57 protein-coding genes (2 of these 57 running past the window's edge) are annotated in these 54793 nt (G+C 68.4%); 34 read left to right on the top strand and 23 right to left on the bottom strand.

Going from position 1 to position 54793, the window contains the following annotated elements; genetic code table 11:
* The 3 genes from ACRYRV_RS09495 to ACRYRV_RS09485 form a co-directional block, all read left to right on the top strand.
* Positions 1-1597: the 3' portion of a Na/Pi cotransporter family protein gene (locus tag ACRYRV_RS09495; protein WP_444985299.1), read on the top strand. Its footprint begins 110 nt before the window's first position; the window shows 1597 of its 1707 coding nt (coding positions 111-1707); the start codon falls outside the window, past its left edge; its stop codon occupies positions 1595-1597.
* Between the two features lie 280 nt (positions 1598-1877).
* Entirely contained in the window at positions 1878-2861 is a 984-nt protein-coding gene (locus ACRYRV_RS09490; protein WP_253446455.1) for a TAXI family TRAP transporter solute-binding subunit, read from the top strand.
* 94 nt (positions 2862-2955) lie between these two features.
* The gene (locus ACRYRV_RS09485) at positions 2956-5157 is read left to right on the top strand and encodes a TRAP transporter permease (protein WP_444985300.1); all 2202 of its coding nucleotides are present in this window, start codon (positions 2956-2958) and stop codon (positions 5155-5157) included.
* A 237-nt stretch (positions 5158-5394) separates the two neighbouring features.
* On the opposite strand, the gene metF is transcribed toward ACRYRV_RS09485, so the two are convergent.
* A complete protein-coding gene (gene metF, locus ACRYRV_RS09480; RefSeq protein WP_309636721.1) occupies positions 5395-6237 on the bottom strand; it encodes a methylenetetrahydrofolate reductase [NAD(P)H] in 843 nt (280 codons plus the stop codon).
* Positions 6238-6351: 114 nt separating this feature from the next.
* Between metF and ACRYRV_RS09475 the strand changes: the two genes are divergently transcribed.
* On the top strand, positions 6352-7287 hold the full coding sequence (locus tag ACRYRV_RS09475; RefSeq protein ID WP_444985301.1) for an AEC family transporter: 936 nt from the start codon (positions 6352-6354) through the stop codon (positions 7285-7287).
* Here the strand turns inward: ACRYRV_RS09475 and ahcY are convergent, their stop codons facing one another.
* Both ahcY and ACRYRV_RS09465 read right to left on the bottom strand, forming a co-directional pair.
* Positions 7288-8697, bottom strand: a complete 1410-nt coding sequence (gene ahcY / locus ACRYRV_RS09470) for an adenosylhomocysteinase (protein WP_444985302.1) — start codon at positions 8695-8697, stop codon at positions 7288-7290.
* Between the two features lie 72 nt (positions 8698-8769).
* A complete protein-coding gene (locus ACRYRV_RS09465) occupies positions 8770-9690 on the bottom strand; it encodes a LysR family transcriptional regulator (protein ID WP_299312555.1) in 921 nt (306 codons plus the stop codon).
* 116 nt (positions 9691-9806) lie between these two features.
* Here ACRYRV_RS09465 and ACRYRV_RS09460 point away from each other — a divergent pair, with 116 nt between their 5' ends.
* Both ACRYRV_RS09460 and ACRYRV_RS09455 read left to right on the top strand, forming a co-directional pair.
* Complete coding sequence (locus ACRYRV_RS09460) at positions 9807-10169, top strand: SMR family transporter (RefSeq protein WP_253446473.1); 363 nt, start codon at positions 9807-9809, stop codon at positions 10167-10169.
* Positions 10160-10486 (top strand): SMR family transporter, encoded by a 327-nt coding sequence (locus ACRYRV_RS09455; RefSeq protein ID WP_309636719.1) that lies wholly within the window; start codon positions 10160-10162, stop codon positions 10484-10486. The genes ACRYRV_RS09460 and ACRYRV_RS09455 overlap by 10 nt, the downstream gene beginning before the upstream one ends.
* 110 nt (positions 10487-10596) lie before the next feature.
* On the opposite strand, the gene metK is transcribed toward ACRYRV_RS09455, so the two are convergent.
* A complete protein-coding gene (metK, locus tag ACRYRV_RS09450; RefSeq protein WP_253446480.1) occupies positions 10597-11817 on the bottom strand; it encodes a methionine adenosyltransferase in 1221 nt (406 codons plus the stop codon).
* A gap of 278 nt (positions 11818-12095) precedes the next feature.
* Between metK and tkt the strand changes: the two genes are divergently transcribed.
* The 6 genes from tkt to fba all read left to right on the top strand — a co-directional run bounded on the left by tkt (position 12096) and on the right by fba (position 18827).
* Positions 12096-14090: a transketolase gene (tkt, locus tag ACRYRV_RS09445; RefSeq protein ID WP_253446483.1), complete on the top strand. Its 1995-nt coding sequence runs from the start codon at positions 12096-12098 to the stop codon at positions 14088-14090.
* 165 nt (positions 14091-14255) lie between these two features.
* A complete protein-coding gene (locus ACRYRV_RS09440; RefSeq protein WP_253446486.1) occupies positions 14256-14615 on the top strand; it encodes a CidA/LrgA family protein in 360 nt (119 codons plus the stop codon).
* On the top strand, positions 14608-15324 hold the full coding sequence (locus ACRYRV_RS09435; protein ID WP_309636717.1) for an LrgB family protein: 717 nt from the start codon (positions 14608-14610) through the stop codon (positions 15322-15324). The genes ACRYRV_RS09440 and ACRYRV_RS09435 overlap by 8 nt, the downstream gene beginning before the upstream one ends.
* A 67-nt stretch (positions 15325-15391) precedes the next feature.
* Positions 15392-16471: a type I glyceraldehyde-3-phosphate dehydrogenase gene (locus ACRYRV_RS09430; protein WP_444985303.1), complete on the top strand. Its 1080-nt coding sequence runs from the start codon at positions 15392-15394 to the stop codon at positions 16469-16471.
* A gap of 36 nt (positions 16472-16507) precedes the next feature.
* Positions 16508-17677, top strand: a complete 1170-nt coding sequence (locus ACRYRV_RS09425; RefSeq protein WP_444985304.1) for a phosphoglycerate kinase — start codon at positions 16508-16510, stop codon at positions 17675-17677.
* An 85-nt stretch (positions 17678-17762) separates the two neighbouring features.
* A complete protein-coding gene (fba, locus tag ACRYRV_RS09420; protein ID WP_253446498.1) occupies positions 17763-18827 on the top strand; it encodes a class II fructose-bisphosphate aldolase in 1065 nt (354 codons plus the stop codon).
* 168 nt (positions 18828-18995) lie between these two features.
* On the opposite strand, the gene ACRYRV_RS09415 is transcribed toward fba, so the two are convergent.
* A complete protein-coding gene (locus ACRYRV_RS09415) occupies positions 18996-19310 on the bottom strand; it encodes a hypothetical protein (protein WP_444985305.1) in 315 nt (104 codons plus the stop codon).
* Positions 19311-19706: 396 nt separating this feature from the next.
* Between ACRYRV_RS09415 and ACRYRV_RS09410 the strand changes: the two genes are divergently transcribed.
* Complete coding sequence (locus tag ACRYRV_RS09410; protein WP_253446504.1) at positions 19707-20396, top strand: HAD family hydrolase; 690 nt, start codon at positions 19707-19709, stop codon at positions 20394-20396.
* Positions 20397-20468: 72 nt separating this feature from the next.
* Entirely contained in the window at positions 20469-20843 is a 375-nt protein-coding gene (locus ACRYRV_RS09405) for a translation initiation factor Sui1 (protein ID WP_253446507.1), read from the top strand.
* Between the two features lie 6 nt (positions 20844-20849).
* Here the strand turns inward: ACRYRV_RS09405 and ACRYRV_RS09400 are convergent, their stop codons facing one another.
* Entirely contained in the window at positions 20850-21692 is an 843-nt protein-coding gene (locus ACRYRV_RS09400) for an NAD-dependent protein deacetylase (RefSeq protein ID WP_444985306.1), read from the bottom strand.
* Between the two features lie 121 nt (positions 21693-21813).
* Here ACRYRV_RS09400 and ACRYRV_RS09395 point away from each other — a divergent pair, with 121 nt between their 5' ends.
* A complete protein-coding gene (locus ACRYRV_RS09395; protein ID WP_253446513.1) occupies positions 21814-22716 on the top strand; it encodes a nuclease-related domain-containing protein in 903 nt (300 codons plus the stop codon).
* Between the two features lie 15 nt (positions 22717-22731).
* On the opposite strand, the gene ACRYRV_RS09390 is transcribed toward ACRYRV_RS09395, so the two are convergent.
* Positions 22732-24081: a deoxyguanosinetriphosphate triphosphohydrolase gene (locus tag ACRYRV_RS09390; protein WP_253446516.1), complete on the bottom strand. Its 1350-nt coding sequence runs from the start codon at positions 24079-24081 to the stop codon at positions 22732-22734.
* A 145-nt stretch (positions 24082-24226) separates the two neighbouring features.
* Here ACRYRV_RS09390 and ACRYRV_RS09385 point away from each other — a divergent pair, with 145 nt between their 5' ends.
* Together ACRYRV_RS09385 and ACRYRV_RS09380 are read left to right on the top strand one after the other, a co-directional pair.
* Positions 24227-24496, top strand: coding sequence for a type II toxin-antitoxin system Phd/YefM family antitoxin (locus ACRYRV_RS09385; protein ID WP_253446519.1), 270 nt, complete (start codon positions 24227-24229; stop codon positions 24494-24496).
* Positions 24497-24498: 2 nt separating this feature from the next.
* Complete coding sequence (locus ACRYRV_RS09380) at positions 24499-24819, top strand: type II toxin-antitoxin system RelE/ParE family toxin (RefSeq protein WP_309636711.1); 321 nt, start codon at positions 24499-24501, stop codon at positions 24817-24819.
* Between the two features lies 1 nt (position 24820).
* On the opposite strand, the gene ACRYRV_RS09375 is transcribed toward ACRYRV_RS09380, so the two are convergent.
* The 6 genes from ACRYRV_RS09375 to glnA all read right to left on the bottom strand — a co-directional run bounded on the left by ACRYRV_RS09375 (position 24821) and on the right by glnA (position 30161).
* Positions 24821-24892: a hypothetical protein gene (locus tag ACRYRV_RS09375; RefSeq protein WP_444989518.1), complete on the bottom strand. Its 72-nt coding sequence runs from the start codon at positions 24890-24892 to the stop codon at positions 24821-24823.
* Between the two features lie 104 nt (positions 24893-24996).
* Entirely contained in the window at positions 24997-25068 is a 72-nt protein-coding gene (locus ACRYRV_RS09370) for a hypothetical protein (protein ID WP_445005985.1), read from the bottom strand.
* Between the two features lie 104 nt (positions 25069-25172).
* Entirely contained in the window at positions 25173-26585 is a 1413-nt protein-coding gene (glnG, locus tag ACRYRV_RS09365; protein WP_444985307.1) for a nitrogen regulation protein NR(I), read from the bottom strand.
* Positions 26578-27624, bottom strand: coding sequence for a nitrogen regulation protein NR(II) (gene glnL, locus ACRYRV_RS09360; RefSeq protein ID WP_444986179.1), 1047 nt, complete (start codon positions 27622-27624; stop codon positions 26578-26580). The genes glnG and glnL overlap by 8 nt, the downstream gene beginning before the upstream one ends.
* A gap of 424 nt (positions 27625-28048) precedes the next feature.
* Positions 28049-28615, bottom strand: coding sequence for a DUF4124 domain-containing protein (locus ACRYRV_RS09355; RefSeq protein ID WP_444985308.1), 567 nt, complete (start codon positions 28613-28615; stop codon positions 28049-28051).
* A 139-nt stretch (positions 28616-28754) separates the two neighbouring features.
* Positions 28755-30161, bottom strand: a complete 1407-nt coding sequence (gene glnA / locus ACRYRV_RS09350; RefSeq protein WP_444985309.1) for a glutamate--ammonia ligase — start codon at positions 30159-30161, stop codon at positions 28755-28757.
* 513 nt (positions 30162-30674) lie between these two features.
* Between glnA and ACRYRV_RS09345 the strand changes: the two genes are divergently transcribed.
* The 8 genes from ACRYRV_RS09345 (at position 30675) to ACRYRV_RS09310 (ending at position 39141) form a co-directional block, all read left to right on the top strand.
* Positions 30675-31241 carry a hypothetical protein gene (locus ACRYRV_RS09345; protein ID WP_444985310.1) on the top strand — a complete coding sequence of 189 codons (567 nt, stop codon included), beginning with the start codon at positions 30675-30677 and terminating at the stop codon, positions 31239-31241.
* A 125-nt stretch (positions 31242-31366) separates the two neighbouring features.
* Positions 31367-33214 carry a translational GTPase TypA gene (typA, locus tag ACRYRV_RS09340; RefSeq protein WP_309636707.1) on the top strand — a complete coding sequence of 616 codons (1848 nt, stop codon included), beginning with the start codon at positions 31367-31369 and terminating at the stop codon, positions 33212-33214.
* A gap of 122 nt (positions 33215-33336) precedes the next feature.
* Positions 33337-33669, top strand: a complete 333-nt coding sequence (locus ACRYRV_RS09335; protein ID WP_309636706.1) for a hypothetical protein — start codon at positions 33337-33339, stop codon at positions 33667-33669.
* A gap of 125 nt (positions 33670-33794) precedes the next feature.
* Positions 33795-35240 carry a sodium-dependent transporter gene (locus ACRYRV_RS09330; RefSeq protein WP_309636705.1) on the top strand — a complete coding sequence of 482 codons (1446 nt, stop codon included), beginning with the start codon at positions 33795-33797 and terminating at the stop codon, positions 35238-35240.
* A gap of 88 nt (positions 35241-35328) precedes the next feature.
* Entirely contained in the window at positions 35329-36108 is a 780-nt protein-coding gene (locus tag ACRYRV_RS09325) for an ABC transporter ATP-binding protein (RefSeq protein ID WP_444985311.1), read from the top strand.
* Positions 36095-36799, top strand: a complete 705-nt coding sequence (locus ACRYRV_RS09320) for an ABC transporter ATP-binding protein (RefSeq protein ID WP_444985312.1) — start codon at positions 36095-36097, stop codon at positions 36797-36799. Before ACRYRV_RS09325 ends, ACRYRV_RS09320 begins: the two co-directional genes overlap by 14 nt.
* A gap of 24 nt (positions 36800-36823) precedes the next feature.
* Positions 36824-37831, top strand: a complete 1008-nt coding sequence (locus tag ACRYRV_RS09315) for a branched-chain amino acid ABC transporter permease (RefSeq protein WP_309636702.1) — start codon at positions 36824-36826, stop codon at positions 37829-37831.
* On the top strand, positions 37831-39141 hold the full coding sequence (locus ACRYRV_RS09310; protein ID WP_444985313.1) for a branched-chain amino acid ABC transporter permease: 1311 nt from the start codon (positions 37831-37833) through the stop codon (positions 39139-39141). The genes ACRYRV_RS09315 and ACRYRV_RS09310 overlap by 1 nt, the downstream gene beginning before the upstream one ends.
* 87 nt (positions 39142-39228) lie before the next feature.
* On the opposite strand, the gene ACRYRV_RS09305 is transcribed toward ACRYRV_RS09310, so the two are convergent.
* The gene (locus tag ACRYRV_RS09305; RefSeq protein WP_444985314.1) at positions 39229-40434 is read right to left on the bottom strand and encodes an ABC transporter substrate-binding protein; all 1206 of its coding nucleotides are present in this window, start codon (positions 40432-40434) and stop codon (positions 39229-39231) included.
* A 189-nt stretch (positions 40435-40623) separates the two neighbouring features.
* Between ACRYRV_RS09305 and ACRYRV_RS09300 the strand changes: the two genes are divergently transcribed.
* The gene (locus tag ACRYRV_RS09300; protein WP_444985315.1) at positions 40624-41685 is read left to right on the top strand and encodes a C45 family autoproteolytic acyltransferase/hydolase; all 1062 of its coding nucleotides are present in this window, start codon (positions 40624-40626) and stop codon (positions 41683-41685) included.
* Between the two features lie 88 nt (positions 41686-41773).
* Positions 41774-42547 carry an enoyl-ACP reductase FabI gene (gene fabI, locus ACRYRV_RS09295; protein ID WP_444985316.1) on the top strand — a complete coding sequence of 258 codons (774 nt, stop codon included), beginning with the start codon at positions 41774-41776 and terminating at the stop codon, positions 42545-42547.
* Positions 42548-42575: 28 nt separating this feature from the next.
* Here fabI and ACRYRV_RS09290 read toward each other — a convergent pair whose 3' ends face one another.
* Positions 42576-42848 (bottom strand): hypothetical protein, encoded by a 273-nt coding sequence (locus ACRYRV_RS09290; RefSeq protein ID WP_253446570.1) that lies wholly within the window; start codon positions 42846-42848, stop codon positions 42576-42578.
* Between the two features lie 207 nt (positions 42849-43055).
* On the opposite strand from ACRYRV_RS09290, the gene ACRYRV_RS09285 reads away from it, so the two are divergent.
* The 3 genes from ACRYRV_RS09285 to ACRYRV_RS09275 all read left to right on the top strand — a co-directional run bounded on the left by ACRYRV_RS09285 (position 43056) and on the right by ACRYRV_RS09275 (position 46273).
* Positions 43056-43436 (top strand): DUF6746 family protein, encoded by a 381-nt coding sequence (locus ACRYRV_RS09285; RefSeq protein ID WP_444985317.1) that lies wholly within the window; start codon positions 43056-43058, stop codon positions 43434-43436.
* A gap of 217 nt (positions 43437-43653) precedes the next feature.
* Positions 43654-45078: a bifunctional enoyl-CoA hydratase/phosphate acetyltransferase gene (locus ACRYRV_RS09280; protein WP_444985318.1), complete on the top strand. Its 1425-nt coding sequence runs from the start codon at positions 43654-43656 to the stop codon at positions 45076-45078.
* A gap of 1 nt (position 45079) precedes the next feature.
* Positions 45080-46273, top strand: a complete 1194-nt coding sequence (locus ACRYRV_RS09275) for an acetate/propionate family kinase (protein WP_444985319.1) — start codon at positions 45080-45082, stop codon at positions 46271-46273.
* On the opposite strand, the gene ACRYRV_RS09270 is transcribed toward ACRYRV_RS09275, so the two are convergent.
* Positions 46270-46857: a DUF4202 domain-containing protein gene (locus ACRYRV_RS09270; RefSeq protein WP_444985320.1), complete on the bottom strand. Its 588-nt coding sequence runs from the start codon at positions 46855-46857 to the stop codon at positions 46270-46272. The two genes, ACRYRV_RS09275 and ACRYRV_RS09270, sit on opposite strands and share 4 nt — an antisense overlap.
* Positions 46858-46980: 123 nt before the next feature.
* Here ACRYRV_RS09270 and ACRYRV_RS09265 point away from each other — a divergent pair, with 123 nt between their 5' ends.
* Positions 46981-47304, top strand: coding sequence for an antibiotic biosynthesis monooxygenase family protein (locus ACRYRV_RS09265; RefSeq protein ID WP_444985321.1), 324 nt, complete (start codon positions 46981-46983; stop codon positions 47302-47304).
* A gap of 63 nt (positions 47305-47367) precedes the next feature.
* On the opposite strand, the gene ACRYRV_RS09260 is transcribed toward ACRYRV_RS09265, so the two are convergent.
* The 4 genes from ACRYRV_RS09260 to ACRYRV_RS09245 form a co-directional block, all read right to left on the bottom strand.
* Positions 47368-48780, bottom strand: coding sequence for an amidase (locus ACRYRV_RS09260; RefSeq protein WP_444985322.1), 1413 nt, complete (start codon positions 48778-48780; stop codon positions 47368-47370).
* Between the two features lie 227 nt (positions 48781-49007).
* Positions 49008-49346, bottom strand: coding sequence for a hypothetical protein (locus ACRYRV_RS09255; protein WP_444989433.1), 339 nt, complete (start codon positions 49344-49346; stop codon positions 49008-49010).
* A 57-nt stretch (positions 49347-49403) separates the two neighbouring features.
* Positions 49404-49787, bottom strand: coding sequence for a DUF4168 domain-containing protein (locus tag ACRYRV_RS09250; protein WP_444985324.1), 384 nt, complete (start codon positions 49785-49787; stop codon positions 49404-49406).
* A 121-nt stretch (positions 49788-49908) separates the two neighbouring features.
* Positions 49909-50928 carry an acyltransferase family protein gene (locus tag ACRYRV_RS09245; protein WP_444985325.1) on the bottom strand — a complete coding sequence of 340 codons (1020 nt, stop codon included), beginning with the start codon at positions 50926-50928 and terminating at the stop codon, positions 49909-49911.
* A 125-nt stretch (positions 50929-51053) separates the two neighbouring features.
* Here ACRYRV_RS09245 and ACRYRV_RS09240 point away from each other — a divergent pair, with 125 nt between their 5' ends.
* Positions 51054-51926, top strand: a complete 873-nt coding sequence (locus ACRYRV_RS09240) for an alpha/beta hydrolase (protein ID WP_444985326.1) — start codon at positions 51054-51056, stop codon at positions 51924-51926.
* Between the two features lie 31 nt (positions 51927-51957).
* On the opposite strand, the gene ACRYRV_RS09235 is transcribed toward ACRYRV_RS09240, so the two are convergent.
* Positions 51958-52110 (bottom strand): hypothetical protein, encoded by a 153-nt coding sequence (locus tag ACRYRV_RS09235; RefSeq protein WP_444986308.1) that lies wholly within the window; start codon positions 52108-52110, stop codon positions 51958-51960.
* A 112-nt stretch (positions 52111-52222) separates the two neighbouring features.
* Positions 52223-52756 carry a cytochrome b gene (locus tag ACRYRV_RS09230; RefSeq protein ID WP_444985327.1) on the bottom strand — a complete coding sequence of 178 codons (534 nt, stop codon included), beginning with the start codon at positions 52754-52756 and terminating at the stop codon, positions 52223-52225.
* 153 nt (positions 52757-52909) lie between these two features.
* On the opposite strand from ACRYRV_RS09230, the gene ACRYRV_RS09225 reads away from it, so the two are divergent.
* Both ACRYRV_RS09225 and ACRYRV_RS09220 read left to right on the top strand, forming a co-directional pair.
* Positions 52910-53503, top strand: coding sequence for an SAM-dependent methyltransferase (locus ACRYRV_RS09225; protein WP_309636686.1), 594 nt, complete (start codon positions 52910-52912; stop codon positions 53501-53503).
* Positions 53504-53515: 12 nt separating this feature from the next.
* Positions 53516-54523 carry an aldo/keto reductase gene (locus tag ACRYRV_RS09220; RefSeq protein WP_444985328.1) on the top strand — a complete coding sequence of 336 codons (1008 nt, stop codon included), beginning with the start codon at positions 53516-53518 and terminating at the stop codon, positions 54521-54523.
* Between the two features lie 88 nt (positions 54524-54611).
* Here ACRYRV_RS09220 and ACRYRV_RS09215 read toward each other — a convergent pair whose 3' ends face one another.
* Positions 54612-54793 carry the final stretch of a phosphate signaling complex PhoU family protein gene (locus ACRYRV_RS09215; protein ID WP_253446642.1) on the bottom strand. 505 nt of this gene lie beyond the right edge of the window, so 182 of the gene's 687 nt are visible here — the last part of the coding sequence; its start codon lies off the right edge, out of view; its stop codon occupies positions 54612-54614.

Raw genomic sequence — 54793 nt, 5'->3', positions numbered from 1 at the left:
CCTGGCCGCCGGGCTCGGCCTCTTCCTGTGGGGCATGACCCACCTGAGTGACGCCATCAAGCGCCTCTCGGGCGGCACTCTGAACCGCTGGCTCCACGCGGCCACCCGTCATCCCCTGCGCGCCATCGGCGTCGGCGCCACCGCCACGGCGCTGGTGCAGTCCAGCTCCCTGGTCACCCTGCTCTCGCTCTCCTTCGTCGGTGCGGGCCTCGTCGCCCTGCCCGGCGCCATCGCCCTGCTGTTTGGCGCCAACCTCGGGACCACCACCGGCGCCTGGCTGATCGCCGGCTTCGGCCTGCGCTTCGACCTCGCCCACTTCGCCATGCCCTTCCTGGCCCTGGGGCTGCTGGGCTCGCGAGTGCTCAAGGATGGCCGCGCCGCGGCGGCCGGCGTGCTGCTGGGCATCGGCCTGCTGTTTCTCGGCATCGACTTCATGAAGCTCGGCTTCGAGGCGTGGCAGGACGGCCTCTCCCTGGACGGCCTGGCCGGCGGCAGCATCTGGCACTGGCCGCTGTTCGTACTCTTCGGCATCGTCGCCACGGTAGTGATGCAGTCGAGCCACGCCACCCTGCTGATTACCCTGGCGGCTCTGGCCGGCGGACAGCTGCCCTACCTGCCGGCCCTGGCCATCGCCATCGGTGCCAATATCGGCACCACCGTCACCGCGGTACTGGGAGCGCTCGGGGCCGGCGCCGCGGCACGCCGGCTGGCCGGGGCCCACGTGGTGTTCAACCTGGTCACCGCCGCCGTGGCCCTGGCGCTGCTGGTGCCACTGGCCTGGCTGGTGGATGAGCTGGCCGAGCTTATCGGCCTCGCCGCGGACGCCTGGCCGCTCAAGCTGGCGCTCTTCCACACCCTCTTCAACCTGCTCGGCATCGCCCTGATGCTGCCGCTGATTCCGCGGCTCGCCGCACGGCTGGAGCGCGCCTTCCCCGAGCCTGCGCGCATCCCGCCCGCCCAGGCACGCTACCTGAACAGCACCGCCCTGGAGCACGCCGACACGGCACTTGCCGCCATGGAGCAGGAGTGTCAGCGCCTCAACCGGCGCGCCTACCACCTGCTCTGCTCGGCGATCCTGATGCCCAGCGCCGACGTCATCGGCCACCCGCCCAGTCGGGAGGTGGTCAAGGCGCGCATCGACCCCAGCGCCTGGCCAAAGGTCAACGCCCGCTATCACGAGCAGATCAAGCCGCTGATGGCGGAGATCCTCGACTTCTACGCCCGGCTCGACATGCCTCTCACCGACGCCCAGCAGGCGCGGCTCGCCACCCTCTACTCGCGCACCCTGCGCATGGTGGAGGCGGTACGCTTCGGCGAGGTGCTGCAGCGCAGCCTGATGCGCCATGCCGCCCCGGCCAGCCCCCTGCGCGAGGCCCATGACGATATCCGCCTGGCCCTGGCCCGGGGCCTCAACCGCCTGGCCGTCGCACCGGAGTCGGCGGATGTCACCTCGCCCATCGATGAGGTGCGCGAGCAGTGGCAGCAGGCCCTGGCCGAGCGGCTGCGTCAGCACCGCCTGGACCCCTGGCTCGCCTCCTCGCTGATGAACGACCTGCATCAGGCGACGCGCCTGATGGGGGCCCTGACGCCCGCCTGATCCTCGTGCGGATTTCCACACACGGTCACCCCCGCCGGCGTGCGGTGATCCGCCACCGGCGACCCGCCGCCTCTTCGACCAAGGTCTCAAAGCGCCAGCGCAATTGATTGAAATCATGGCTTTTGATGGCGTCTGGCCCGACCCTTGCCATGTACAGCGTTGAAGATCGCCTCGGATCGGCAGCGGCAGACTCCAGGGGAGCTGCCAGACTGTGCAGGCAACTGCACGGGCCCACCGACCGGGGGCACCATCCAACAATCACATGTCTCGGAGTCACGCCATGCGTCACCTCTCCACCAAGCTTCTCGCCGGCACCGTCGCCGGTTCCCTGCTGGTCGCCGCAGCCGCCGCCCAGGCCGACCGCAGCGACTGGCCCTCCAACTTCACCGTGGGCACCGCCAGTCAGGGCGGCACCTACTACGTCTACGGCTCCGGCTGGGCCAACCTGGTAGCCGACGAGCTGGGCCTCTCCGGCGGCGGCGAGGTGACCGGCGGTCCGACCCAGAACCTGGCACTGGTGCATACCGGCGACCTGGCCTTCGGCCTGACCACCATGGGCCCCGCCGCCGATGCGGTGAAGGGCGAGAGTCCGCTGGCTCCCGGCATCCCCATGGACAACGTCTGCGCGCTCTTCCCGATGTACGAGACCCCGTTCTCCATCACCGCCCTGCGCAGCTCCGGCATCGAGTCGATCTCCGATATCCCGGACGGCGCCCGCATCGGCTTCGGCCCTGCGGCCTCCACCTCCGACACCTACTTCCCGGCCATCCTCGAGGAGCTCGGCGTCGACTTCCAGCGCCGCAACGGCGGCTGGTCCGACCTGGGCGGCCAGCTTCAGGACGGCCTGCTGGACGTCATCGCCTTCGCCGCCGGCATCCCGATCCCGGCGGTCAGCCAGCTCGAGGTGCAGACCAACGTCAACATCATCGAGTTCACCGAGGAGGAGCAGGCCACGGTGCTGGAGAACTTCCCGGTCTCCGAGTTCTGGATTCCCGCCAGCACCTACAGCACCCTGGAAGAGGATGCCCGGGCGGTCTCCATGTGGAACTTCGCCATCTCCCGCTGCGACCTGCCGGAGGACTTCATCTACGAAGTCACCAAGGCGACCATGGAGAACAACGACAAGATGCGTAACGTGCACCGTTCCGCCGAGACCACCATCCCGGAGAATATCGTGCACAACACCGTGCTGCCCTTCCATCCGGGTGCGGCGCGCTGGTACCAGGAGAACGGCTACGAGATCGACGAGTCGCTGATCAACTAAGCCCTTCCGCTGGCACACCTCGCCCCGCCCCGGCAGCGCCGGCGCGGGGCTTGTCGTCCCCAAGCCGTCTACCCCACCCAAGGGTGAATGTCCCATGAATCACACCCCCGACCCGCACAAGGGCTCCGAGGATGCCGCCCCGCACGTCCCCGACACCGTTGCCGAGGGCGTCGACGAGGAGATCGTCGAGTCAAACCGCCGCCTCTACGTCGGCTGGCAGTGGCTGCTCTTCGGCGCCCTGGCCATCATCTACGCCACCTTCCACCTCGTCTCCCTCAACGTCTACCCGATGGAGACCTGGTCGTTTCGCATCGTGCATATCGCCGGCGCCCTGATCCTCGGCTTCGCCCTCTACACCGGCACCCGCTTCGCCGGCGAGGCCAGCGTCAAGCAGTCGCCGCCCTGGCTGGGCTGGATCAGCTACGCGCTGCTGATTCCTGCCGGCTACGCGCTCTTCCAGGTCTGGCGCATGAACCAGATGATCGCGGGCGGCGCCATGCGCATCGACCCGGCCATCGAGGCCTGGCACTTCGGCTACCCGCTGATCTTCGCCGTCAGCGCCGCCATCCTGCTCTCCTGGACCTACCGCCAGGTGCGCGAGCGCCTCTCGCCCCCCGACCTGGTGCTGATGGTCGGCGCCCTGGCCGTGGCCGGCTATCTGATCCTGATCTTCTCGACGCCGCTGCGTGCCTCCACCGGCACCGCCTTCGCCCCCATCGGCATCTCCTATGCGGCGCTGGCCGGCTCGCTGCTGATCCTCGAGCTGACCCGCCGCGTGGCCGGCCTGGCGCTGGTGGTGATCTCCGCCATCTTCCTGGCCTACGTCTGGGCAGGCCCCTACCTGCCGGGCTTCCTGGGCTATCCGGGGCTCTCCTTCAACCGCTTCTTCAGCCAGCTCTATACCGATACCGGTATCCTCGGCCCGACCACCGCGGTCTCCTCGACCTATATCATCCTCTTCATCATCTTCGCGGCCTTCCTGCAGGCCTCCAAGGTAGGCGACTACTTCGTCAACTTCGCCTTCGCCGCGGCCGGCCGCGCACGGGGCGGCCCCGCCAAGGTCTCCATCTTCGCCTCGGGCCTGATGGGCATGATCAACGGCACCAGCGCCGGCAACGTGGTCTCCACCGGCTCCCTGACCATCCCGCTGATGAAGAAGGTGGGCTACCCGGGCCGCAGCGCCGGCGCCATCGAAGCCGCCGCCTCCACCGGCGGGCAGATCATGCCGCCGATCATGGGCGCCGGCGCCTTCATCATGGCCGAGATCACCGGCATCCCCTATACCGAGATCGCCGTGGCGGCGCTGATCCCCGCCATCCTCTACTTCCTCTCGGTCTACTGCATGGTGGACTTCGAGGCGGCCCGCAAGGGCATGCGCGGCATGCGCAAGGACGAGATCCCGCTCTTCTCGAAGCTGGCCAAGCAGGTCTATCTCTTCGCCCCCATCATCATCCTGATCGCCGCGCTGTTCATGGGCTACTCGGTGATCCGCGCCGGCACCCTGGCCACCGCCTCCGCCGCCGTGGTGAGCTGGCTCTCCCCCAACAAGATGGGCATCCGTGAGATCCTCAAGGCGCTGCAGCTGGCCGGCACCATGTCGATCCAGATCATCGCCGTCTGCGCCTGCGCGGGCATCATCGTCGGCGTGATCTCGCTGACCGGCGTGGGCGCGCGCTTCTCCTCCCTGCTGCTGGGTCTGGCCGGGGTCAGCCAGCTGCTGGCGCTCTTCTTCGCCATGTGCATCTCGATCCTGCTGGGCATGGGCATGCCGACGACCGCCGCCTATGCGGTAGCCGCCTCGGTGGTGGCCCCAGGCCTGATCAATATCGGCATCCAGCCGCTGGTGGCGCACTTCTTCGTGTTCTACTTCGCGGTGGTCTCGGCGATCACCCCGCCGGTGGCCCTGGCCTCCTATGCCGCGGCGGGCATCTCCGGCGACAACGCCATGGCCACCTCGGTGACCTCCTTCAAGGTCGGCCTGGCCGCCTTCATCGTGCCCTTCATGTTCTTCTACAGCCCGGCCATGCTGATGGAGGGCACCTGGCCGCAGATCCTGCGGGTCGGCGTCACCGCCACCCTGGGGATCGTGCTGCTGGCGGGCACCGTCCAGGCCTGGTTCTTCGGGCCGGTGAAGCTGTGGCAGCGCCTGGTGATGTTCGTGGGCGCCATGTTCATGATCTACGGCGGCATCTACACCGACGTGGCCGGCCTGGCCATCGGCGCCGCCCTGTTCATGATGCAGCGCAAGCTGCACGGCGGCGGCGGCTCGCCCCAGGCAGCCACCAGCAGCGGCTGACCGGCAAGGGCCTGCCCGGCGGGCCCTCTTCCCGGGCCGCGGTCGCCCCAACGCGCGAGGCCCCGCCATTGGCGGGGCCTCGCGCATTTATCGTGTCTCGTCCTCGGCGTAGGCGGTGACTCCCGGCCGCGCCCTCTCAACCAACAATGTTATCCAGAACCTTTAGGGTCGGGGCGGCCTGGTTCAGGCCGGCATAGAGAGAAAGTGCAGCCGGACGTGACCCCCGGCCGCGCCCTCTCAACCAACAATGTTATCCAGAATCTTTAGGGTCGGGGCGGCCTGGTTAAGGGTGTAGAAGTGCAGCCCCGGGGCGCCGCCGTCGAGCAGACGCTGGCAGAGGCGCGAGATCACCTCCTCGCCGAAGGCCGCGATGGCCTCGCTGTCGTCGCCATAGGCCTCGAGCTGCTTGCGGATCCAGCGCGGAATCTCGGCTCCGCAGGCGTCGGAGAAGCGCGCCAGCTTGGTGTAGTTGGTGATCGGCATGATGCCCGGCACGATGGGCGCCTCGACGCCCAGGGCGCGCGCCCGCTCCACGAAGTGGAAGTAGGCGTCGGCATTGAAGAAGTACTGGGTGATGGCGAGGTTGGCGCCGGCCTTCATCTTGCGGGCAAAGTTCTCGACATCGCGGTCGAAGCTCGGCGCCTGGGGATGCGACTCCGGATAGGCGGCCACGGCGATCTCGAAGTGATCCCCGCTCTCCTCGCGAATGAACTCGACCAGCTCGTTGGCGTAGCGCAGCTCGCCGATGCCGCCCATGCCCGAGGGCAGGTCGCCGCGCAGGGCCACCAGGCTGTTGATCCCCTCCTCGCGATAGCGTGCCAGGAGCTCCCGCAGCTGCCCCTTTTCGCTGCCGATGCAGGAGAGGTGGGGCGCCGTGGTAATGCCCGAATCACGCACCTGACGCACCGTGTTCAGGGTGCGATCCTGGGTGGAGCCGCCGGCCCCGTAGGTCACCGAAAAGAAGCGCGGCCCGCGCTCCGCCAGGGCATCGCGCACCTTGACCAGCTTCTCCCGGCCGGCATCGGTGTTGGGCGGGAAGAACTCGAAGCTGATACCCAGCGGATGTTCCTGCGTGCTCATCGGATGACCTCATGAAAACGTTGCATAATGGTGCCATTGTGACCGCTGCATGTTCGGGGCTCCAATGAAAGATTCGCGGCCCCATCATCAATCTTCTTCAAGTTCGGAGATTCCATGACCGTCCTCGACCCGGCGACCCTGATGGGCCCGCTCTGGACCCTGCTGGCCTATATCGCCCTGGGCTGGCTGGCCGCCCGGCGGCTGGCCATCGACCCGCGCCCCATCGCCACCCTGCTGATCTATCTGGTCGCACCGCTCACCTTCTTCCGCGGGCTGGTCCAGGGCGGCCCCACGCCGGACTATCTGCTGCTGACCCTGGCCGCCTTCCTGGTTTCCAGCCTGCTGGCCCTGGCCGTGCACCGCCTGACGCGGCACCGCTTCCCTCCTCAGGAGAGCGCCCTGCTCGCCTTCTCCGCCGGCACCGGCAACACCGGCTACTTCGGCCTGCCGGTGGCCATGGTGCTGCTGCCGCCGGAGGGCGTGACCCTCTACCTCTTCTGCGTGCTGGGCATCACCCTCTACGAGTTCACGGTGGGCTTCTACCTCTCCGCCCGGGGGCAGTTCTCGGTGGCCGACAGCCTGACCAAGATCGTGCGGCTACCGCTGGTCTACGCCTTCCTGGCGGCGCTGGTGGTCAGCGGCCTGGACCTGACGGTGCCGGAGGCCGCCATGGAGGGGCTGGCGGTCTTTCCCGCCACCTATACGCTGCTCGGCATGATGATCATCGGCATGACCCTGGGGCGGGTCTCGCTGCGCGAGATCGACGGCCGCTTCATGGCCGCCTGCGTGGCGGTGCGCAGCGTGATGTGGCCGCTGCTGGCCCTGGGCAGCGTGCTGGCCCTCCAGTCCCTGGTGCCGCTCTCCCGGGAGATGGCCATGGCGCTTTTGCTGCTGGGGGTGGTGCCCATGGCCGCCAACGTGGTGGTGGTGGCCATGGAGCTCGGCATCGCCCCGGCCAAGGGGGCGCTCGCCGTGCTGGCCACCACCCTGGCCGCCCCGCTGCTGATCCCGCTCTACCTGACGCTGATGATGCGGCTGGCGGGACTGTGATCAATAGCGGTAGCTGTCGGGCTTGTAGGGGCCGTCGGCGGGCACGCCGGTGTAGGCCTCCTGGGCCTCGGTCAGGCGAGTGATCACCCCGCCGAAGCCCTCCACCATGTAGCGGGCCACCTCCTCGTCGAGGTGGCGCGGCAGCACCCTGACCGCCAGCGCCTCGCGCTTCTCTTCCGCGGGCAGCTCGGCGAAGCGCCCCTGGTAGAGGTGCATCTGCGCCAGCACCTGGTTGGCGAAGGAGCCGTCCATCACTCGTGACGGGTGGCCAGTGGCATTGCCCAGGTTCACCAGCCGCCCCTCGGCGAGCAGGATCAGATAGTCGCGGCTCTCGGGGTCGAAGTGGCCCGGCCGGCTGTCCCGGTAGACCTTGTGCACCTGGGGCTTGACCTCCTCCCAGTGCCACTGGCGGCGCATGAAGGCGGTATCGATCTCGCTGTCGAAGTGGCCGATGTTGCACACCACCGCCCCCGGCTTGAGCGCCTCGAGCATGGGGGCATCGCAGGCGTCGATGTTCCCGGTGGCGGTGACCACTAGGTCGATGCGGCCGAGCAGCGCCCGGTCGACGCTCTCTGCGCCGCGATTGAGGCCGCCAACGTAGGGCGAGGCCACCTCGAAGCCGTCCATGCAGGCCTGCATGGCGCAGATCGGGTCGATCTCGGCCACCTTGACGATCATCCCCTCCTGGCGCAGCGACGCCGCCGAGCCCTTGCCCACGTCGCCGTAGCCCACCACCAGCGCCTGCTTGCCGGCCAGCAGATGGTCGGTGGCGCGTTTGATGGCATCGCTCAGGGAGTGGCGACAGCCGTACTTGTTGTCGTTCTTCGACTTGGTCACGGCGTCGTTGACGTTGATGGCAGGCACCCTGAGCAGGCCATCGCGCAACATCTCCTGCAGGCGATGCACCCCGGTGGTGGTCTCCTCGCTGATGCCGTGGATGGCGTCGAGCCGCTCCGGATACTTGTCGTGCAGGAGCGCGGTGAGGTCGCCGCCGTCGTCAAGCACCAGGTTGGGGGTCCAGCCGTCGGGCCCCTCGACGGTCTGCTCGATGCACCACCAGAACTCCGCTTCGCTCTCGCCCTTCCAGGCAAATACCGGGATGCCGGCGGCCGCGACAGCCGCGGCGGCGTGGTCCTGGGTGGAGAAGATATTGCACGACGACCAGCGCACGCTGGCGCCCAGATCGACGAGCGTCTCGATCAGCACCGCGGTCTGGATGGTCATGTGGATGCAGCCGGCGATGCGCGCCCCCGCCAGGGGCCGAGCGTCGCGATACCTGGCGCGGATCGCCATCAGGGCGGGCATCTCGGTCTCGGCGATGCGAATTTCGCGGCGGCCCCACTCGGCCAGGGCGAGGTCCGCCACCTTGAAGTCCTGACGGATGGGGGGAGTCACGGCGGGCTGGGTCATGGGTCACCTCTTCCAGGGAGCAGGGTGACCTTCACTATAGGCCGCCCGCGCCGCGTCCCGCCAAGCCCCCTCTCAATCCATCAACGGCCGTCCAGCCAGCCGGCCATGCCGGGCCAGGTAGCCCCTCAGGCGCTCCAGCAGCCAGTTGGTGATTCGGCCATCGCGGAAGTCGCGGGAGCGCAACGCCACGAAAGCCTGGGGCTGCACCGCTTCGGGGTGGGCCAGCAGGGTCAGCCGGCCGTCCTCGAGGCGCTCCCTCGCCAGCGGCGCCGGCACCAGCGCCCAGCCGATGCCGTCGCTCGCCATATCGCGCATCAGCTCGAAGTGGGAGACACCGATGCGCTGACGCACATCGAGCCGCGCCTGGCGCAGCCCTCCTTCCCCGTACCAGCTCTGGGCGATGAAGGGGTGCTCGCGCAGGTCCCGCTGGGTCACTCGACCCAGCCGGGCCAGCGGATGCTTGGGCGAGACCACCATCAGCATGTCCACGTCTCCCAGCACCAGCCGCTCGCTGCCGGCCACGTGGATCTCCTCGTCCATGACCCCGAGCCCCAGATCCACGGCGCCCTCGGCCAGCGTCGTCGCCAGCTCCGCCGCCGGCGAGAGGCCGAAGCCCAGGCTCAGAGCGGGAAAGGTGGCGCTCATCTCCGCCACCAGATCACGCCAGAAGGCTTCCGGCAGCGCATCGTCGCGGGCGATACGCAGCAGCGCCTCTTCGCCTTCCAGGTGACGATGACAGCGCGCCTCGATGGCCCGGGCCAGGTCGCTGAGGCGCTGGCAGTCATCCAGCAGCTCCAGCGCCAACGGCGTAGGCGCCAGGCGGTTGCCGCGGCGCTGAAAGAGCGTCACACCGAGCTGATCCTCCAGCGCCGATAGGCTCATGCTGACCGCTCCCCGGCTCTTGCCCAGCGCCCGTGCCGCCGCGGCGATGGAGCCGCGATGGCAGGTCTCCAGCAGCTCCTCGATCTGAATCAGCGTCATGTTGAGCGGCACGGCAGCTCCTCGGACTTTCGCATCAGGCGTCAGAATAGCTGACGCCGAGCGATTATGGCAGGTACCCGGCCCCACCTAGAATGGCACCCCACCCCATGACACGGAGAGACACTTTTATGCTGCTTGCCTGGACCTTTCTGTTGCTGGCGATCCTGACCGAGGTCTCCGGCGTCAGCACCATGAACCTGCTGAGCCAGGAGGGCGGCCCTCTCGGCTACCTGGTCATGTACGCCTGCATCGCCCTCTCCTACGTCTTCCTGGGCTTCGCCGTGAAGCGCATCGCCGTGGGCGTGGCCTTCGCCATGTGGGAAGGCGTCGGCATCGCCCTGATCACCGCCCTGTCGTTGCTGGTCTTCGACAGCGTGCTGTCGACCCAGGAGCTGGTCGGCCTCGGCCTGGTGGTGGTGGGTATCGTGATGATCAACGCCGGCGAAGTGCATGCCCCGGCCGCCGTAGAGGAGCACACAGCATGTCGCTGATCGGTCTGCCGCTGCTGCTGGTGGTGGGCGCCGCCGCCCTGGACGTGGCCGCCAACCTGCTGCTCAACCTCTCCGACGGCTTTCGCCGTCGAGGCTGGGGCATCCTGGCCATCCTGCTGGTGCTCGGGGCCTTCACCCTGCTGGCTCAGGCGGTTAGGCACATGGACCTGGCCATCGCCTATGCGACCTGGGGCGCCCTGGGCATCCTGGGCACCGCCCTGGGCGGCCGCTGGTGGTTCGGTCAGCGCCTCAACGCCCTGGGCTGGAGCGGCATCCTGGTGGTCATCATCGCCGTCATCGTGATCAAGACGGCCTGAGCGGGCCTCTCACCGCCCGCCCGCGAGCCATACGGCAGCGCCCGGCCAGTTCTGCTGGCCGGGCGCTGTCCCGTTCACCGAGGTGATACAGAAGGCTCGGGCGCCGGGCGTCAGAGACCAGCGGCCTGGCGCAGGGCGTTGGCGCGGTCGGTCTTCTCCCAGGGGAAGGCGGTGAAGGTCTCGGTATGCTCCTCGCCCTGGGTATCGGTCCAGGTGTAGGAGGTCTCGAAGGGCTCGCGGCCGAAGTGGCCGTAGGCCGCGGTGAGCCGGTACATGGGGTGCAGCAGGTCGAGCATGCGGGTGATGGCGTGGGGGCGCAGGTCGAAGTGCTCGCGCACCAGTTCGATGATCCGTGCGTCGTCCACCTTGCCGGTGCCGAAGGTGTTGATGGAGACCGAGGTGGGCTCGGCCACGCCGATGGCGTAGGAGACCTGGATCTCGCACTTGTCGGCCAGCCCCGCGGCGACGATGTTCTTGGCCACGTAGCGGCCGGCGTAGGCGGCGCTGCGGTCCACCTTGGAGGGGTCCTTGCCGGAGAAGGCGCCGCCGCCGTGGCGGGCCATGCCGCCGTAGGTATCGACGATGATCTTGCGCCCGGTCAGGCCGCAGTCGCCCACCGGACCGCCGATCACGAACTTGCCGGTGGGGTTGATGTGATACTGGGTAGTCTCGGAGAGCCACTCGGCGGGAATCACCTGCTCGATGATCTCGCGCTTGACCATCTTGCGCAGCTCCTCCTGGTCGATGCCCGGATCGTGCTGGGTGGAGAGCACCACCGCCTCCACCGCGCAGGGCTTGCCCTCGGCGTCGTAGCGGAAGGTGACCTGGCTCTTGGCATCCGGGCGCAGCCAGGGCAGCAGGCCGTGCTTGCGCAGCTCCGCCTGGCGCTCCACCAGGCGATGGGCGTAGTGGATCGGCGCCGGCATGAAGGAGTCGGTCTCGTTGGTGGCGTAGCCGAACATCAGCCCCTGGTCGCCGGCCCCCTGGTCCTCGGGGTGGCTGCGATCGACCCCCTGGGCGATATCCAGGCTCTGCTTGCCGATCAGGTTGAGCACGCCGCAGGTCTCACCGTCGAAGCCCACGTCCGAGGAGGTGTAGCCGATATCCAGGATCACCTGGCGCACCAGCTCCTCCAGGTCGACCCAGGCGGAGGTGCTGATCTCGCCGGCGACGATGGCCACCCCGGTCTTGACCAGGGTCTCGCAGGCCACCCGGGCCTGCTTGTCGCGGGCAATGATGGCGTCCAGCACCGCATCGGAAATCTGATCGGCAATCTTGTCCGGATGCCCCTCGGAAACGGACTCGGAAGTAAAGAGGGAGTATTCGCTCATGGCGTCCTCGACCTTGTGTGGTGCGGCAGTGCGACTGCGCCGGATGATCTGGGCGGCGCGAACGGGCGCGAAGCCCTGGCCTTTTGGGGCCAAGAGTCTACACCCTGGGGCAGGGCGAGGCATCCACGATTTGAAGCGCGGCGTCAAGTCGGCGACAATAAGGGACCGAATTCGATTCCGCCGCGAGCGTCCCGCGGCGGCTTACCCCAGCCGGAATGCCTGCCTTCGCTGCTCCCCCAGCGAAGGCAGGCATTCTGCCGCAGGCGAGGAGCTACCCAATGCCGTCCCGTTTCGAACTGGCCAATGCCATTCGCGCCCTGTCCATGGATGCCGTCCAGCGGGCCAAGTCCGGCCACCCCGGTGCGCCCATGGGCATGGCCGATATCGCCGAAGTGCTGTGGAACGACTACCTCAAGCACAACCCGGCCGACCCCAAGTGGCCCGACCGCGACCGCTTCGTGCTCTCCAACGGCCACGGCTCCATGCTGCTCTACTCCCTGCTGCACCTCAGCGGCTATGAGCTGAGCCTCGAAGAGCTGCAGGGCTTCCGCCAGCTCCACTCCAAGACCGCCGGCCATCCGGAATACGGCTACGCGCCGGGCGTCGAGACCACCACCGGCCCCCTCGGCCAGGGCCTGGCCAACGCCGTGGGCATGGCCATCGCCGAGAAGACCCTGGCGGCCCAGTTCAACCGCCCCGGGCACACCATCGTCGACCACAATACCTATGTGTTCCTGGGCGACGGCTGCCTGATGGAGGGCATCTCCCACGAGGTGTGCTCCCTGGCCGGCACCCAGAAGCTGGGCAAGCTGGTCGCCTTCTACGACGACAACGGCATCTCCATCGACGGCGAGGTCGAAGGCTGGTTCACCGATGACACCGCCAAGCGCTTCGAGGCCTACGGCTGGCACGTGGTGCCCAACGTCGACGGCCACAAGCCCGAGGAGATCAAGGCCGCCATCGAGCTGGCGAAGAGCCACGACGACAAGCCAAGCCTGATCATCTGCAAGACCGTCATCGGCTTCGGCGCCCCCAACAAGCAGGGCAAGGAGGAGTGCCACGGCGCCCCCCTGGGTGAGGAGGAGGTCGCCGCCGCCCGCCAGCAGCTCGACTGGCCCCACGCCCCCTTCCACATCCCGGAGCCCGTCTACCAGGGCTGGGACGCTCGCAAGCAGGGCAGCGCCGCCCAGAGCGAGTGGCAGGCGCGCTTCGAGCGCTATCGCGAAGAGTATCCGGCGCTGGCCCGCGAGTTCCAGCGCCGCCTGCAGCGCAAGCTGCCCGCCGACCTGAAGAGCGAAGCCCTCCAGGAAAAGGCCAACCAGGCCGAAGAGAGCATCGCCAGCCGCAAAGCCTCGCTCAACTGCCTCAACGAGCTGGGCCCGCAGCTGCCCGAGCTGCTGGGCGGCAGCGCCGACCTGGCGCCCTCCAACCTGACCTTCTGGAACGGCGCCAAGGCGATCACCCCGGAGACGCCGGACGGCAACTATCTGCACTACGGGGTGCGCGAATTCGGCATGGGCGCCATCATGAACGGCATCGCCCTGCACGGCGGCTTCGTGCCCTACGGCGCCACCTTCCTGATCTTCATGGAGTACATGCGCAACGCCGTGCGCATGGCGGCCCTGATGGATCAGCAGGCGATCTTCGTCTTCACCCACGACTCCATCGGCCTGGGCGAGGATGGCCCCACCCACCAGCCCATCGAGCAGCTGGCCAGCCTGCGCTCCACTCCCAACCTGGCCACCTGGCGCCCCTGTGACGCCGTGGAAACGGCTGCCGCCTGGGATGCCGCCCTCAAGCGCCACTCCGGCCCCTCCGCCCTGGTGCTCTCCCGTCAGAACCTGCCGCACCAGACCCGTACCAAGCAGCAGCTGGGCAATATCCAGCGCGGTGGATACGTCCTCAAGGACAGCGAAGGTACTCCGGAGCTGATCCTGATCGCCACCGGCTCCGAGGTCGGCCTGGCCATGGACGCCGCGGCCGAGCTCGAGCAGGCGGGCCACGCCGTGCGCGTGGTCTCCATGCCCTCCGCCTTCCGCTTCGACGGCCAGGAGGCCGAGTACCGCGAGAAGGTGCTGCCGAGCAGCGTCACCAAGCGGATCGCCATCGAGGCGAGCCATCGCGACTACTGGTACAAGTACGTGGGCCTCAACGGCCGCGTCATCGGCATGAGCACCTACGGCGAGTCCGCGCCGGCCGGCGACCTGTTCAAGCACTTCGGCTTCACCGTCGAGAACCTGGTGCAGGAAGCCAGGGAGCTGCTGGAGGGCTGATCCTCTCCGCTTCCGCTGCCCAGAGTGACAGGGGGCGCAGCCAGTCGGCTGCGCCCCCTTTGTTTTCAACGCAGCGCAACGTCTTCAGCGCCGCGCGGCCTCGGGACAGCCGATAGCGTGCTAACATGCCACTTCGATTCCGCCTTCTCTTCACAAGGAGCCTCGATGCCCGTTCTACGCGGTTTTCTCTGGCTGCTGGGCTTCCTGCTGCTCGGCGATGCGCTGGTCACCCTGACGGGGCTGCCGGTCTCCGCCGGCGTGGCGGGCATGCTGCTGCTCACCCTCTGGCTGGTGCTTCGGGGCAGCGTGAATGCCGATATCGCCGCCGCCGCCCGGCCGCTGATCAATGTGCTGGCCATGCTGATCATGCCCGGCGTCGTCGGCGTCTTCTTTATCCTCGATAGCCTGAGCGGCCAGTGGGCGGCGATCCTCGGCGCCCTGGTGGGGGGTACCCTGCTCAGCGTCTTCACCACCCTGTGGCTGATGCGCCGCCTGATCGTCGGGGAGGAGCCCGGCCGTGAGTGAGCTCCTCGACCACCTGCTGGCCACCCCGCTGCTGGCCATCGCCCTGACGCTTGCCGCCTACTTCGCCGGCGCCCGGCTGTTCCGCCTGGTGGGCGCACCAAGCTGGTGCCCGCCGATTCTGGTCGCCGCCCTGCTGCTGGCCGGGGTGCTGGCGCTGGCCGGCATCGACTACGCCGACTACCGGGAGGGGGCCGGCTGGCTGATGCTGCTGCTGGGCCCGGCCACCGTGGCCCTGGGGCTGCCGCTCTACCAGCAGATGGCTCATATCCGCGACCTCTGGCGGCCGCTGCTGGTCTGCCTGCCCATCGCCTCCGCCATGGCGGCCCTCTACGCGGTGGCCATCGCCTGGCTGCTGGGCGCCTCGCCGGAGGTGATGGCCTCCCTGGCGCCGAAGTCGGTCACCGCCCCCATCGCCATCGGCATCACCGAACAGCTCGGCGGCTCGGTGGCGCTGATGATGGGGGGCCTGCTGCTGACCGGCGTTGCCGCCATCGGCTTCGTCGACCTGGTGGCCCGCGGGCTGGGCATCCGCGACCAGCGCCTGCTGGGGCTCGCCCTGGGTATCAACGGCCACGCCCTGGGCACGGTGCGCGCCTTCGAGATCGGCCCCACCGCCGGCGCCTTCGCCTCCCTGGGCATGAGCCTCACCGGCATCCTCACCGCCCTGCTGCTGCCACTGGCCTGGCGGCTGCCGGGACTCGCCGGCTGAAGTGCGCTAGAATTGCCCCTTTCATTTCCCTCGTGACACCCCGCGACCTGGAGCCCCCACCACCGCCATGGCCTACCGCATCGCCATCAACGGTTACGGCCGCATCGGCCAGTGCGTGCTGCGTGCCCTGTTTGAAGAACAGAGGGCCGAACAGCAGAGAGCCACACGGCAGCGGGGCAGAGCGATCGGCGAGAGCGCTGCGTCGCTGGAGATCGTCGCCATCAACGAGCTCTCGGATCTCGATACCATCGCCTACCTGACTCGCTATGACACCACCCACGGCCGCTTCCCCGGCGAGGTGGAGACGGGTGACGGTCGCCTGGTCATCGATGGCCACCCCATCCGGGTGCTCTCCGAATCCGACCCCGAGCACCTGCCCTGGCGGGAGCTGGGCATCGACCTGGTGCTGGAGTGCTCCGGCAGCTTCAAGGATCGCGCCACGGCATCCCGCCACCTGGCGGCCGGCGCCGGCCGCCTGCTCTTCTCCCAGCCGGCGGAGAGCGACGTGGACGCCACCATCGTCACCGGCATCAACGACGGCGACCTGGCCGCCTCCCACCGCATCGTCTCGGCCGCCTCCTGCACCACCAACTGCCTGGTGCCGGTGCTCACCGTGCTGGACGAGGCCCTGGGCATCGAGCACGGCGTCACCACTACCATCCACTCGGCCATGAACGACCAGCCGGTGATCGACGCCTACCACCAGACCGATCTCCGCCTGACCCGCTCGGCGATGCACTCCATCGTGCCGGTGGATACCGGCCTGGCCCTGGGCATCAACCGCCTGGTGCCCCACCTGGCCGGGCGCTTCGAGTGCCTCCATGTCCGGGTGCCGACCATCAACGTCTCGGCCATGGATATCAGCCTCACGGTGCGCCGGGAGACCAGCGCCGCCGAGGTCAACGCCCTGCTCGCCGAGGCGAGCCGCGGCCGCCTGGCCGGGCTGCTCGGCTACACCGAGGAGCCTATGGCCTCGGTCGACTTCAACCACGATCCGCGCTCCGGTATCGTGGACGCCACCCAGACCCGGGTGGCCGGCGGCCGCCTGCTCAAGCTGCTGTGCTGGTTCGACAACGAGTGGGGATTCGCCAACCGCATGCTCGACGTCGGCCGGCGCCTGGCCGCCCTGCCCCTCGACACCCCTTGACCGCTTTTCGTTTGCTCAGATGAGGAACACGCCCCGATGAACGTGCGCAAGATGACCGACCTCGACCTCAGCGGCCAGCGCGTGCTGATCCGCGAGGACCTGAACGTGCCCGTCAAGCACGGCAAGGTGACCAGCGACGCCCGCCTGCGCGCGGCGCTGCCCACCATTCAGGCCGCCCGGGATGCCGGCGCCAAGGTGATGCTGATGAGCCACCTGGGCCGCCCCACCGAGGGCGAGCCCGCCGAGGAGTTCTCCCTGGCGCCGGTGGCCGAGCACCTGGGCGAGCTGCTGGGCCGTCCGGTGTCCCTGGTCAAGAAGTACCTCGACGTGGCGCTGGACCTGGCCGACGGCGAGGTGGTGCTGCTCGAGAACGTGCGCTTCAACGCCGGCGAGAAGAAGGATGAGGAGACCCTGGCCCGGCAGTACGCCGACCTGTGCGATATCTTCGTGATGGACGCCTTCGGTACCGCCCACCGCGCCCAGGCCTCCACCCACGGGGTGGCGCGCTTTGCGCCGGTGGCCTGCGCCGGCCCCCTGCTGGCCGCGGAACTCGACGCCCTGGAGAAGGCGCTGGCCACCCCGGCCCGGCCCATGACCGCCATCGTCGGCGGCTCCAAGGTCTCCACCAAGCTCGACGTGCTCAACGCCCTCTCCGAGAAGTGCGACCAGCTGATCGTCGGCGGCGGCATCGCCAATACCTTTATCGCCGCGGCGGGCCACAACGTCGGCAAGTCGCTGCATGAGGCCGATCTGATCGACCAGGCCAAGGCCCTGATGGCAAGGGTCGAGATCCCGCTGCCCACCGACGTGGTGGTGGCCACCGAGTTCTCCGACGCCGCCGAGGCCGTGGTCAAGCCGGTGGACCAGGTGAGCGACGACGAGATGATCCTCGACATCGGCCCCGAGAGCGCCACGCGCCTGGCCGCCATGCTCAAGGACGCCGGCACCATACTCTGGAACGGCCCCGTGGGCGTGTTCGAGATCGACCAGTTCGGCCACGGCACCGAGGTGATCTCCCGGGCCATCGCCGAGAGCCCGGCCTTCTCCATCGCCGGCGGCGGCGACACCCTGGCCGCCATCGACAAGTACGGCATCGCGGACCGGGTCTCCTACATCTCCACCGGCGGCGGCGCCTTCCTCGAGTACGTGGAGGGCAAGACCCTGCCGGCAGTGGCCGCCCTCGAGGCAGCCGCCGAGCGGGCCTGATAGACTCCAGGCACTCATTACCCCATCTCCCCAACGACCGACTCGCGGCGCCCCGGGCGCCGCGGCCACGCAAAAAGGTGACACCATGGCACTGATCAGCATGCGCCAGATGCTGGACCACGCCGCCGAGTACGGCTACGGCGTTCCGGCCTTCAACGTCAACAACCTCGAGCAGATGCGCGCCATCATGGAAGCCGCCGATCGCACCGACTCCCCGGTGATCGTCCAGGCCTCCGCCGGCGCCCGCAAGTACGCCGGCGCCCCCTTCCTGCGCCACCTGATCCTGGCCGCGGTGGAGGAGTTCCCGCATATCCCGGTCTGCATGCACCAGGACCATGGCACCAGCCCCGCGGTGTGCCAGCGCTCCATCCAGCTGGGCTTCTCCTCGGTGATGATGGACGGCTCCCTGGGCGAGGACGGCAAGACCCCGATGGACTACGACTACAACGTCGACGTCACCCGTCGCACCGTGGAGATGGCCCACGCCTGTGGCGTCTCCGTGGAGGGCGAGCTGGGCTGCCTGGGCTCCCTGGAGACCGGCATGGCCGGCGAAGAGGACGGCATCGGCGCCGAGGGCAAGCTGGACATGGAGCAGCTGCTCACCGACCCGGAGGAGGCCGCCGAGTTCGTCAAGGCCACCGGCGTGGATGCCCTGGCCATTGCCATCGGCACCAGCCACGGCGCCTACAAGTTCACCAAGCCGCCCACCGGCGACACCCTCTCCATCCAGCGCATCAAGGAGATCCACGCCCGCATCCCCGACACCCACCTGGTGATGCATGGCTCCTCCTCGGTGCCCCAGGAGTGGCTCGAGGTGATCAACCGCTATGGCGGCGAGATCCCCGAGACCTACGGCGTGCCGGTGGAGGAGATCGTCGAGGGTATCAAGCACGGCGTGCGCAAGGTCAACATCGACACCGACCTGCGCCTGGCCTCCACCGGGGCGGTGCGTCGCTTCCTGGCCGAGAACCCCAGCGAGTTCGACCCGCGCAAGTTCCTCAAGGAGACCGTCTCCGCCATGCGCGACGTCTGCATCGCCCGCTACGAGGCCTTCGGCACCGCCGGCCACGCCTCGAAGATCAGGCCGATCAGCCTGGAAGCCATGGTCGCCCGCTACGAGAGCGGCGAGCTGGCGCCCAAGGTGAAGTAAGGCGCCGACGCCTGCCCGCCGCGGCAGGCGAGCACCGCAAGGGGCGGCCCACCGGGCCGCCCCTCGTCGTTTCCGTACCCAGCCGCCTCCCACCAACGACGACGCCCCCGGCCAGGGCCGGGGGCGGCAGTGAGGAAGCGGCTTCCTCGGAGGGGAGTGGCGAGGCGATTACCAGGTGGATTCCTCGTCCTCGTCAGGGGTCTCCCACTCCTGCTCCTCCTCTTCTTCCTCTTCGTCGAAGGTCCACTCCTCTTCCTCGTTCTCGTACTCGGTCTCGTAGTCGGAGCCTTCGGCCTCAGTGCCCGCGAAGGGGTCGTCGGTGCCGGCACCGCCCCAGTTCTCATCCGGGGCCGGCTCCTCATGCGGCGCAGGCTCCTGGGGCTCATCGGGCTGCTCGCCGAAGCCGAAGGCCAGCGGGCTTGCGGTCAGGCCAACGGTGATACCGAAGATACCGAGCTTCTTGAGAAATTCCTTGGACATCATGTTCGCGCCTCCTGTGGGGTCTGAACCTGAGTTTCCTGAAATGAAGCCTCCTGGCTTCCTGTACCGGCGGCGAGCCTGTCGTCCTGCGCCACCGGGTCCTGCTCGCCCAGAGAGCTGCAGAAGCCGGGCCAAGCCGTGCCATGAAAACGAAAAATACATTAAAATCATAATGTTGAAATAGTCCCCGCCGGCCGAAAGGCTCGCTCCGGACGCCGCACCGGGGTGGTAAAATCTGACACATGGGGCCCGCCGACACAGCCCGCCGGCCCCGAAGGGCCCGATGAAGCATCTCTGCCTCCCTACGGCTCCAACAACGGAAACAGTGTTCACAAAAACCTGAAACTAGGCTTTAATATTCACATGATCACGCTCGGCAATTTCCCGCGAGGTTAGGTGATGGGCCGCCCCCTCTGTCTGCTCTTCGACTGCGACGGCACCCTGGTCGACAGCGAGCCGCTGCTCGCCGACGAAATGGCCACGGCGCTCAACGCCGTGGGCCTGCCCTTCCAGGCCAGCGACTACGTGGGTGAGTTTCGCGGGGCACGCTTCCGGCGCATCGTCGCCGCCCTGGAGAACCGCCACGGCAGCGTCGACCCGGCGGCGCTGGAGCCCCTGGAGGCGACCATGCGCGCCAACCTGAACCGCCGCCTGGCTACCGAGCTCACCCCCATCGAGGGCGCCAGCGAAGCCCTGGCCGCCCTGGCCGACTACCCCATGGGCGTGGTCTCCAACGGTCCCGAGAGCAAGATCCGCACCTCCCTCGGCGCCACCGGCCTGGATACCCTCTTCGGCGACCGCCTCTTCAGCGCCTATACCGCCAACTGCTGGAAGCCCGACCCCTGCCTCTATCGCTATGCCGCCAGCGCCCTGGGCTATTCACCGGAGCAGTGCCTGGCCATCGAGGACTCGGTGGTGGGCGTCAAGGCGGCTTTGGCGGCCGGCATGCGCGTGGTGCACCTCAATCGCTACCCCGACGTGGAGGAGACGCCGGAGGGCGCCATCATGATCACCAGCATGTTCCAGCTGCCCGCCGTGGTGGCCCGGGTGGTCATGGAGCCGGTCCTGGCCCGCGCCGCCGGGCGCTGAAGCCCATGCAGCCGGCGCCCGCCGGCGCTATCATCGCCCCGACACCTCATTCACCCTTTCGGGAGTCTTCTCATGCCTTCTCTGCAGGATCAGCTACGCGGCCTCGTCTACTCCACCGAGCACGGGGAGCTCTGCCCCGACTGCCGCGAGCCGGTGGCCGCCTGCCGCTGCGCCGAACTCGCCGAACAGGCCCGGCTGGCCGAGCTCGACGGTATCGTGCGCCTGCGCCGGGAAACCAGCGGCCGCAAGGGCAAGGGGGTCACCACGGTCACCGGCGTGCCGCTCCCCGAGGCGGAGCTCAAGGTCCTGGCCAAGCAGCTGAAGAAGGTGTGCGGCACCGGCGGCGCCGTGAAGGAGGGGGTGATCGAGATCCAGGGCGACCAGCGCGAGCGGCTCAAGGCGGAGCTGGAGAAGCGCGGCTATACCGTCAAGCTGGCCGGCGGCTGAGAGGCCTCAGGCACCGCCTTCACAGAGGGCCCGCAGCGCCGCCAGGGAGGCCTCCACCGGCGCCTCCACCTTGAGGGCGTAGAGGTCGTCGGCGCGGGTGCGGCCGAGGTTGAAGCAGGCAATGGGCTTGCCCTCCCGGGCAGCCGCCCGAGCGAAGCGGAATCCCGAATAGACCATCAGCGAGGAGCCCACCACCAGCAGCGCATCGCTCCTCTCGAGCAGGCCAAAGGCCCGCGCCACGCTCTCCCGGGGCACGCTGTCACCGAAGAAGACCACGTCGGGCTTCCAGATGCCGTGCCCGCAGCGGCTACAGTCGGGCACCCGGAAGTCGGAGAAGTCCGCCTCCAGGTCGGCGTCGCCGTCCGGCGCGGCCCGGGCCGACACCTCGGCCCAGCGCGGGTTGAGCCGCGCCAGCTCGGCGTGCAGGTCGTGGCGCATGCGGTTGGCGCCGCAGCCCATGCAGCGCACCCGGTCGGCCCGGCCGTGCAGATCGATCACCCGCCGGGAGCCGGCCCGCTGGTGCAGGCCGTCGACGTTCTGGGTGATGATCCCCGCCACCCGGCCCAGCGCCTCCAGCTCGGCCAGCCGCCGGTGGGCGGGATTGGGGCGCGCCTCACCGAGCACCCGAAAGCCCGCCAGGGCCCGCGCCCAGTAGCGCTGGCGCGCCGCCTGGCTGCCCATGAACTGCTGATGCTGCATGGGCGGCGAGCGCTTCCAGGCGCCGGCGGCATCCCGGTAGTCGGGAATCCCGCTGGCGGTGCTGATGCCCGCCCCGGTCAATACCGCCAGGCGCGCATGGCGCCGGGCAAAGCCCGCCAGGGCCTCGAACTGTCGCGATTCCAGTGTCACCGGCTGCTCCACGCGCCTCTCCTCGCCGCTCACCGAGTGAAAGAGAATGGCCCCGTGGGGGCAAGGTTGTCTAGAATGGCCGCAGACTCCGCCTCTCCCACAGATGGGCAAGGAACCCCCGATGGCCTGGCTGGAATACCTGCTTCCCCTGATCTTTCTCTTTCCCCTCGCCGCCCTGGCGGTGATCGTGGTGGCCCTGCGCAACCTCCATGACGCCCGGGTGCGCTCCCCCTTCGATGCCCATCCGCTGCGAGAACCCGGCCAGGGGCTGCGCGACCGCCTCGACGGCGCCTTCGCCGGCCTCTTCCTCAACGGCGCCCTGGGGCCCATCGCCACCCTGGCCCCGCTGGTCTACGGCATGGGGCGCATGCTCTTTGCCAGCGATCAGGACTGGATCGAGTGGGGGCTCTACGGGATGCTCAGCACCCTGCTGGTGCTGCTCTTCTGCTTCCTGCTGATGCGCGACTTCCAGCGTATCCGCCGCCTGAAGCTGGGGCTCGCCTGCGAGCTGGCGGTGGGCCAGGAGCTCGAACGCCTGATCCGCCCCGAGGCGCACCCCTACTACGTCTTCCACGATGTGCCCGCCCGGGGCACCCGCATCGACCATGTGGTGGTGACCCCCTGCGGCGTCTTCGTGGTGGAGACCCGTGCCCGCACTCGCCCCTTCACCCCGTCGGGCAAGGAGATCAACCTGGTCACGGTGGAGCGGGAGCGGCTGCGCTTCCCCGGCTGGAGCGAGCACGCTCCCCTGGAGAAGACCCGCGAGCTGGCCCAGTGGATGGCCGGCTGGCTCTCCGAACTGACCAGGCGCGAGGTGCCGGTCATGGGGGTGCTGACCCTGCCCGGCTGGGATGTCGATGCCCGCCAGGGCCCCGAGGATCTACTGGTGGTCAGCGGCCAGGGGCTGGCCGCTCAGCTCGCCGCGCTCTGCCCCGGCGAGTTCGACAACGAGACCCACGACGCCGTGATCGGCGTGCTGCTGGAGCGGGCCGCCCGCCTCGAGCGCCTGCCCGAACGGGACTGAGCCGCCCTCGCCGGCTCAGTCCCCCCTGAGCCGGCCGCCCATCTCCTGAGCCAGGTCCACCGCATAGTGGTCGGTCATGCCGCCGATGAAGTCGAGCATGCGCCGGTAGCTGTCATAGAGGCTCCAGGAGGGGCGCGGCGTGTTCTCGCCGATCAGCGCCAGTACCCGCTGGTGCTTGAAGGTGGAGCGGCCGCTGTGGTGCAGCTCGTGGGCCGCACCGATAAAGGCCTCGAGCAGGATCCCGAGCGTCGTATAGGCCCCGATCTCCAGCTTCGCCTTGCGCTCGTTCTGGAAGATGCGTTCCCGGGCGAGCTGCTTGGCCGCCTTGACCCCCCAGTCCAGATCGGGATGGCAGAGCTCGAGCAGGTCCTGGCGCAGCCGTCCGCTCAACAGCTCCCCCTCGTGCTGCACGAAGACCGCGCCGACGTCGTTCACCGCCCGCTCCATGGCCGCCCCGCGCAGGGCGGCGATGCGCCGCCGCTGGGAGACCCGGTGGCGCTGCATGGCGGCGTAGTCGGCGGGGGCGCCGCCGGCGATCTGGGTCAGGATCTCGGCCACTTCATCGAAGCGCAGGATCCCCATCTCTAGGCCATCCTCCAGATCGAGCAGGGCGTAGCAGATGTCATCGGCGGCCTCCACCAGCCAGGCCAGCGGATGGCGGCACCAGCGCTGCGGCCCGTTGGGCAGCAGTCCCAGGCGCTCGGCCACCTCGGCCAGCAGATGGCGCTCGCTCTGATAGCAGCCGAACTTGCCGGCCGCCCCGCCGTGCTCCACGGTCCAGGGGTACTTGAGCATGGTGCCCAGCGTCGCCGTGGTCAGCCGCATGCCGCCGCGGAACTGGTTGTACTCCACCTGGGTGACGATGCGAAAACCCTGGGCGTTGCCCTCATAGGTAAGCAGGTCCTGCTTCTCGAGGGGCGAGAGCCCCTCCAGCAGGCCGCTGCCGTCGCTTTCGGCCCGGGCGAACCAGTCGCGGATGGCATATTCGCCGGCGTGGCCGAAGGGCGGGTTGCCGATATCGTGGCCCAGGCAGGCGGCCTGGACGATCACGCCGAGATCCGCCGGGGTGATCCAGGCCGGCAGACGGCCGCTGAGCCGCTCGCCGACGATCATCCCCAGGGAGCGCCCCACGCAGCCCACCTCCAGGGAGTGGGTCAGGCGGGTGTGGATATGGTCGTTGTCGGTCAGGGGGTGCACCTGGGTCTTGCGCCCCAGGCGCCGGAAGGAGCCGGCGAAGACGATGCGGTCGTGATCCTTGTGGAAGGGGCTGCGGCCGATCTCGTCGCGCTCCCCGCCGGGGCGCTCCTCGCGCCGGTCGTGCAGGCGGCTCGGGTCCAGCAGCCGCTCCCAGCTCATCTGCGTCATGGGCATGCTCTCCTTGAGAGCCCCATTCTGGCAGCCCCGGCCGCCGCCGCCCAGCCCTGGCGCACGTCGTTGGCCCAGTCCCCGGTTGCCGCGGCACCAAATCCGGACTAAATTCAGTCCACATACCCATGCGGAACCGAACGCCATGAAGTACTCAGAGAACATCAAGCCGATCAGTTACCTGAAGGCGAATGCCGCCGAAATTTCCCGGACGCTCAACGAGCTGCGCGAGCCCATGGTGATCACTCAGAACGGCGAGGCCAAGATGGTCGTGCAGGACATCAGGAGCTATGAGCAGACCCAGGAGACACTGGCACTGCTCAAGATCCTGGCGCTTGGCAGCCAGGAGGTCGAGCAGGGCAAGACGCTGGATGCGGCCGAGTGTTTCAACCAGTTGCGCCGAGGAGAGCGCTAGCGGTGGCGCTGCAGGTCGAACTCACTGCCTCGGCCTTCGAGGACCTTCGCGAGCTCTACGACTTCATTGCCGAAGACTCGCCCCCTGCGGCCGAGCGGCTTCTCGCCGCCATCGAGGCGCGCATCATGTCGCTGGGGCAGCACCCCGAGCGCGGCAGCCATCCCCGTGAGCTGCTGGAGCTGGGTATCCGGGACTATCGCCAGGTCATCGAGCCGCCGGTACGCATCCTCTATCGTCAGCATCGCGAGCGACTCATCGTCTACCTGATTGCCCACAGCCGCCGTGACATGCAGCGGCTGCTGGCGCGCCGACTCCTAAGCTGACTCACTCGCCGTCCGCCAGCGCCGGCAGCAATACCTTGAGCTTACGGGTCAGGGTGTTGCGGCCCCAGCCCAGCAGCTCGGCGGCTTCGCCGGGCTTGTGGAGAGCGCCCGCCGGTATGGCGCAGGGCGGTCTCGATCAGGGTGCGTTCGCAGGCTCTGGAAAGCGGGACGGTCTCCTCACTCGCCGTCCGCCAGCGCCGGCAGCAGCGTCTTGAGCTTACGGGTCAGGGTGTTGCGCCCCCAGCCCAGCAGCTCGGCGGCTTCGCCGGGCTTGTGGAGAGCGCCCGCCGGTATGGCGCAGGGCGGTCTCGATCAGGATGCGTTCGCAGGCTCTGGAAAGCGGGACGGCCTCCTCACTCGCCGTCCGCCAGCGCCGGCAGCAACACCTTGAGCTTGCGGGTCAGGGTGTTGCGGCCCCAGCCCAGCAGCTCGGCGGCTTCGCCCTTGCGCCCGCCGGTATGGCGCAGGGCGGTCTCGATCAGGATGCGTTCGAAATCCGGGACGGCCTCCTCCAGCAGGTGGGTGTGCCCCGCCGCCAGGGCGCGGTCGGCCCAGTCTCGGAAGGCCGTCCGCCAGTCGCCGCTGACCGTCCCGCTGCCGTCGTCGGCGCGCAGCTCCGGGGGCAGGTCCTCCACCAGGATCTCGCGACCGGAGGCCATCACCGTCAGCCAGCGGCAGGTGTTCTCCAGCTGGCGCACGTTGCCGGGCCAGGCCATGCGGGTCAGATGGGTCTCGGCCTCGGGCGTCAGCACCTTGATATCGGTGGCGAGCTCCTTGGCCGCCTCGGCCAGGAAGTGGCGGGCCAGCCGCGGAATGTCCTCGCGACGCTCGGCCAGCTTCGGCAGGTGCACGCGGATCACGTTGAGTCGGTGGAAGAGGTCCTCGCGAAAGCGCCCATCCTCCACCAGGCGCTCCAGGTCCTGGTGGGTGGCGGCGATGATGCGCACGTCCACCTTGACCGGCGTATGCCCCCCGACCCGGTAGAACTCCCCGTCGGCCAGCACCCGCAGCAGGCGGGTCTGGGTCTCGGCGGGCATGTCGCCGATCTCGTCCAGGAAGAGGGTGCCGCCGTTGGCCTGCTCGAAGCGCCCCTGGCGGGTCGCCGTGGCCCCGGTAAAGGCACCCTTCTCGTGGCCGAACAGCTCGGATTCGATCAGGTCCCGGGGGATCGCCGCCATGTTGAGGGCGATAAAGGGCTGGCCCGCCCTGGGGCTGTGCTGATGCAGGGCCCGGGCCACCCGCTCCTTGCCGGTGCCCGACTCGCCGTTGATCAGCACGGTGATATGGGAGTGGGAGAGCCGGCCGATGGCGCGGAACACCTCCTGCATGGCCGGCGCCTCGCCGATGATCTCGGCATCCAGCCCCTCGGGCACGACGACCGGGCGCTGGCGCTCCCGGGCGTGGGCCACCGCGCGACGCACCAGGGCCAGCGCCTCGTCGACGTCGAAGGGCTTGGGCAGGTACTCGAAGGCCCCGCCCTGGTAGGAGGCCACGGCGCTGTCCAGGTCGGAGTGAGCGGTCATCACGATCACCGGCAGGTCCGGGTGGGCCTCGCGCACCCGGGCCATCAGGTCGAGGCCGTCGATGCCGGGCATACGGATATCGGTCACCAGCACGTCCGGGGGGTTGTCGAGCAGGCCCTGCAGGGCGCTGTCGGCGCGCTCCATGCACTCCACCTTCAGGTCGGGCTGGGCGAGCGCGCGCTCCAGCACCCAGCGGATGGCGCGGTCGTCATCGACGATCACCACGCGTGCGACGTCAGTCATGGCGCTTCTCCAGGGGTATCAGCAGTCGGAATTCGGTGTGGCCGGGCTCGGAGTCGCACTCGATCAGGCCCTGATGCTGGTGCAGGATCGCCTGGGCGATGGAGAGCCCCAGGCCGCTGCCCTCGGCGCGGCCGGAGACCATGGGGTAGAAGAGGGTCTCGCGCAGCGCCTCGGGGACCCCGGGGCCGTTGTCGACCAGCGCCACCTCGCACACCAGGCGGTGGCGCTCGGCCCCCAGGGTGAACTGGCGCCGCGCCCGGGTGCGCAGCACCAGCCGGGGGTCCGGCGTCCCCGCCTCGCTCATCGCCTCCACGGCGTTGCGGGCCACGTTGAGCACCGCCTGGATCATCTGCGCCTCGTCACCGGCCAGGTCCGGCAGGCTAGGGTCATAGTCGCGCTCGATGGCGACCCGGGGATGCTCGGCGAGCAGCAGCGACCTGACCCGCTCCAGCACCTTGTGGATATTGAGGGGCTCGTGGTGGGTCATGCGGTTGGGGCCGAGCATGGAGTCCACCAGGTCGCGCAGCCGGTCCACCTCCTCGACGATGATGCGGGTGAACTCCCGCTGGCCGGGGTCGTCGAGGTCGCGCTCCAGCAGCTGGGCGGCGCCGCGGATGCCCCCCAGAGGGTTCTTTACCTCGTGGGCCAGGCCGCGGGTCAGCACCTTGATGGTCTCCTGGCGGGTCAGGAGCGCCTCCTCCCGGGAGATCTGCATCAGCCGGTCACGCGGCTCGATCTCCAGCAGCAGCTCCTCCCGGGAGAGCGGCGTCACCGTGTAGTCCACCACCAGGGCATCACCGGCCAGCATCACCAGGCGCGCCTCCCGCTGGGTGAAGGGGTGGAACTCGTCACGGGCCTTGCCGAGCACCTCGCCGAGCCCGTCGTCGCTCTCCATCAGCTGGCAGAGCCTTGCCCCCTGCACGCGTCCCAGGCTGATCGCCAACAGCGCCTCGGCGGCGGGGTTCATCCACTGCAGTCTCAGCTCGCCATCGAGCAGCACCACGGCGGTGGTGAGGTGCTCCATCAGGCGCTGATACATCGAATCGGCCATATCGGCTCCACGGCTGCCCATCGCTATCTCCTGGCTCCTGCGAGATGTTCTGCAAGAAGCGCGCCAGGCCGGCCGGGCCCATGCCCCGGGGCTTATCGGGCGATAAGGGGGCGGCACTGCACCAAAATAGTGCACAAGCGCCTGGCCTGCACCCGCCCATGACCTCGGATGGTGCGACGTCTGCCCGATCTCAGTTCAGACGAGTGGCGTCCCGCGCCTCCTGGCGGCGCAGGGGTGGCGCCTCATCGGGCAGCCGGCGGACAGGCTCGCCCCGGCGCAGTGGCGAAGGGGGCTCGGCAGGCGGCGGTGCCGGCTTCAAGGGCCAGGGGGGACGCACATCGCCATGCGGGGGGCGACAGGGCCTTGGGCCACCGTCCGGGCACCACGGCCAGGGTGCCCAGCGAGGGGGTAGCTAATCGGCCGGGCGGTTGACGCTGGCCCGGTGCACATAGACGGTGACCGGCGAGGTGCGGTGGCGCACTGCCCCGCTGCCGTCCAGCAGCTCCGCCTGCAGCACATGCTCGCCGGGGTTCATGTTGGCCACCATGAAGGCCGTGGTATGCATGGCCGTCTGGCTGACCTGGCCATTCACCAGCAGGCGCACGCGGTGGTCCTCGCGCAGCTCGGGCTCGATGCCAAGCTCCACCGGGACATTGCCCGCCGCCCCCACCGGGAAGGCCTGCTCATGGGTAGGCGAGAGCATCCGGAAGCTGTCGTAGGGCATGAAGGGCTGGCCCGGCGAGGCGCTGGGGGCCGGCGCGGTGCCGCCCTCCAGGCGCGGCGCCGGCTCGCCGGTGCGCACCTCCCCCCTGGAGGGCACCACCGTCACCGGCGCCAGCTCCACCTGCTCGCCGCCTCGCTCGGGGTTGTCGGTAAACACCACGTTGCCCTGGGCATCGGTGATGCGATAGATCGTCTGAGCCTGGGCCGCCAGGCTGAACGATAGCCCCACCGCCAGTGCCAACATGACCTTGTGCATGACTCCTCCCCTGCGCTGCCGCCTGCCCGGCGGGCGTGGCAGCTTGATCTGGTCTCATCCTTGGATAGTGAACAAGATAAAGGGGTTCCGCCATGGCGGAACCCCTTTCGTCTCTCAACGTCGCTGGATCGCAGGAGGATCAGCAGCTGTAGTACATGTCGAACTCGATCGGATGAGTGGTCATGCGGATGCGCTCCACGTCCTCCATCTTCAGCTCGATATAGGCATCGATCATGTCGTCGGTGAAGACGCCACCCTCGGTCAGGAAGGCGCGATCCTTGTCCAGGGCATCCAGGGCCTGGTCGAGGCTGTGGGCCACGGTCGGCACCTTCTTGCCCTCTTCCGGCGGCAGGTCATAGAGGTTCTTGTCCATGGCGTCGCCGGGGTGGATCTTGTTCTTGATGCCGTCGATGCCGGCCATCAGCATCGCCGCGAAGCACAGGTAGGGGTTGGCGGTCGGATCCGGGAAGCGGAGCTCGACGCGCTTGCCCTTGGGGCTGGCGGTGTAGGGAATGCGGATGGAGGCGGAGCGGTTGCGGGCCGAGTAGGCCAGCATCACCGGCGCCTCGAAGCCCGGCACCAGGCGCTTGTAGGAGTTGGTGGAGGCGTTGGCGAAGGCGTTCAGGGCACGAGCGTGCTTGATGATGCCGCCGATGTAGTAGAGGGCCATCTCGGAGAGGCCGGCGTACTCGTCGCCCGCGAACTGGTTGTTGCCATCCTTCCAGAAGGACTGGTGGACGTGCATGCCGCTGCCGTTGTCGCCGACCAGCGGCTTGGGCATGAAGGTGGCGGTCTTGCCGTAGGCGTGAGCCACGTTGTGGATCACGTACTTCATCTCCTGGACCTCGTCGGCCTTCTTGACCAGGGTGTTGAACTTGATCCCGATCTCGTTCTGGCCGGCGTTGGCCACCTCGTGGTGGTGCACCTCGACGGTCTGGCCGATCGCCTCCAGGGTGTTGCACATGGCGCCGCGGATATCGTGGAAGCTGTCCACCGGGGGCACCGGGAAGTAGCCGCCCTTGACCCGCGGACGGTGGGCCAGGTTGCCGCCCTCGATGGGACGGTCGGTGGACCAGGCGCCCTCTTCGGAGGTGATCTTGTACATGGAGCCCTCGATATCGGACTTCCAGTGCACCTCGTCGAAGATGAAGAACTCGGGCTCGGGGCCGAAGAAGGCGGTGTCGCCCAGGCCGGTGGACTGCAGGTAGGCCTCGGCGCGCTTGGCGATGGAGCGCGGGTCACGCTCGTAGCCCTGCATGGTGGCCGGCTCGATGATGTCGCAGCGCAGCACCAGGGTAGAGTCCTCGGTGAAGGGGTCGAGGAAGGCGGTGCCATCTTCCGGGCGCAGGATCATGTCCGACTCGTTGATGCCCTTCCAGCCGGAGATGGAGGAGCCATCGAACATCTGGCCGTTCTCGAAAAATTCCTCATCGATGTCACGGGCCGGGATGGTGACGTGCTGCTCCTTGCCACGGGTATCGGTAAAGCGCAGGTCGACCCACTTGACGTCATGTTCTTCAATCAGGGCGAGAGTCTTGGCAGACATGGTGTCCTCCGGTTGAGCGGTGCTCGGGGCGTTGAGGTGTTGCGAAGTTGTAGCATGCCGTGGGCACTCTGCCCACGATCACCGGGCATGACCCGATGCTGCCCAATACAATGCACGCCCCATGCCAGAATTGCACCCACATGCAACAGGACCTCAGCACAGGGCTGATTTGAAAGACAAAAACGCCCCCGGGAAGCGCACCACCCTGAACCAGGCCCTTCGCCGCCTCGCGGCTCACCGTCCCCCTCGCCCCCATTTCGCACCAGGATGGTGCAATAATCGATCTCCATGCACTGCTGCAGGGCATCCGCGATCCCGGCCGGCGAGTATGGTCCGGCCTCAGCCCCGGCAGAACGAGAATTGCGCAACGTCAGGGTGACGCAATTTCATATGCAAACTTTTTGATACTCAAGGACACTCAGGGCTACACTCGATTACAACAGCGTGAACCTACCGGCAGCAACTCCCGGCCGCCGGCCACGTCCCCCGCCGCGGTCAACTGCCGGAGCTCGCATGGCTACCTTCACCGCCTGCATTCTGATCGACGCACGCAGTGCCGGCGCCAGGCTGCCCCGGCAGCTGGCGGTCGTGGCACCGCTGGCGCAGGCGGCAGGCGAAGCCACCTTTACTCTCTGGGTCCTGGATGACACCGGCGATGCGCGGCTGCCACGCATCGCCCAGCGCTTCGGCGCACGCCTGGTGTCGGTAGCACCGCTCCCCCTGGGGCAGCGGCTGAACGAGGCCATTGCCAGCAGTAGCGGCGATATTCTGGTGTTTCCCGGCATCGGCAACACCACCAGGGCGGAGGCCCTGGCACGGCTGGCCGCCGAGGTCGCCGCCGGCAGGCTCGACGCCGCGATCCTGCCCACCCGGCACGCTGGACGGCTGGCGCGCCTGCTGGCCAGGCTGCGGCGGCTGCCCAGCGGCGATGGCCTCTGCCTTTCCCGCAGCTGGTTCGAACGCATCGGCGGCTGCGACCCCGAGCTCGATGACCAGGCCTTCAGGGAGTTGCTCGAGCGCCTGCAGGCCTGCGGCGCCCGGATCCGGCCCGCCCGCGTTGACAGCCCATCGAAAGCGTAAATCCGCTATTCCCGGACCGGGGTAGGCTGTACAATGCTGGCCCAACCTCCCTACCCCCACGCGCCCAGGGCACTGAACCGTTACGTGCAAGGAGGGTGCGCCTCTAATTCGATGAGCAGCAATCTATGACCACCGCAACGCCTTCCGAGATCGCCAATCTCCGGAACATCGCCATCATCGCCCACGTTGACCACGGCAAGACCACCCTGGTCGACAAGCTCCTCAGCCAGTCCGGCACCCTGGACCGCAAGGCCGAGGGACAGGAGCGGATCATGGACTCCAACGACCAGGAGCGTGAGCGCGGCATCACCATCCTGGCCAAGAACACGGCGATCCGCTGGAACTCGCCCGACGGCGAAGAGTACCGCATCAACATCGTGGATACCCCCGGACACGCCGACTTCGGCGGCGAGGTCGAGCGGGTGATGTCCATGGTGGACTCGGTACTGCTGCTGGTGGATTCGGTCGACGGCCCCATGCCGCAGACCCGCTTCGTCACCCAGAAGGCCTTCGCCCAGGGCCTCAGGCCCATCGTGGTGGTCAACAAGATCGACCGCCCCGGCGCCCGCCCCGACTGGGTCATCGACCAGATCTTCGACCTGTTCGACAATCTCGGCGCCACCGACGAGCAGCTCGACTTCCCGATCATCTACTGCTCGGCCCTCAACGGCATCGCCGGCCCCGACCCCGAGGAGCTGGCCGAGGACATGACCCCCATGTTCCAGGCCATCGTCGATATCGTCGAGCCGCCCAAGGTGGAGCTGGATGGTCCCTTCCAGATGCAGATCTCGGCGCTGGACTACAACAGCTATGTGGGCGTCATCGGCCTGGGCCGCATCAAGCGCGGCGCGGTGAAGCCCAATCAGCAGGTCACCGTCATCGGCACCGACGGCGCCACCCGCAAGGGCAAGATCGGCCAGGTGATGACCCACCTGGGCCTGGAGCGCGTGCAGACCGAAGAGGCCACCGCCGGCGACATCGTCTGCATTACCGGCATCGACTCCCTCTCCATCTCCGACACCCTGTGTGACCCGGCCAGCGTCGAGGCGCTGCCGCCGCTCTCCGTGGACGAGCCCACCGTCTCCATGACCTTCCAGGTCAACGACTCGCCCTTTGCGGGCAAGGACGGCAAGTTCGTCACCAGCCGCAACATCAAGGACCGCCTCGACCAGGAGCTGATCCACAACGTGGCGCTGCGCGTCGAGCAGGGCGAGACCCCGGAGAAGTTCATCGTCTCCGGCCGCGGCGAGCTGCACCTCTCGGTGCTGATCGAGACCATGCGTCGCGAAGGCTTCGAGCTGGCCGTGGGTCGCCCCGAGGTGATCATCAAGGAGATCGACGGCGTCAAGCAGGAGCCGTACGAGGAGGTGATCATCGACTGCGAGGAGCAGCACCAGGGCGCCATCATGGAGGAGCTCGGCTACCGCAAGGGCGAGATGACCAACATGAACCCGGACGGCAAGGGCCGGGTGCGTCTGGACTTCATCATCCCCGCCCGGGGCCTGATCGGCTTCCGCGGCCAGTTCATGACCCTGACCTCCGGCACCGGCATCCTGACCAGCCGCTTCGACCACTACGGCCCGCTCAAGCCCGACGCCGCCACCGAGCGCCGCAACGGCGTGATGGTCTCCATGGTCGACGGCAAGGCGCTGGCCTATGCGCTCTACGCCCTGCAGGACCGCGGTCGCCTGATCATCGACCACGGCACCGAGGTCTACGAGGGCATGCTGATCGGCATCCACAGCCGCGCCAACGACCTGGTGGTCAACCCCACCAAGGGCAAGAAGCTCGACAACATGCGCGCCTCGGGCAACGACGAGAACATCGTGCTGACCCCACCGGTGAAGTTCTCCCTGGAGCAGGCCATCGAGTTCCTGGACGACGACGAGCTGGTGGAGGTCACCCCCAACCACCTGCGTCTGCGCAAGAAGTTCCTCAAGGAGCACGAGCGCAAGCGCGCCAGCAAGAAGTAAGACCGGCCGCCACGCTGGAAGACGCCCGCCCGGGAACCTCCGGGCGGGCGTTGTCGTTTCCGCGAGTCACATCTTCTATGCTGAAGGCCTGACAGCCCCTGCCACCCAACCAGGAGAGCAGCATGCACAAGCACGTGGAGTGGGACGACCCCGGCGCCGACAGCGTGATGCGCCACTTCGAGAAGGACCCCATGGGCCACTCGGCCCCCGGGCGCGGCGACATCCTCTCGGCCCGCTACCAGGGCACCGTGGTGCGCATTCGGGTAGAGGCCTACGTGGAGGGCACCAGCATCGGCGAGGTGGCAGCGATCATCGCCATCGACAACGGCCGCCGCCTCAAGTCCCACGGCAAGCTCGCCCTGGGCGATACCGTACGCCTGCCGGACGAGTCCAGGGCGCTGGAGCCTCGCATCGGCCAGCAGGACGACGACGAGGAAGAAGAGCAGGAACAGTAGTCGATAGCGACACCATCGCCGAACTTAACGGCCGGTAAACGCTAGCCAGCTGGTTCCCGAGTGCGTTTTGTCGCAAAGTGGCGGCACAGGCCCACAAGGCCATACGATTCGCATCCGGAGCCTCCATGAGCAAGCATAACGTCTGGACCCACAAGGGCACCTTCCTGCTGGCCGCCGTCGGGTCGGCGGTGGGACTCGGCAACCTGTGGCGCTTTCCCTACCTCACCGGCGAGAACGGCGGCGGCGCCTTTATCCTGGTCTACGCCCTGACCATCTTCGCCGTGGGCATCCCCATCCTGATCGCCGAGACCATGCTGGGCCGCGCCAGCCGCCGAAGCCCCATCATGGGCATGCGCTTCCTCACCCGTACCCACAACACCTCGCGAGCCTGGGAGTCCATCGGCTGGCTGGGGGCCGCCTCGGCCTTCCTGATCCTGAGCTTCTACTCGGTGATCGCCGGCTGGGCCATCCACTACACCTGGCAGATGCTGACAGGCTCGCTCTCCGGCGCCGATGCCGAGACCATCGGCGAAGGCTTCAACGCCCTGCTCGCCTCTCCGGCCCTGCTGACCCTCTACCACACCCTCTTCATCATCGCCTCGGGGCTGATCGTGGGCATGGGCATCCACAAGGGCATCGAGAGCGGGCTGCGCATCCTGATGCCGGCGCTCTTCGTGATCCTGCTGCTGGTGCTGGGCTACGGCGTGGCCAACGGCGACTTCGGCGCCGCGGCCAGCTTCTTGTTCACCTTCAACCTGGCCGACCTCAGCCTCGAGGGCTGGCTGGCCGCCATGGGGCAGTCCTTCTTCACCCTGAGCCTCGGCATGGGCGCCATCATGGCCTACGGGGCCTACATGTCCAGCGAGCTCTCGCTGACCCGCACCGCCGTCTCCATCGCCATCGTCGACACCGCCGTGGCCATGATCGCGGGCCTGGCGATCTTCTCGCTGGTGTTCGGCGCCGGCCTCGACGCCGGCCAGGGCCCGGGGCTGATGTTCGTCACCCTGCCGCTGGCCTTCGCCGAGATGCCCTTCGGCGCCCTGATCGGCGGGGTCTTCTTCATCCTGGTGCTGGGGGCCGCCATCAGCTCCTCCATCTCGCTGATCGAGCCGGTGGCCGCCTTCCTGGTGGAGCGCTTCGACCTTACCCGTCCCCAGGCGGTGTTCGCCATGGTGGTGGCCAGCTGGGCCCTGGGCCTGCTCACCGTGGTCAGCTTCAATATCTACGCCGAGGGCACCCTCTTCCACACCCTCTTCGGACGCAGCGCCTTCGACTTCATCGAGCTGCTCACCAATATCTTCATGCCGCTCGGTGGCCTTCTGATCGCGCTCTTCGCCGGCTGGGCCCTGACCCACAGCGAGGTGATGAAGGAGATGCGCACCAACGAGACCTGGTTCGCCATCTGGCGCTTCCTGGTGCGCTTCGTGGCCCCGGCGGCGGTGGCCTTCGTCTTCCTGCGCGCCATTCCCCAGGTGGAGGGCTATCTCATCCCCACCATCGGCGCCCTGGTGATCGTCGGTGCCTTTGCCGCCGGCCGCACCTTCCTGGTGGATGACAGCCAGGAGCGCTAGCCGGATAACCGCCGCCCGCACCGCGGGCGGCGCCCAGGCAGAACAGGCCACCGACAGCGGCCATCAACAAGAACAACAGGACAGTGCCATGGCAGCCATGATCGACGTGCGTCACGTCAACAAGGCCTTCGGCGGCCTGAGGGTCATCAACGACTGCTCCCTCCGGGTCGAGAAGGGCTCCATCACCGGGCTGATCGGCCCCAATGGGGCCGGCAAGTCGACCCTCTTCAACATCATCGCCGGCGCCCTGCCGCTGGACAGCGGCCAGGTGCTGCTCGACGGCGAGGAGATCACCAACCGCCCCGCCAACGAGCTCTTCCACAAGGGGCTTTTGCGCACCTTCCAGATCGCCCACGAGTTCTCCCAGATGACCGCCCTGGAGAACCTGATGATGGTGCCGCCGCAGCAGGCCGGCGAGCACCTCTTCAGCGCCTGGCTCAAGCCCGGCGCGGTACGGGCAGAGGAGGCGGAGGTGCGCCGCAAGGCCCTCGAGGTGATCGACTTCATCGGCCTCTACCACGTGCGCAACGAGCTGGCCGGCAACCTCTCCGGCGGCCAGAAGAAGCTGCTCGAACTCGGCCGCACCATGATGACCGACGCCCGGGTGGTACTGCTCGACGAGATCGCCGCCGGGGTCAACCGCACCCTGCTGGGCGACCTGGTGGAGAACATCGAGCGCCTCAACCGCGAGATGGGCTACACCTTCCTGGTCATCGAGCACGACATGGAGATGATCGCGAGGCTCTGCGATCCGGTGATCGTGCTGGCCCAGGGCAGCGTGATGGTCGAAGGCACCATCGAGGAGATCCAGAACAACCCCGAGGTCATCGAGGCCTACTTCGGAGCGTCCCACGATGCCACTGCTTGATGCCCGCGACGTGCACGGCGGCTACGGCGGCATGAACATCCTCAACGGGGTGGACATGGCCATCGAAGCCGACGAGATCGGCGTCATCGTCGGCCCCAACGGCGCCGGCAAGTCCACCATGCTCAAGGCCATCTTCGGCCTGCTCACCGTCACCCGGGGAGAGATCCTGCTGCGCGGCGAGCCGATCCACAACCTGCCCCCCAACAAGCTGGTGCAGAAGGGCATGGGCTTCGTCCCCCAGGAGAAGAACGTCTTTCCGAGCATGACGGTGCAGGAGAACCTGGAGATGGGCGCCTTCCTCAAGCCCCAGAACGTCAAGCGCATGCTCAAGCGGATCTACGACTTCTTCCCGCCGCTCTTCGACAAGCGCCACCAGCCCGCCGGCGAGCTCTCCGGCGGCCAGCGCCAGATGGTGGCCATGGGCCGGGCGCTGATGGCCGAGCCCAGCCTGCTGCTGCTCGACGAGCCCACCGCGGGCCTCTCGCCGCTCTACATGAACGAGATCTTCGCCCAGGTGAAGCAGATCAACGCCGCCGGCGTGGGCATCCTGATGGTGGAGCAGAACGCCAAGCAGGCACTGGCCATCGCCGACAAGGGCTTCGTGCTGGCCGCCGGCCAGAACCGCTTCACCGATACCGGCGCCGCCCTGCTGGCGGACCCGGACGTCGCCAGGAGCTTCCTGGGCGGCTGAGCCAGGGGCAGGAGAACAACCGTCGTGAACGAACTCGTCTTCTTTATCAACAACGTGGTGATCGCCGGCAGCGTCACCGGCTCGATCTACGCCATCGGCGCCATCGGCGTCACCCTGATCTTCAGCATCATGCGCTTCGCGCACTTCGCCCACGCCGACATGATGACCTTCGGGGCCTTCATGGTGCTGCTGCTCACCGCCGCCTTTCCGGGGGTGGGGGCAATCGTGGGGCTGCCCACCCCGGTGGTGATGCTGCCGGCGGCCATGGTGCTCACCGCCCTGCTCGCCGTGGGCATCGACAAGGCCTTCTACAAGCCGCTGCGCGCCCACGGGGTCAAGCCCATCGTCCTCGTCATCGGCTCGCTCGGCGTCACCCTGATGCTGCAGGGGCTGATCCGGCTGTTCGCCGGCACCAGCGGCCAGAGCCTCTACATGGCCGGGGAGCGCAAGGAGATCTATCGCCTCGCCCTGCCCTTCGAGGGGGTGCGCGCGCCCATCGTGATCACCGAGCCCCAGATCATCCTCTTCGTGCTGACCATCGCCTGCGTGGTAGGCCTGCACCTCTTCCTCAACCGCTCGCGACTGGGCAAGGCGATGCGCGCCATGTCCGACAACCCCGACCTGGCCCGCGCCTCGGGGATCAACACCAACGCCATCGTGGCGGTGACCTGGGTGATCGCCGGGGGCCTGGCGGCCATCGCCGGCACTCTGCTGTCGCTGGACGTCACCTTCAAGCCCGACCTCAGCTTCTTCCTGCTACTGCCGATCTTCGCCGCGGCCATCGTCGGCGGCGTGGGGCACCCCTGGGGCGCCATCGCCGGCGGCTTCGTGGTGGGCTTCGCCGAGACATTAGCGGTGTTCAACTGGGCGGTGCTGCTGCGACCCATCGCCCACCACTTCCCCGAGTGGCTGGAGCTGCCGCGCAACCTGGCCTTCGTCGGCACCGAATACAAGATCGTGGTGCCCTTCTTCATCCTGGTGGCCATCCTGGTATGGCGTCCCACCGGCATCTTCAAGGGCAAGGTGATCTGATGAACACTCAAGACAAGCGCCGCGCAGACCTGGTCAACGCCCCGTCGCGCTTCCCCCTGCGCGAGGTGGTGCTGTTTGCCGCCCTGCTGGCGGCCATCCTCGGCGTCTACCTGGCCATGGGTGCCGCCTACAGCACCCGCATGCTGGTGGAGGCCGCCTGCTACGCCATCCTGGCCCTCGGCCTCACCATCCAGTGGGGCTATGCCGGCCAGTTCAACGCCGGCGTCATGGGCTTCGTGGCCCTCGGCGGCTACTGCGCCATGGCCTTCAGCGTGCCGGTGAACCCCGCCTTCTGGGAGAGCGAGCTGCCCGGGGAGCTGGCCCGGGTGCTGCTCTACGCCGCCGCCGCGACCCTGCTGGTCGTTGGCGCCACCCGGCTCGACCGCCTCGGCGTGCCGAAGCGGCTGCGCACGGTGATTGCCGTCGTGCTGGCGGTGGTGCTCTACCTGGTGGTGATCAGCCTGCTGCGCGGGGTCACCGGCGAGATCCAGTCCCGGGCGGGCTTCGTCGGCGGCCTGGGCCTACCGGCCTGGACCGGCTGGATCGTCGGCGGGGCGCTGGCCGGCGCCGTGGGCTACTTCATCGGCCATATCTGCCTGGGCCTGCGCAGCGACTACCTGGCCATCGCCACCCTGGGCATCGCCGAGATCATCAAGGCCTTCCTCAAGAACTCCGACTGGCTGACCCGCGGCACCGCCACCGTCTCGCCGCTGCCCTGGCCCACCCCGGGGCCGGCGGAGCTGGGCTTCACCCTGGCCCGGGCGGCCTACCTCTCGGTGACGGCGGTGCTAATCGCGATGATCTTCTTCCTGCTGCACCGCGCCTACCACGCCCCCTGGGGCCGCATGGTGCGCGCCATCCGCGACAACGAGGTGGCCGCCTCGGCCATGGGCAAGGACATCAACCGGCGGCGCCTGGAGATCTTCGTGCTGGGCTGCATCCTGATGGGCCTGGGCGGCGGCGTCCTGGCCACCTTCAACAGCCTCTTCGACCCCAACGGCTACCTGCCCCTCAACCACACCTTCCTGGTGCTGGTGATGGTGATCCTGGGTGGGCCCGGCAACAACCTGGGCACCATTTTTGGCGCCGTGGCGGTCTATATCATCTGGATCATGTCGGAGCCGCTGGCGCTGGCAGTGATGAACCTGGCGGTGCACCTGGGCGATCTCTGGTTCGGCTGGGAGCCGCCGCGCAATATCGAGAGCCGCGCCCTGCAGGCCCGGGTCTTCGTGATCGGCCTGCTGATCACCCTGGTGCTGCGCTTCGCGCCTCAAGGCCTTTTACCTGAAAAGGTCAGGCACCACGGGTAGAGAGGCCGATTGAAACAAGTAGGCCCCGGTGGTTTCCCACCGGGGCCTATTGGGTCAGAGCGCTCTGATCAGCTCAGCGCGAGGCGCTCAGGGCTCGACGAAGCCCTTGCTGACGAAGCGGCCGTCCTCGACCACCATCTCCACCACCACCCCGGGCACGTCGCCATTCTCGTCGAACTCGTGGCTGCCGGAGGCGCCCTCGTAGTTGATCTCCACGCCCTGAGCGATCAGCTCCACGGCCTTCTCCCACTCGCCGGGCAGTATGATCTCGCCCGGAGCGCTTGAGACGCTGCGCAGCGCCGCGGAGAGCCCCTCGCGCTCGGCGCTGCCGTTCTGCTCGATGGCCAGGGCCACCAGGAAGGCGGCATCGTAGGCCTGGGCGGCGAACACCGCACTCGGGTCGATGCCGGCGGCCTCGGCGGCCTCGTTGAACAGCTCGGTGCCCGGCAGATCGGGGCTGCCCGGACGAGTAGCGATCATGCCCTCCAGCACATCGGCACCCACCGCCTGAACCAGGCTATCGCCTACCATGCCGTCGGCGCCCACATACTGGGTAAACATGCCGCTCTCGTAGGCCTGGCGCAGCACCGTCTGGCCGGAGGTGTCGGCATAGGCCAGCACCACCAGGGTGTCGGCGCCGCTGGCCGAGAGCGAGCCCAGCTCGGAGCGGTAGTCGGCGCGGTTGTCCTCGTGGGCCAGGTTCTCGGCCACGGTGCCGCCGCCGGCCTCGAAGGCCTCGCTGAAGGCCTCCGACAGGCCGCGGCCGTAGTCGTTGTTCACATAGGTGACCGCCACGAAGTCGATGCCACGGTCGAGGACCAGCTTGGCCAGCATCTCGCCCTGGAAGGCATCGGAGGGGACGGTGCGGAACACCAGGTCGTTGTCGTCCAGCTCGCTCACCGCCGGTGCCGTGGAGGCCGGCGAGACCATCACCACGCCGCCGGGAATCGCCGCGTTGTTGGCCGCGGCGATGGTCGCCCCGGTGCAGAGCGCGCCAACGATAGCGGTGACGTTCTCGGTGTTGACCATGCGGTCCGCCGCGTTGGAGGCCGCCGAGGCGTCGGCACAGGTGGTATCACCGCTGGGCATCACCAGGGTCTGCCCCCCGAGGATGCCGCCCTGCTCGTTGACCTGCTGCACCGCCAGGCGAGCCCCTTCGAAGATAGGCGGCGTCAGGCTCTCGATGCCCCCGGTGAAACCGCCGAGGAAACCGACCTTCACCTCGGCCTGGGCCACGCCGGCCAGGCTCAGCGCTGAGGCCGCAATGGCCATCGACAGGATGCTCTTCTTCATGTTGTTGTCCCGTTGGTTGCGAATAATATGCTGGTGACTCCCTCGCTCAATCTGGAACGCCCCGCGGGAAATCTCAAGCCGTCGCTACCAACGCTGGCGGTGCCATCCGTCAACCTCAGAGCGAGGCGGCGCGTGACACCAGCAAACCTATACTGAGACTCTACCCCGCCAGGAGGAGGCGCTCGAACCATGCTGCAGCAGCTGATTACCGTCACCGAGCTCAGCGGCAGCCGCCGCGAGATCGGCCTGGCCCACGGCCGCACCCACGCCCTGCTGATCCAGCGTAGCCTGGAGGTCTACGACCGGCTCTTCCACGACTTCGTGGGCATCCGCTGGGTGCGGGCCCGGGCCGAGGCCAAGCGCTTCGGGCGGATGATCGAGCGCGGCTTTCCCGAGATCCTCGAGGAGATGGACGCCATCGCCGAGGGGGCCGGCGTCGAGCCCATCGATATCCTCACCCTCAACTGCCGCAGCGAGATCTCGCTGACCCGGGCCAGCGGCGGCTGCTCCGCCTTTTCCCTGGCCCACGCCGGCACCCAGTGGCTGGCCCAGAACTGGGACTGGCGCACCGACCAGCTGCACAACGTGGTAGCGCTGAGGATACAAGGCCGGGACGCCGCGCCCCTGGTCAGCGTCGGCGAGGCGGGCATGGTGGCCAAGATCGGCCTCAACGCCCACGGTATCGGCGTCTGCCTCAACGCCATCCGTTCGCAAACCTGCGGCGAGGGGCTGCCGATCCACGTGGCGCTGCGCAAGATCCTCGAGAGCCCCGATATGGAAAGCGCCCTGGCGGTGGCCAGCCGCGACCGGGTCTGCTCCCCTGCCCACTTCCTGGTAGCCAGCGCTTCGGGAGAGGCGGTGGGGCTCGAGGTACACCCCGGCGAGCCCGGTCGGCTCGGTGCCGAGGGCGGCGTGGTCACCCACACCAACCACCTCTACGCCCCGGACGCCACCGCCCAGGTAGAGGACTTCCCCCGTCCCGATTCGAGGCCGCGACTGGCGCGCCTGGACGACCTCCTGGGTCAGGCGCTGCCCGCCAAGGGCCCCGTGGATGAGCGCACCCTGTTCGAGATTCTCGCCGACCACCACGGCGAACCGCTCTCGATCTGTCGCCACTTCAACCCCGCCCAGCCCCCGGAGGAGCGCATGGAGACCCTGTTCGGCGTGGTCATGAACCTCACCGAGCGGCGCCTGACCCTGCGCCACGGCAAGCCCTGCGAGACCGAGGAGGCGCTGGAGGTCTCCCTGTAGACTGGCGGCGGCCTGCCCCTTCGCCGGGCTTCTTCGCTATACTGGCCATCGACTTGCTGCACCGCAGCGCAAACAGGGACCCAAGACGATGGCCGACTCCCCCTTCTCGCTTCACGACAGGGTTGCCCTGGTCACGGGGCTTGCCAACCGCGACAGCATCGCCTTCGGCTGCGCCCAGGCGCTGCAGCAGGCGGGTGCCCGGGTGGTGGTCACCCATATGCCCGGCGCCGAGCGCTTCGTGCAGGATCTCGCCGGTGCACTGGGCGACGCCGAGCTGATGCCCTGCGACGTTCAGGATGATGCCCAGCTCGCCGCGCTGTTCGAGCATATCGCCAGCCGGCATGGGCAGCTCGACGTGATGGTGCACTCCATCGCCTACGCCCCGCTGGAGGATCTGCGCGGTCGCCTGATCGACGCCTCCCGCGACGGCTTCCTGCTGGCCATGGACGTCTCCTGCCACTCCTTCCTGCGCATGGCGCGGCTGGCCGAGCCGCTGATGCCCAGGGGAGGCACCCTGCTCAACATGTCCTACCTCGGCGCCGAGCGGGTGGTGGACAACTACGCCCTGATGGGCCCGGTCAAGGCGGCCCTGGAGTCCATGACCCGCTACCTGGCCGCCGAGCTGGGCCCCCAGGGCATTCGCGTGCATGCCGTTTCGCCGGGGCCCATCCGCACCCGGGCCGCTTCCGGCCTCAAGGACTTCGACGCCCTGGCCGACACCAGCGAGGCCCGCGCCCCGCTGCGCCGCCTGGCCACCGTGGAGGACGTGGGCAACGCCGTGGTCTACCTGGCATCCCCCGCCGGCGCCGCCACCACCGGCAGCGTCCACTACGTCGACGGCGGCGACAACATCCGCTATTGAGCGGCGCCTCTCCACGGCGAGCGCGGCCTCAGCCGGAGCGCCGCCGCCAGGCCCCCAGCCGCGGCGGCGTATCCAGCTCTCCCTTCAGGTACTGCTCGGTGGTCAGCAGGAAGAGCCGCCGGAACAGGTCGTGAACCGCCTCTTCCCGGCGCAGTTGAAACAGCTCCCGCTCCTCCTCGCTCAGGCCGGCCGGTTCTCTCGGATACTCCCAGGCCACCCGCACCGAGCCGGTGGTGGCATCGCAGATCTGCAGCGTCGGCTGGGCGCCATTCCTGAGCCCGGTGTTGATGCGATACGTCATGTCGACCTCCTGAATCAAGGCGATAAATAATAACAATTATCATTCGCGAGTGATAAGCTAGGTCGATTCCAGCCCCCTGTCAAACCTGCTCTGGATCAAATCTTGGCAGGATGCCACCGGCGCTCGGCGACCCGACCTTGCCGGGCTGCCGGAAAAGGGCTAGATTCGCTTTTGCGAATAGTTTTCATTACCAAACAGGAATCCGCTATGAAAACGCTGCTGCTGAGCACCCTCCTCGCCGGCCTGCTGACCACCGCCGCCCAGGCCCATGACCACAGTGACGAGCGCCCCGCCCACTTCAAGGGCGAGGCGTCACCCGACCTGACCACCGCGGTGGCCAACTTCTCCACCTACAACCAGCAGCTGGCCGAGATCCTCGCCGCCGACGAACTCGGCCTGGAGGACCTGGGGGTGATCCACGAGCTCACCTACACCCTGGAGAACGCCCTGGAGACCATCACCGAGCAGGTCGCCGAGATGGCCATAACCCTGGAAGAGGTGCACCAGGGCTCCGAGACCGGGGACTTCGAACGGGTCCAGAGCAACGGCGCCGCCTACCTAGAGGCCGCCCAGACACTGGTTCCCTAGGAGCAAGGGCCCACAAGCGCAACGGGCGGGCCACTCACATGGCCCGCCCGCCTGTTGCACGCTCGTTACCGGCACCTCCGCCACCCCGGCGTGGTTGTACCTTCACAGCCATCGGCGGTATCGCAAGGTCGCACGGGGCAGCGCAAGGAGGCCAGTGACAGGCTATGATGGGGGCTGAATTTGCTGCATCGCAGTAACCACCCTCGGAGCCGCCCCCATGGACGCCCCCCAAGACGATAGCTACATCGAGAACCGCACCTTCGACGAGATCCAGGTAGGCGACGAGGCGCACCTCGAGAAGCGCCTGACCCTGGATGACATCAAGCTGTTCGCCATCATGTCCGGCGACATCAACCCCTCCCATGTGGACGACGACTTCGCGCGCAGCTCGCGCTTCCAGGAGGTCATCGCCCACGGCATGTGGGGCGGCGCGCTGATCTCCACGGTGCTGGGCACCCAGCTGCCCGGCCCCGGCACCCTCTACCTGGGCCAGACGCTGAGCTTCCGGGCACCGGTCGCCCTCGGCGACGTGCTCAAGGTCAGCGTGCGCGTCAGCGCCAAGGACGATGCACGCTCGCAGCTGACCCTCGACTGCCGCTGCGAGAACCAGCGGGGCAAGGTGGTGATCGAGGGCGAGGCCCGCGTGCTCGCCCCCACGGAGAAGATCCGCCGGCCCCGTGCCGTGCTGCCCACGGTGCGCCTGGCCGAACGCGGCCGCCTGCACGAGATCCTCTCCGCCGCCGACCACCCCCCCGCCATCCCCGTGGCGGTGGTGCACCCGGTGGACGATGTCTCGCTGACCGGCGCCGTGGCCGCCGCCCACCAGGGCCTGATCATTCCCCTGCTGGTGGGCCCGGAGGCGAAGATCCGCGCCGCGGCGGATGCCGCCCGGCTCGATATCAGCGAGTTCGAGCTGATCGACGTGCCCCACAGCCACGCCGCCGCGGAGCGCGCCGTGGCCCTGGTGCGAGAAGGACGCGCCGAGGCCCTGATGAAGGGGGCCCTGCACACCGACGAGCTGATGCACGAGGTGCTCAAGCGCGACGGCGGCCTGCGCACCGAGCGCTGCATCAGCCACGTGATGGCCTTCGACGTGCCGACCTACCCGCGCCCGCTGTTCATCACCGACGCCGCCATCAATATCTCGCCGAGCCTCGACCAGAAGCGCGACATCATCTGCAACGCCATCGAGCTGGCCCACGCCCTGGGCAACCAGGACCCCAGGGTGGCCATCCTCTCCGCGGTGGAGACGGTCAACCCCCGGATCCCCTCCACCCTGGACGCCGCCGCCCTGTGCAAGATGGCCGACCGCGGCCAGATCTGCGGCGGCACCCTGGACGGCCCGCTGGCCTTCGACAACGCCATCTCGGAGAGCGCCGCGCGCACCAAGGGCATCGACTCCCCGGTGGCCGGGCGCGCCGATATCCTGGTGGCCCCGGATCTGGAGTCCGCCAACATGCTGATGAAGCAGCTGACCTACCTGGCCGATGCCACCGGCGCCGGCCTGGTGCTGGGCGCCCGGGTCCCGATCATCCTCACCAGCCGCGCCGACGAGGCCATCACCCGCATGGCCTCCTGCGCCCTGGCCCTGCTGGTAGCCGACCACCAGCGGCGCCAGGGGCTGCCCGAGCAGGGAGCCTGAGATGCGTCATATCCTGACCCTCAACAGCGGCTCCTCCAGCCTGAAGTTTGCCCTCTATCCGCTGGCGGGCGCCGCTTCCCTCGACGCCCTGACGCCCCGCTATCGCGGCAAGTTCACCGGGCTCAACGGCGGCGCCCCCGACTTCACGCTGGCGGATGGCGAGGGCCACCCGGTGGCCGCGGAGATGGGCGAGCTGCCTCCGCGCCTCGACCTGCCGGGCGCCACCGCGCGCCTGCTGGGCTGGCTGGATGCGCACCCCGACCTGGCGCTCGCCGCGGTGGGGCATCGGGTGGTCCACGGCGGCCGTGCCTACCATCGCCCGGTGCGCCTCACCCCCGAGATCACCGACGCGCTCAAGGCCTTCGAATCGCTGGCACCGCTGCACCAGCCCTTCTGCCTCGCCCCGGTGGCGGCGCTGGCCGAACGCTACCCCGAGCTGCCCCAGGTGGCCTGCTTCGACACCGCCTTCCACGCCGACCAGCCCGAGGTCGCCCGCTGGTTCGCCCTGCCCCGGGAGATGACCGAGCGCGGACTGATCCGCTACGGCTTCCACGGGCTCTCCTACGACTACATCAACCAGGTGCTGCCGGCACACCTGGGCGATGCCCCCCGGGAGCGGGTGATCGTCGCCCACCTGGGCAACGGCGCCAGCCTCTGCGCCATCCGCAACGGCCAGAGCGTGGCCTCCACCATGGGCTTCACCGCCATCGAGGGGATGCCCATGGGCACCCGCAGCGGCAGCCTCGACCCGGGGCTGGTGCTGCACCTGATCCAGCAGGAGGGCATGAGCGCCGACGAGGTCACCGAGCTGCTCTACAAGCGCTCCGGCCTGCTCGGCGTTTCCGGCATCAGCGGCGACATGCGCGAGCTGCTCGCAAGCCCCGCGGCGGAGGCCCGCGAAGCGGTGGCGCTCTATGCCTACCGCGCCGTGCGCGAGATCGGCAGCCTGGCGGCCGCCCTGGGCGGGCTCGACCAGCTGGTCTTCACCGCCGGCATCGGTGAGCGCGCAGCCCCGGTGCGCGAGGCCATCTGCCGGGGCTGCGAGTGGCTGGGCCTGGCCCTCGACCCCGACGCCAACCGCCGCGACGCCCCCCGCATCAGCCAGGACGAGAGCCGCGTCGGCGCCTGGGTGATCTCCACCGACGAGGAGCGCATGATCGCCTGGTACAGCGCCCGCCTGCTGGGCAAGGCCTAGCCTGCCAGCGCCTCCTCCACCAGGCTGCGCGCCGCAGGGCTCATGGGCAGGCCCAGCGCCAGCTCATGGGCCTGCGGCGACATCTTCTTCCAGGTCATCTGCACGATGCGGATCAGGTGATCGTGGTCGATCTGCCGGGCGAAATCGGCGAAGTAGTTCTCCAGGAACACCAGGCAGGCGCAGTCCTCCACCGCCTGGGAGCCCGGCTCGCGCCCGAGCCCCTGCTTGCGGATCATCCGCTCCACCGCCTCGGCGGCCTCATCGGCATAGCCCGCCTCGCGCATCAGGCCGGCGGTGGTCTCGCCGGCGCGCTGCCCCTGGTCGCGGCGCCAGGTCAGGTAGCCCACGCGCCCCTCGGGATAGTCGCTGCGCGGCACCTGCCAGCGCTGCAGGTGCTGACCACGCACCGCCAGCCGCACCAGCTCATCGGGGTGCTCATGCAGCCGCTCCAGCCAGGCGCTCATGCGCCCGGCGTGCCACAGCTCTCGGGGTATGGATGCACCCTCCACTTCCACGCTGCGCGGGTCCTGCGCGTGCAGCGCATCCAGGGCGGCCAGGGTCTTCGCATAGGGTGTATCGGACATGCTCTCTCCTCGTCGTCGATGGCCAGGCCAGCGTCTCACAGCATATCAGCGGATAGGCGTGCAGAGTCGAAGGCCAGCCCCTGGCGAGATACAGTGAGCGGGGAAGCGACAAGGGGAGCCGCCATGAAATATATCTTCGAGGTGCATATCCGCGACGGCTATACCGCCGAGGAGTACGCCGAGGCCTGGGTGCGCGCCAGCGAGATCATCCAGCGGGCGCCGGGGGCTCGCGGCACCGAGCTGCACCGCAAGATCGACGACCCCAACACCCTGATCGCCATCGCCCACTGGGACAGCAAGGCCAGCCGCGACGCCATGGAGGCCGAGCCCGACCCGAAGGTGAAGGCGATCATCAGGAGCGCCGCCCCCTGCTGCGAGATCCGCCTGATCGGCGAGTTCGAGGAGCCGGAGTGGGTGGTGATGCCACCCTCAGACACGCCCGAATAGCTCTACGCGCCACCGGGGCAGGCAGGGATGCCCGCCACAGGGGTGGGCATCGCAGACTCGTCTTCAAGGCCTCCCGGGATCGGGGCAGTCGGGGAAGCGGGGCGGATAGGCGCTCATAAAGGCGTGGCAGACGCGCAGCACCCGCGCATCGTCATGCTTGCCGCCCGCCAGCTGGAAACCGACCGGCAGGCCGTCATCGGTAAAGCCGCAGGGCACCGAGGCGGCCGGCTGCTGGCTTAGGTTGAAGGGGTAGGAGAAGCTCGCCCACTCCTCCCAGTCGCGCATGCCGCTGCCGGGAGGCACATTGTGATGGAGCGCGAAGGGCGGAATCGTCACCGAGGGCGTCATCAGCAGATGGTAGCGCTGGTTGAAGTGCTCGAGCCGCTCGGTCAGCCGGGCCCGTTCGGTCAGGGCACGAAACAGGTCAACGACGCGCCACTCGTCGGCGCGGTGCGCATCCGCCACCAGCCCCGGGTCGAGACGCTCGCGCTGCTCCTCATCGAGCCCCTCCCAGACCACCAGCGACGCGGTGAACCAGAGCTTCTTGAAAGTCTCCAGCGGAGAGGCGATATCGGGGTCGACCTCCTCCACCTCGGCACCCAGCAGCCTGAGCCGATTGGCCGCCTCGCGCACCCGCTCGGCGACCTGGGGGTCGACCCGGGCATAGCCCAGATCCGGCGAGTAGGCGATGCGCAGGCCGCACAGCCCCTGATGCAGCTCCATTCCCCAGTCCTCGGGCTGGCCGCGCACCGCATAGGGATCGTGAAAGTCGTAGCGCCCGATCACGTTGAGCATGCGGACGGCATCGGTCACCGAGCGGGTCAGGGGGCCGAGATGGGAGAGGGTCGGCTCCGTGCTCGGCGGCCACTGCGGCGTCCAGCCGAAGGTGGGCTTGAAGCCGAACACGCCGGTAAAGGATGCCGGGATCCGGATAGAGCCTCCCGAGTCCCCTCCCTGGTGCAGCACCCCCATATTGAGCGCCGCCGCCACCGCGGCCCCGCCGGAGGAGCCACCGGGAGTCAGGCGCGTGTTCCAGGGGTTGGCCGTGGCGCCGAAGACCCGGTTGTCGGTCACAGCCTTCCAGCCGAATTCGGGGGTGTTGGTCTTGCCCAGGATCACCGCACCCGCCTCGCGCAGCAGTCGGGCCGGCGGCGCGTCCCGTTCGCTCGGCGTGTCGGGCGCCGTCAGGGAGCCCTGGCTGGTCGGCATCCCGGCCACCTCCGTCAGGTCCTTGATCGAGACCGGCACGCCGTCGATGGGACTGAGCGGCTGCCCCTGCTGCCAGCGTCGGGTCGCGTCGCGGGCCGCCGCCTCGGCCCCCTCCCGGTCCAGGTACACATAGGCATTGACCGCCGCATTGAAACGGTCAATGCGTTCGAAGGCCGCCCGGGTCGCCTCGAGGGGCGACGCCTCGCCGGACTCGAAGAGGGCAGCCAGCTGGCGGGCATCCATCAGCCCAAGATCGGTGTCGCTCACATGCTCCTCCCTGCACCGCTGAGTGGGACATCAGGTCCCACGAAGACAATTCAACTTAAGCGACAAGGGTAGCGCGGTGCAAAAGCTGTCTCGACCGACCACAAAAAACCCCCGCGGGGTGCGGGGGTGAAGGACGCGGTCCGGCCGGACATGCCGAGGGGATGGGGGAACACTGGCCGGCCGCGCCGGGGAACACCATAGAGAAGGCTTGATGCCCTGGGCTTAGCTTACCAGTCGCTCTGCTCCTGGTCGTCGGGCATCTCCCACTCGCCCTGGTCATCGGGCTCAGCGGCGCCCTCGCCGCTGGGCATCGGCTCGGTGCCGCTGCCGAAGCCGGGCTCTTCCGCCGGGGTGCCCGGCTCGGCCGGGGCGCCCGGGTCCGCCATGGGGTCGGCGGCAGGGTCGGCCGGCTGGGCCGCGGGGTCAGCCGGCTGGGTGGTCATGGGGTCGGCGGGATCATGCTCGTCGGCCGCCGGGGCGTGCATGTCGCCGAAGGCCAGGGGGCTGGCCAGCAGGCCGAGAGATACGCCCAGAATACCGGCTCTCTTCAGGAGTTGCTTCGTCATCATGCTTCGCTCCTCATCCATAGGGTGATCGAGTCGTGATATCGAAGTGGGTCAGTCTCAGGACTGCGCCATCTCCTGAACGCGCTGCATCAGCTCGGGGTCCTGCTGGACGGCCATGCCGATGGCGTTGAAGGTATCCACGTCGAGACCGCCGTCTTCAACCGCTTCGACCATCTTGTCGTTGGCCTCCATCTGCACCTCCTGCTGGGCGGCCTCATCCTCGGCGGCCTGCAGGCGCTGGGTGTACTCCTCGGAGATCACCACAATCTCCTGGGAGACCTCGGCAAACTGCTGCAGCTGCTCATCGGAGAAGTCCATCGCCGGGGCGGCGGCCTGGGGCTGCTCGGGAGCGGCGGCCGGGTCCTGCTGGGCGTGAGCGGTGGCAGACATCAGGCCGGCGCTGAGCAGGGCGGCAGAGAACAGGGCGGTCATCCGTTTCATTGATTCCTCCAAGTGCCCCCCGCCAAGGGGAGCGTTTTATGCATGTGCCCCCTGTGACGATAGCCCCTGGCTCGCGTTCAGAATTTTCCGGTAAGGGTTGGTAACAGAATGATTCATGGCGTCATGCCACCCGCAGCCGCTTGCCGAAGAGCAGCCCGCCCCACGCCCGGCGGTTGACCACCAGGTTCCAGCCGATGGAGCCCACCAGGCCCACCGCGGCCAGCGCCAGCGCATAGAGCGGCAGCGGCAGACGCTGGTCGGGGTCGAGGAGGTCGACCAGATTGAAGAACATCGGATGCGCCAGGTAGATGCCGAAGGAGAACTCGTTGAGGCGCCTGACCAGCGGCGGCGCCGGCCGGCCGCGCAGGCGTCCCATGAGCCAGAGGGTGAAGAGCACGAAGAGGGGAACCACCCACACCTCCTTGGAGGAGTACTCCAGCCAGCCGGGCAGGGAGAGCAGCACCACCAGGCCGACCATGGCCATCAGCCAGGACGGCCGTGCCAGGGCGTCGAGCCAGGCGGGGCGCTCGCCGGGCCTGGCGTGATAGTGCTTCACCAGCACCAGCGCCAGGAAGAAGAGGTAGAGCCATCCCAGCGGAGCGATCCAGTGCAGGTAGCCGGGCGGCAGGCTGCTGCGCCACTGCCAGAAGCCCCACCAGCCCATGCTGATCAGGCTGCCGATCACAAGCCACAGGGTAGCGGGCAGCCAGCGCTCCAGGTGCAGGCGGCCATAGAGCCAGTAGAAGGCGTAGAACTGGGCGGCGATGATCAGGAAGTAGCCGTGCCAGCCGGCGTAGACCAGGTATTCGCGCAGGGTCTCCCAGAGGCCGGCCTCCACGCCGACAGCGCGCAGGCGCAGGAACTCCGCCACGGAGTAGGCCAGGCCATACACCAGGTAGGGCACCATCACGTACTTGACCCGGCTGCCGAGAAAGCCACGGGGAATATGGTTCCCGTAGCGCATCGAGAACAGGAAGATCGAGATGAAGATGAAGATCGGGGTGCCGAGCACCGAGGGAATGCGGGCGAGGTCGGTGGCCAGGGTATCGAGGCGCTGGTTGAGATGGTCGAGGAGATGAAAACTGAAAACGGCCAGGCAGCCATAGGCGCGCAGCCAGTAGATTTCCTCGATTCGCTGCATGTCGCGGCTCCCTGGGTCCTCGTGTGGGTTGAACGCCTCCTGTACGCCTGTTGTCGGACCGCGACAGGCAGCATGAATTCCCTTCATGGGAAAACGGCATCCATCCACCCACGGGAGGCCACATCATGAGAGCCGCCAGAGGCGTTGCCCTGTGTATCCTGATGCTCCTGCTGCTGGCCGGCCAGGCGCTGGCCAGCCAGGTGTCCCACCACCGCTTCCACTCGGAGCTGTTGGGGCGCGACTACCCCTATACCCTCTACCTGCCCGAGGGATACCACGACTCCGGGCTCGACTACCCGGTGCTCTACCTGCTGCACGGCTCCTTCGGCAGCGACCGCGACTGGGTCACCCGAGGCGCCCTCAAGGAGATCGCCGACCGCATGATCCGTCAGGGGCGCATTCCGCCGGCGCTGATCGTGATGCCGGGCAGCCAGAGCTGGTGGGTCGATGGCCACAACGAACCGGCCCGCAGCGCCTTCCTCGAGGAGCTGCTGCCCCATGTGGAGGAGGTCTGGCGGGTGGTGCCCGAACGCGAGTGGCGCGGTATTGCCGGGCTCTCCGCCGGCGGCTACGGCACCGTCAATTTCATTCTCGAGCGGCCCGAGCTGTTCGCCGCCGCCGCGGCCCTGAGCCCGGCCAGCTACTACCCTCTGCCCCCGGCCAACTCCAGCGCCCGGGAGCACGCCGCCTTCCTGACCCCGGAGGGGCGCTTCGATGCGGACCTCTGGCAGCGGCTCAACTATCCCGCCCATCTCGACAGCTACCTGACACAGGACTACGTGGTGCCGCTCTACCTGAGCGCCGGCAACCGCGACGTCTTCGATGCGGTGGGCCACGCCCGACGGCTGCAGGCCGCCCTGGAAGAGAACCAGCCGGGCCAGGTGCCGCTGGAGGTGCTCTCCGGCGGCCACACCTGGCGCGTGTGGCGGGCCAGCCTGGGGCCGGCGCTGGCCTTCATGTTTCGCTACCTGCAGCCGCCGCTCTCCCCGGAGGAGTGAGGCGGCTCAGGTGTGCGCCGGCACCCTCGCCTCATCGTCCAGCCGCTGGGCCGTGCGATCCACCAGGCGCAAGCAGCGGCGTGTAGGCGAAGCGGGCGATACCGATGCAGAGCAGCTGGCTGAATACCCCGGCCAGCAGCACGCGGTAGCGGGGAGAAAGGGCGGATGAAGTGAGTTGGGCCATGCCTGGCGCTCCCGAAGTCCTTGTCATTACTGTGTGTCAACGTGACGCCCCGGGCCGCCGGCACTTGCCGGGACTCGGGGCGCTCGGACAGGCCTTGGCGGAAGCGGCCGGCTCAGCGACCGAGCCGCGGCACCATGCGCGCCAGCACGTCCTCGTCTCCCGCATGACGGTGCCAGATTGCCATGCCGGCATGCCCCAGGGCCATCACCAGCAGCGTCCAGCCCAGCAGGCCGTGGAAGTTGCTGCCCGCGGCGGTCATCCATTCGATGGCCTCCCCCTCGAAACCGGGCATCAGCGGAATGCCGAAGGGGGAGAAGGCACGACCGGAGCCGTACTGGCGCAGCAGTGCCAGCGCCGGCACCGCCACCATCAGCGCGTAGAGCGCCTTGTGGCCGAGGCTGGCGGCCAGGCTCACCGATGGCGGGCGCCCGCTGCGCTCCACCAGCGCCCACACCAGGCGTACCGCCACCAGCAGCATCAGCAGTGCCCCCAGCGGCCGATGGGTCGGCCAGAGCGCATCGTAGAGGGCACTGTCGGGCAGCAGGACCCGCACCGCCGTGGTGATGAACATCCAAGTGAAGAGCGCCGCCATACCCCAGTGGAGGTGGCGGCTGAACCGGCTGTAGTGGGATGCGGTACTGTCCATGGGTGACTCCCCGTGCGATGAAAGACATTTGCAGGCTAACAGCCAATCCGGGCAGAAAATGTGACAGTGGCCTCCCGGACAAGGGGCCCTGCCCTTTTGGCAGCGAAGCTTGTACTCTCAAGTGCTTGTTCCATCGCAACTTGAGGCTGCCCCATGTGGGATGAACGCTACAGCACCGACGACTACGTCTACGGCACCGAGCCCAACGACTTTCTCCGCGAGCAGGCCGAGCGGATCGGCGAGGCGCCCAAGCGCGTGCTCTGCCTGGCCGATGGCGAAGGCCGCAACGGAGTCTACCTGGCAGGGCTCGGCCACTGGGTCACCTCGGTGGACGCCTCCTCGGTGGGCCTGCGCAAGGCCGCCCAGCTGGCCGAGGAGAAGGGCGTGGCGCTGACCACCCTCAACGCCGACCTCACCGCCCACGAGTTCGCCCCGGAGTCCTATGACGCCGTGGTCTCGATCTTCTGCCACCTGCCGGCGGAGGGGCGCCCCCACCTGCATCGCCAGGTGATCCGCGCCCTCAAGCCCGGCGGCGTGCTGATTCTCGAGGCCTATACGCCGGCGCAGGCGAGCCGCAACACCGGCGGCCCCGGCACCCCGGACCGCACCCTCACCGCCGCCGAGCTCGATGCCGCCTTCGCCGAGCTGGAGATCCAGCTCAGCCGGGAGTGCGAGCGCGAGGTGCTGGAGGGCCGCGGCCATACCGGCCCGGGCTGCGTGGTGCAGTTCATCGCCCGCAAGCCCTGACGAGGAGCCGCCATGTCATCCCTGACCTCTCGACTCGCGGCCCTGGCCTCCCCCGCCATCGGCCTGGGCTGCATGAACCTCTCCCACGGCTACGGTCAGCGCGTGCCGGAGGCCGAGGCGCTGCGCGCCCTGGAGGCCGCCTTCGAGATGGGCTACCGCCACTTCGATACCGCCACCCTCTACGGCGCCACCGTCAACGAGCGGCTGGTGGGCAAGGCCCTCTCGGCCAAGCGCGGCGAGCTGCTGCTGGCCAGCAAGTGCGGCATGGCCATGGACCCCGAGCAGGGCAGGAAGGTGATCGACGGCCGCCCGGCCACCCTGCGCCGCCAGTGCGAGGAGAGCCTGGCGCGCCTGCAGACCGACCATATCGACCTCTACTACCTGCACCGCTGGGACCGTCAGGTGCCCATCGAGGAGAGCGTGGGCGAGCTCGGGCGGCTGGTGGAAGAGGGCAAGATCGGCGCCGTCGGCCTCTCCGAAGTCTCGGCTCAGACGCTGAGACGCGCCCGGGCCGAGCACCCCATCGCCGCGGTACAGTCGGAGTATTCGCTCTGGACCCGCAACCCCGAGATCGCGGTGCTCGAGGCGTGCCGCGAGGCGGAGACGCTCTTCGTGGCCTTCAGCCCCCTGGGGCGGGGTTTCCTGACCGGGGCCGTCAGGCAGCGCGAGCGCCTGGCGGAGGGCGACATGCGCCGCGGCATGCCGCGCTTCAGCGACGAGCACCTGCCTCGTAACCTGGCGCTGCTGGCCGAGTTCGAGGCCGTGGCCCGGGAGCTCGAGGTCAGCAGCGGCCAGCTGGCCCTGGGCTGGCTAAGGGCCAAGGGGGAGGACATCCTGCCGATCCCCGGCACCTGCTCCGTGGCCCATATGCGCGAGAACCTGGCCGCCGAGGGGCTGCGCCTGGAAGCCACCACGGTGGCGCGGCTCGACGCCCTCCTGGCCCCGGAGCGCATCGCCGGCGCCCGCTACGGCGAGGCGCAGCAGGCCGAGGTGGACACCGAGGAGTTCGAGCAGGCCTGAGGCACGGCCCGCAGCACGAAGAACCCCGCGCCGGCTCACGCTGGCGCGGGGTTCTCGCTGTCAGAGGCGAGTCGCCGGGGCGAGGGCCTCAGTCCAGGGCGCGGTCGTCGGCCTCGCTGGGGAAGTCCAGGTCCTCCAGCCGGCCGGTGACCGCGGTGGCGATATTGGCCAGGTGAGAGGCGACCCGCTTGTAGTGGCGGGCCAGCAGGGAGTAGGCCACCGCCTCGTGGAACTCGATGGCCTGCTCCTCGCGCAGCAGCGCCTCGATCA

The organism is Halomonas mongoliensis (assembly GCF_052496345.1).
This window is presented reverse-complemented; position numbering and strand designations above follow the sequence as displayed.

Bases quoted from the DNA above. Each gene is read 5' to 3' on its own strand.
- typA (WP_309636707.1), top strand. From the start codon at position 31,367: ATGACCACCGCAACGCCTTCCGAGATCGCCAATCTCCGGAACATCGCC.
- ACRYRV_RS09275 (WP_444985319.1), top strand. From the start codon at position 45,080: ATGCGTCATATCCTGACCCTCAACAGCGGCTCCTCCAGCCTGAAGTTT.
- ACRYRV_RS09235 (WP_444986308.1), bottom strand. From the start codon at position 52,110: ATGGCCCAACTCACTTCATCCGCCCTTTCTCCCCGCTACCGCGTGCTG.
- ACRYRV_RS09395 (WP_253446513.1), top strand. From the start codon at position 21,814: ATGGCCTGGCTGGAATACCTGCTTCCCCTGATCTTTCTCTTTCCCCTC.
- ACRYRV_RS09415 (WP_444985305.1), bottom strand. From the start codon at position 19,310: ATGATGTCCAAGGAATTTCTCAAGAAGCTCGGTATCTTCGGTATCACC.
- fabI (WP_444985316.1), top strand. From the start codon at position 41,774: ATGGCCGACTCCCCCTTCTCGCTTCACGACAGGGTTGCCCTGGTCACG.
- ACRYRV_RS09460 (WP_253446473.1), top strand. From the start codon at position 9,807: ATGCTGCTTGCCTGGACCTTTCTGTTGCTGGCGATCCTGACCGAGGTC.
- ahcY (WP_444985302.1), bottom strand. From the start codon at position 8,697: ATGACCCAGCCCGCCGTGACTCCCCCCATCCGTCAGGACTTCAAGGTG.
- ACRYRV_RS09430 (WP_444985303.1), top strand. From the start codon at position 15,392: ATGGCCTACCGCATCGCCATCAACGGTTACGGCCGCATCGGCCAGTGC.
- ACRYRV_RS09300 (WP_444985315.1), top strand. From the start codon at position 40,624: ATGCTGCAGCAGCTGATTACCGTCACCGAGCTCAGCGGCAGCCGCCGC.
- tkt (WP_253446483.1), top strand. From the start codon at position 12,096: ATGCCGTCCCGTTTCGAACTGGCCAATGCCATTCGCGCCCTGTCCATG.
- ACRYRV_RS09255 (WP_444989433.1), bottom strand. From the start codon at position 49,346: ATGACGAAGCAACTCCTGAAGAGAGCCGGTATTCTGGGCGTATCTCTC.
- ACRYRV_RS09425 (WP_444985304.1), top strand. From the start codon at position 16,508: ATGAACGTGCGCAAGATGACCGACCTCGACCTCAGCGGCCAGCGCGTG.
- ACRYRV_RS09440 (WP_253446486.1), top strand. From the start codon at position 14,256: ATGCCCGTTCTACGCGGTTTTCTCTGGCTGCTGGGCTTCCTGCTGCTC.
- ACRYRV_RS09320 (WP_444985312.1), top strand. From the start codon at position 36,095: ATGCCACTGCTTGATGCCCGCGACGTGCACGGCGGCTACGGCGGCATG.
- ACRYRV_RS09285 (WP_444985317.1), top strand. From the start codon at position 43,056: ATGAAAACGCTGCTGCTGAGCACCCTCCTCGCCGGCCTGCTGACCACC.
- ACRYRV_RS09390 (WP_253446516.1), bottom strand. From the start codon at position 24,081: ATGACGCAGATGAGCTGGGAGCGGCTGCTGGACCCGAGCCGCCTGCAC.
- glnA (WP_444985309.1), bottom strand. From the start codon at position 30,161: ATGTCTGCCAAGACTCTCGCCCTGATTGAAGAACATGACGTCAAGTGG.
- ACRYRV_RS09355 (WP_444985308.1), bottom strand. From the start codon at position 28,615: ATGCACAAGGTCATGTTGGCACTGGCGGTGGGGCTATCGTTCAGCCTG.
- ACRYRV_RS09485 (WP_444985300.1), top strand. From the start codon at position 2,956: ATGAATCACACCCCCGACCCGCACAAGGGCTCCGAGGATGCCGCCCCG.
- ACRYRV_RS09405 (WP_253446507.1), top strand. From the start codon at position 20,469: ATGCCTTCTCTGCAGGATCAGCTACGCGGCCTCGTCTACTCCACCGAG.
- ACRYRV_RS09325 (WP_444985311.1), top strand. From the start codon at position 35,329: ATGGCAGCCATGATCGACGTGCGTCACGTCAACAAGGCCTTCGGCGGC.
- ACRYRV_RS09310 (WP_444985313.1), top strand. From the start codon at position 37,831: ATGAACACTCAAGACAAGCGCCGCGCAGACCTGGTCAACGCCCCGTCG.
- ACRYRV_RS09475 (WP_444985301.1), top strand. From the start codon at position 6,352: ATGACCGTCCTCGACCCGGCGACCCTGATGGGCCCGCTCTGGACCCTG.
- ACRYRV_RS09290 (WP_253446570.1), bottom strand. From the start codon at position 42,848: ATGACGTATCGCATCAACACCGGGCTCAGGAATGGCGCCCAGCCGACG.
- ACRYRV_RS09490 (WP_253446455.1), top strand. From the start codon at position 1,878: ATGCGTCACCTCTCCACCAAGCTTCTCGCCGGCACCGTCGCCGGTTCC.
- ACRYRV_RS09455 (WP_309636719.1), top strand. From the start codon at position 10,160: ATGTCGCTGATCGGTCTGCCGCTGCTGCTGGTGGTGGGCGCCGCCGCC.
- ACRYRV_RS09250 (WP_444985324.1), bottom strand. From the start codon at position 49,787: ATGAAACGGATGACCGCCCTGTTCTCTGCCGCCCTGCTCAGCGCCGGC.
- ACRYRV_RS09245 (WP_444985325.1), bottom strand. From the start codon at position 50,928: ATGCAGCGAATCGAGGAAATCTACTGGCTGCGCGCCTATGGCTGCCTG.
- ACRYRV_RS09385 (WP_253446519.1), top strand. From the start codon at position 24,227: ATGAAGTACTCAGAGAACATCAAGCCGATCAGTTACCTGAAGGCGAAT.
- ACRYRV_RS09335 (WP_309636706.1), top strand. From the start codon at position 33,337: ATGCACAAGCACGTGGAGTGGGACGACCCCGGCGCCGACAGCGTGATG.
- metK (WP_253446480.1), bottom strand. From the start codon at position 11,817: ATGAGCGAATACTCCCTCTTTACTTCCGAGTCCGTTTCCGAGGGGCAT.
- ACRYRV_RS09410 (WP_253446504.1), top strand. From the start codon at position 19,707: ATGGGCCGCCCCCTCTGTCTGCTCTTCGACTGCGACGGCACCCTGGTC.
- ACRYRV_RS09280 (WP_444985318.1), top strand. From the start codon at position 43,654: ATGGACGCCCCCCAAGACGATAGCTACATCGAGAACCGCACCTTCGAC.
- fba (WP_253446498.1), top strand. From the start codon at position 17,763: ATGGCACTGATCAGCATGCGCCAGATGCTGGACCACGCCGCCGAGTAC.
- ACRYRV_RS09265 (WP_444985321.1), top strand. From the start codon at position 46,981: ATGAAATATATCTTCGAGGTGCATATCCGCGACGGCTATACCGCCGAG.
- glnL (WP_444986179.1), bottom strand. From the start codon at position 27,624: ATGTATCAGCGCCTGATGGAGCACCTCACCACCGCCGTGGTGCTGCTC.
- ACRYRV_RS09270 (WP_444985320.1), bottom strand. From the start codon at position 46,857: ATGTCCGATACACCCTATGCGAAGACCCTGGCCGCCCTGGATGCGCTG.
- ACRYRV_RS09305 (WP_444985314.1), bottom strand. From the start codon at position 40,434: ATGAAGAAGAGCATCCTGTCGATGGCCATTGCGGCCTCAGCGCTGAGC.
- glnG (WP_444985307.1), bottom strand. From the start codon at position 26,585: ATGACTGACGTCGCACGCGTGGTGATCGTCGATGACGACCGCGCCATC.
- ACRYRV_RS09240 (WP_444985326.1), top strand. From the start codon at position 51,054: ATGAGAGCCGCCAGAGGCGTTGCCCTGTGTATCCTGATGCTCCTGCTG.
- ACRYRV_RS09345 (WP_444985310.1), top strand. From the start codon at position 30,675: ATGGCTACCTTCACCGCCTGCATTCTGATCGACGCACGCAGTGCCGGC.
- ACRYRV_RS09330 (WP_309636705.1), top strand. From the start codon at position 33,795: ATGAGCAAGCATAACGTCTGGACCCACAAGGGCACCTTCCTGCTGGCC.
- ACRYRV_RS09225 (WP_309636686.1), top strand. From the start codon at position 52,910: ATGTGGGATGAACGCTACAGCACCGACGACTACGTCTACGGCACCGAG.
- metF (WP_309636721.1), bottom strand. From the start codon at position 6,237: ATGAGCACGCAGGAACATCCGCTGGGTATCAGCTTCGAGTTCTTCCCG.
- ACRYRV_RS09220 (WP_444985328.1), top strand. From the start codon at position 53,516: ATGTCATCCCTGACCTCTCGACTCGCGGCCCTGGCCTCCCCCGCCATC.
- ACRYRV_RS09230 (WP_444985327.1), bottom strand. From the start codon at position 52,756: ATGGACAGTACCGCATCCCACTACAGCCGGTTCAGCCGCCACCTCCAC.